General features: G+C 36.9%; 47 protein-coding genes and 2 tRNA genes (2 of these 49 running past the window's edge). 29 read left to right on the top strand and 20 right to left on the bottom strand.

What is annotated here, in order from left to right:
* Positions 1 to 2,036, bottom strand: partial view of a TonB-dependent siderophore receptor gene (locus ACXAGS_RS11235; protein WP_474906807.1) — the 5' portion only. Its footprint begins 295 nt before the window's first position; the window shows 2,036 of its 2,331 coding nt (coding positions 1-2,036); its start codon is at positions 2,034 to 2,036; its stop codon lies beyond the left edge, outside the window.
* Positions 2,037 to 2,176: 140 nt separating this feature from the next.
* Positions 2,177 to 2,995, bottom strand: a complete 819-nt coding sequence (kdsA, locus tag ACXAGS_RS11230) for a 3-deoxy-8-phosphooctulonate synthase (RefSeq protein ID WP_474906805.1) — start codon at positions 2,993 to 2,995, stop codon at positions 2,177 to 2,179.
* A gap of 70 nt (positions 2,996 to 3,065) precedes the next feature.
* On the opposite strand from kdsA, the gene ACXAGS_RS11225 reads away from it, so the two are divergent.
* The 5 genes from ACXAGS_RS11225 to ACXAGS_RS11205 all read left to right on the top strand — a co-directional run bounded on the left by ACXAGS_RS11225 (position 3,066) and on the right by ACXAGS_RS11205 (position 7,871).
* Positions 3,066 to 3,608 (top strand): hypothetical protein, encoded by a 543-nt coding sequence (locus ACXAGS_RS11225; RefSeq protein ID WP_474906803.1) that lies wholly within the window; start codon positions 3,066 to 3,068, stop codon positions 3,606 to 3,608.
* A gap of 83 nt (positions 3,609 to 3,691) precedes the next feature.
* A complete protein-coding gene (locus ACXAGS_RS11220) occupies positions 3,692 to 4,282 on the top strand; it encodes a hypothetical protein (RefSeq protein ID WP_474906801.1) in 591 nt (196 codons plus the stop codon).
* Between the two features lie 77 nt (positions 4,283 to 4,359).
* Positions 4,360 to 4,932 (top strand): sugar O-acetyltransferase, encoded by a 573-nt coding sequence (locus ACXAGS_RS11215; protein WP_474906799.1) that lies wholly within the window; start codon positions 4,360 to 4,362, stop codon positions 4,930 to 4,932.
* Positions 4,933 to 5,090: 158 nt separating this feature from the next.
* The gene (typA, locus tag ACXAGS_RS11210; RefSeq protein WP_474906797.1) at positions 5,091 to 6,887 is read left to right on the top strand and encodes a translational GTPase TypA; all 1,797 of its coding nucleotides are present in this window, start codon (positions 5,091 to 5,093) and stop codon (positions 6,885 to 6,887) included.
* Between the two features lie 84 nt (positions 6,888 to 6,971).
* A complete protein-coding gene (locus tag ACXAGS_RS11205; RefSeq protein WP_474906795.1) occupies positions 6,972 to 7,871 on the top strand; it encodes a hypothetical protein in 900 nt (299 codons plus the stop codon).
* 73 nt (positions 7,872 to 7,944) lie between these two features.
* Here the strand turns inward: ACXAGS_RS11205 and ppgK are convergent, their stop codons facing one another.
* Both ppgK and ACXAGS_RS11195 read right to left on the bottom strand, forming a co-directional pair.
* On the bottom strand, positions 7,945 to 8,706 hold the full coding sequence (ppgK, locus tag ACXAGS_RS11200; protein ID WP_474906792.1) for a polyphosphate--glucose phosphotransferase: 762 nt from the start codon (positions 8,704 to 8,706) through the stop codon (positions 7,945 to 7,947).
* Positions 8,707 to 8,775: 69 nt separating this feature from the next.
* A complete protein-coding gene (locus ACXAGS_RS11195) occupies positions 8,776 to 9,459 on the bottom strand; it encodes a cell division ATP-binding protein FtsE (RefSeq protein WP_474906790.1) in 684 nt (227 codons plus the stop codon).
* A 147-nt stretch (positions 9,460 to 9,606) separates the two neighbouring features.
* Between ACXAGS_RS11195 and ACXAGS_RS11190 the strand changes: the two genes are divergently transcribed.
* From ACXAGS_RS11190 to ACXAGS_RS11175, 4 genes are all read left to right on the top strand, one after another.
* Positions 9,607 to 12,630 (top strand): tetratricopeptide repeat protein, encoded by a 3,024-nt coding sequence (locus ACXAGS_RS11190; protein WP_474906789.1) that lies wholly within the window; start codon positions 9,607 to 9,609, stop codon positions 12,628 to 12,630.
* Between the two features lie 22 nt (positions 12,631 to 12,652).
* Complete coding sequence (locus tag ACXAGS_RS11185; protein ID WP_474906787.1) at positions 12,653 to 14,401, top strand: TonB-dependent receptor; 1,749 nt, start codon at positions 12,653 to 12,655, stop codon at positions 14,399 to 14,401.
* A 133-nt stretch (positions 14,402 to 14,534) separates the two neighbouring features.
* A complete protein-coding gene (locus ACXAGS_RS11180) occupies positions 14,535 to 15,635 on the top strand; it encodes an OmpA family protein (protein ID WP_474906785.1) in 1,101 nt (366 codons plus the stop codon).
* Positions 15,636 to 15,688: 53 nt separating this feature from the next.
* Complete coding sequence (locus ACXAGS_RS11175; protein WP_474906783.1) at positions 15,689 to 17,314, top strand: amidohydrolase; 1,626 nt, start codon at positions 15,689 to 15,691, stop codon at positions 17,312 to 17,314.
* Positions 17,315 to 17,356: 42 nt separating this feature from the next.
* Here the strand turns inward: ACXAGS_RS11175 and ACXAGS_RS11170 are convergent, their stop codons facing one another.
* Positions 17,357 to 17,896, bottom strand: coding sequence for a DUF2911 domain-containing protein (locus ACXAGS_RS11170; RefSeq protein ID WP_474906781.1), 540 nt, complete (start codon positions 17,894 to 17,896; stop codon positions 17,357 to 17,359).
* A 251-nt stretch (positions 17,897 to 18,147) separates the two neighbouring features.
* Between ACXAGS_RS11170 and asnB the strand changes: the two genes are divergently transcribed.
* The 3 genes from asnB (at position 18,148) to ACXAGS_RS11155 (ending at position 23,088) form a co-directional block, all read left to right on the top strand.
* Positions 18,148 to 19,818, top strand: coding sequence for an asparagine synthase B (gene asnB, locus ACXAGS_RS11165; protein ID WP_474906779.1), 1,671 nt, complete (start codon positions 18,148 to 18,150; stop codon positions 19,816 to 19,818).
* Positions 19,819 to 20,054: 236 nt separating this feature from the next.
* Positions 20,055 to 21,998, top strand: a complete 1,944-nt coding sequence (gyrB, locus tag ACXAGS_RS11160; protein WP_474906777.1) for a DNA topoisomerase (ATP-hydrolyzing) subunit B — start codon at positions 20,055 to 20,057, stop codon at positions 21,996 to 21,998.
* Positions 21,999 to 22,080: 82 nt separating this feature from the next.
* Positions 22,081 to 23,088, top strand: a complete 1,008-nt coding sequence (locus ACXAGS_RS11155) for a DUF6588 family protein (protein ID WP_474906775.1) — start codon at positions 22,081 to 22,083, stop codon at positions 23,086 to 23,088.
* An 83-nt stretch (positions 23,089 to 23,171) separates the two neighbouring features.
* Here the strand turns inward: ACXAGS_RS11155 and ACXAGS_RS11150 are convergent, their stop codons facing one another.
* Positions 23,172 to 23,528: a hypothetical protein gene (locus ACXAGS_RS11150; protein WP_474906773.1), complete on the bottom strand. Its 357-nt coding sequence runs from the start codon at positions 23,526 to 23,528 to the stop codon at positions 23,172 to 23,174.
* A 244-nt stretch (positions 23,529 to 23,772) separates the two neighbouring features.
* Here ACXAGS_RS11150 and mdh point away from each other — a divergent pair, with 244 nt between their 5' ends.
* The 7 genes from mdh to ACXAGS_RS11115 all read left to right on the top strand — a co-directional run bounded on the left by mdh (position 23,773) and on the right by ACXAGS_RS11115 (position 32,518).
* Complete coding sequence (gene mdh / locus ACXAGS_RS11145) at positions 23,773 to 24,699, top strand: malate dehydrogenase (RefSeq protein WP_474906771.1); 927 nt, start codon at positions 23,773 to 23,775, stop codon at positions 24,697 to 24,699.
* A 131-nt stretch (positions 24,700 to 24,830) separates the two neighbouring features.
* Positions 24,831 to 25,442 (top strand): hypothetical protein, encoded by a 612-nt coding sequence (locus ACXAGS_RS11140; protein ID WP_474906769.1) that lies wholly within the window; start codon positions 24,831 to 24,833, stop codon positions 25,440 to 25,442.
* A 103-nt stretch (positions 25,443 to 25,545) separates the two neighbouring features.
* The gene (gene secDF, locus ACXAGS_RS11135; protein WP_474906767.1) at positions 25,546 to 28,512 is read left to right on the top strand and encodes a protein translocase subunit SecDF; all 2,967 of its coding nucleotides are present in this window, start codon (positions 25,546 to 25,548) and stop codon (positions 28,510 to 28,512) included.
* A 186-nt stretch (positions 28,513 to 28,698) separates the two neighbouring features.
* Entirely contained in the window at positions 28,699 to 29,082 is a 384-nt protein-coding gene (locus ACXAGS_RS11130; protein WP_474906765.1) for a hypothetical protein, read from the top strand.
* Between the two features lie 74 nt (positions 29,083 to 29,156).
* Complete coding sequence (locus tag ACXAGS_RS11125) at positions 29,157 to 31,136, top strand: tetratricopeptide repeat-containing sensor histidine kinase (RefSeq protein ID WP_474906763.1); 1,980 nt, start codon at positions 29,157 to 29,159, stop codon at positions 31,134 to 31,136.
* Position 31,137: 1 nt separating this feature from the next.
* On the top strand, positions 31,138 to 31,779 hold the full coding sequence (locus ACXAGS_RS11120) for a response regulator transcription factor (protein ID WP_474906761.1): 642 nt from the start codon (positions 31,138 to 31,140) through the stop codon (positions 31,777 to 31,779).
* A 172-nt stretch (positions 31,780 to 31,951) separates the two neighbouring features.
* A complete protein-coding gene (locus tag ACXAGS_RS11115) occupies positions 31,952 to 32,518 on the top strand; it encodes a porin family protein (RefSeq protein ID WP_474906760.1) in 567 nt (188 codons plus the stop codon).
* Positions 32,519 to 32,550: 32 nt separating this feature from the next.
* On the opposite strand, the gene ACXAGS_RS11110 is transcribed toward ACXAGS_RS11115, so the two are convergent.
* The 7 genes from ACXAGS_RS11110 to folE all read right to left on the bottom strand — a co-directional run bounded on the left by ACXAGS_RS11110 (position 32,551) and on the right by folE (position 38,220).
* Positions 32,551 to 33,759 (bottom strand): ABC transporter ATP-binding protein, encoded by a 1,209-nt coding sequence (locus ACXAGS_RS11110; RefSeq protein WP_474906758.1) that lies wholly within the window; start codon positions 33,757 to 33,759, stop codon positions 32,551 to 32,553.
* 9 nt (positions 33,760 to 33,768) lie between these two features.
* Entirely contained in the window at positions 33,769 to 34,290 is a 522-nt protein-coding gene (locus ACXAGS_RS11105) for a GNAT family N-acetyltransferase (RefSeq protein WP_474906756.1), read from the bottom strand.
* Positions 34,291 to 34,764, bottom strand: coding sequence for a DUF192 domain-containing protein (locus ACXAGS_RS11100; protein ID WP_474906753.1), 474 nt, complete (start codon positions 34,762 to 34,764; stop codon positions 34,291 to 34,293).
* 2 nt (positions 34,765 to 34,766) lie between these two features.
* Positions 34,767 to 35,747, bottom strand: a complete 981-nt coding sequence (gene lgt / locus ACXAGS_RS11095) for a prolipoprotein diacylglyceryl transferase (protein ID WP_474906751.1) — start codon at positions 35,745 to 35,747, stop codon at positions 34,767 to 34,769.
* A gap of 85 nt (positions 35,748 to 35,832) precedes the next feature.
* Positions 35,833 to 36,081, bottom strand: coding sequence for a membrane protein insertion efficiency factor YidD (yidD, locus tag ACXAGS_RS11090; RefSeq protein WP_474906750.1), 249 nt, complete (start codon positions 36,079 to 36,081; stop codon positions 35,833 to 35,835).
* On the bottom strand, positions 36,056 to 37,540 hold the full coding sequence (gene cysS, locus ACXAGS_RS11085) for a cysteine--tRNA ligase (RefSeq protein ID WP_474906748.1): 1,485 nt from the start codon (positions 37,538 to 37,540) through the stop codon (positions 36,056 to 36,058). Before cysS ends, yidD begins: the two co-directional genes overlap by 26 nt.
* Positions 37,540 to 38,220: a GTP cyclohydrolase I FolE gene (folE, locus tag ACXAGS_RS11080; protein WP_474906746.1), complete on the bottom strand. Its 681-nt coding sequence runs from the start codon at positions 38,218 to 38,220 to the stop codon at positions 37,540 to 37,542. The genes cysS and folE overlap by 1 nt, the downstream gene beginning before the upstream one ends.
* A 134-nt stretch (positions 38,221 to 38,354) precedes the next feature.
* Here folE and ACXAGS_RS11075 point away from each other — a divergent pair, with 134 nt between their 5' ends.
* Both ACXAGS_RS11075 and ACXAGS_RS11070 read left to right on the top strand, forming a co-directional pair.
* On the top strand, positions 38,355 to 40,157 hold the full coding sequence (locus ACXAGS_RS11075) for a T9SS type B sorting domain-containing protein (protein WP_474906744.1): 1,803 nt from the start codon (positions 38,355 to 38,357) through the stop codon (positions 40,155 to 40,157).
* 108 nt (positions 40,158 to 40,265) lie between these two features.
* A complete protein-coding gene (locus ACXAGS_RS11070; RefSeq protein ID WP_474906742.1) occupies positions 40,266 to 41,717 on the top strand; it encodes a T9SS type B sorting domain-containing protein in 1,452 nt (483 codons plus the stop codon).
* Between the two features lie 51 nt (positions 41,718 to 41,768).
* Here ACXAGS_RS11070 and ACXAGS_RS11065 read toward each other — a convergent pair whose 3' ends face one another.
* Both ACXAGS_RS11065 and ACXAGS_RS11060 read right to left on the bottom strand, forming a co-directional pair.
* Positions 41,769 to 43,271: an OmpP1/FadL family transporter gene (locus ACXAGS_RS11065; RefSeq protein WP_474906740.1), complete on the bottom strand. Its 1,503-nt coding sequence runs from the start codon at positions 43,269 to 43,271 to the stop codon at positions 41,769 to 41,771.
* 31 nt (positions 43,272 to 43,302) lie between these two features.
* Entirely contained in the window at positions 43,303 to 44,592 is a 1,290-nt protein-coding gene (locus ACXAGS_RS11060; protein ID WP_474906739.1) for a hypothetical protein, read from the bottom strand.
* 97 nt (positions 44,593 to 44,689) lie between these two features.
* On the opposite strand from ACXAGS_RS11060, the gene proS reads away from it, so the two are divergent.
* The 7 genes from proS (at position 44,690) to ACXAGS_RS11025 (ending at position 52,948) form a co-directional block, all read left to right on the top strand.
* On the top strand, positions 44,690 to 46,165 hold the full coding sequence (gene proS / locus ACXAGS_RS11055) for a proline--tRNA ligase (protein WP_474906738.1): 1,476 nt from the start codon (positions 44,690 to 44,692) through the stop codon (positions 46,163 to 46,165).
* Positions 46,166 to 46,245: 80 nt separating this feature from the next.
* A tRNA-Glu gene (locus ACXAGS_RS11050) sits at positions 46,246 to 46,317 on the top strand.
* 34 nt (positions 46,318 to 46,351) lie between these two features.
* A tRNA-Glu gene (locus ACXAGS_RS11045) sits at positions 46,352 to 46,423 on the top strand.
* Between the two features lie 18 nt (positions 46,424 to 46,441).
* Entirely contained in the window at positions 46,442 to 46,693 is a 252-nt protein-coding gene (rpsT, locus tag ACXAGS_RS11040) for a 30S ribosomal protein S20 (protein ID WP_010517893.1), read from the top strand.
* Positions 46,694 to 46,864: 171 nt separating this feature from the next.
* Entirely contained in the window at positions 46,865 to 49,957 is a 3,093-nt protein-coding gene (locus ACXAGS_RS11035; protein ID WP_474906736.1) for a hypothetical protein, read from the top strand.
* Positions 49,958 to 49,959: 2 nt separating this feature from the next.
* Positions 49,960 to 51,417 (top strand): hypothetical protein, encoded by a 1,458-nt coding sequence (locus ACXAGS_RS11030; protein ID WP_474906735.1) that lies wholly within the window; start codon positions 49,960 to 49,962, stop codon positions 51,415 to 51,417.
* Complete coding sequence (locus ACXAGS_RS11025; protein ID WP_474906734.1) at positions 51,410 to 52,948, top strand: cellulase family glycosylhydrolase; 1,539 nt, start codon at positions 51,410 to 51,412, stop codon at positions 52,946 to 52,948. Before ACXAGS_RS11030 ends, ACXAGS_RS11025 begins: the two co-directional genes overlap by 8 nt.
* Position 52,949: 1 nt before the next feature.
* On the opposite strand, the gene ACXAGS_RS11020 is transcribed toward ACXAGS_RS11025, so the two are convergent.
* The 4 genes from ACXAGS_RS11020 to rho form a co-directional block, all read right to left on the bottom strand.
* Positions 52,950 to 53,468: a hypothetical protein gene (locus ACXAGS_RS11020; RefSeq protein WP_474906733.1), complete on the bottom strand. Its 519-nt coding sequence runs from the start codon at positions 53,466 to 53,468 to the stop codon at positions 52,950 to 52,952.
* 173 nt (positions 53,469 to 53,641) lie between these two features.
* Positions 53,642 to 54,316 carry a hypothetical protein gene (locus ACXAGS_RS11015; RefSeq protein ID WP_474906732.1) on the bottom strand — a complete coding sequence of 225 codons (675 nt, stop codon included), beginning with the start codon at positions 54,314 to 54,316 and terminating at the stop codon, positions 53,642 to 53,644.
* 21 nt (positions 54,317 to 54,337) lie between these two features.
* Complete coding sequence (locus ACXAGS_RS11010; protein WP_474906731.1) at positions 54,338 to 54,994, bottom strand: hypothetical protein; 657 nt, start codon at positions 54,992 to 54,994, stop codon at positions 54,338 to 54,340.
* A 127-nt stretch (positions 54,995 to 55,121) separates the two neighbouring features.
* Positions 55,122 to 56,729 (bottom strand): transcription termination factor Rho, encoded by a 1,608-nt coding sequence (gene rho, locus ACXAGS_RS11005; protein ID WP_474906730.1) that lies wholly within the window; start codon positions 56,727 to 56,729, stop codon positions 55,122 to 55,124.
* Positions 56,730 to 56,918: 189 nt separating this feature from the next.
* Here rho and ACXAGS_RS11000 point away from each other — a divergent pair, with 189 nt between their 5' ends.
* Positions 56,919 to 57,329, top strand: a complete 411-nt coding sequence (locus ACXAGS_RS11000) for a DUF4293 domain-containing protein (RefSeq protein ID WP_474906728.1) — start codon at positions 56,919 to 56,921, stop codon at positions 57,327 to 57,329.
* Between the two features lie 56 nt (positions 57,330 to 57,385).
* On the opposite strand, the gene ACXAGS_RS10995 is transcribed toward ACXAGS_RS11000, so the two are convergent.
* Positions 57,386 to 57,671 carry the 3' end of a DUF6503 family protein gene (locus ACXAGS_RS10995; protein WP_474906727.1) on the bottom strand. 572 nt of this gene lie beyond the right edge of the window, so 286 of the gene's 858 nt are visible here — the last part of the coding sequence; the start codon falls outside the window, past its right edge; it ends in the stop codon at positions 57,386 to 57,388.

Below are 57,671 nucleotides of genomic sequence, written 5' to 3'. Positions count from 1 at the left end.
AACCAGCCATTGGTCATGTGCTTGGCGTGGCCTGCAACGCGATTACCAATATTTTCTGGATTGCTGTCTTCTGTTATTTCAACATTGGTGTTGGCATAATTAAGCACCACATTAAGTTCTGGGGTAACCTCTCCCTGTAAGTCAAACTCTATACCTTTAGATTGTATTTCACCTAACTGAATGGAAAAATTAGGGTTGTCCGGGTCTGCTGTAAGTACGTTTTCTTTGGTAATAACGTAAGCGCCTAAGGACGTGGTTAGTTTTCCGTCAAAAAAACGTTTTTTAATACCACCTTCAAGGTCATTTCCTTTAACAGGGTCAAATTGTTCCCCCGTAGCACTTACACCAGCATTTGGTGTAAAAGCTTGGTCGTACAATCCGTACACACTTAAGCTCGGTAAAATATCTATGCTTATACCAGCTCTAGGCGTAAATATATCTTCGTTTTCCGTAATCCCTATAGTGGCTAAATTGGTGTATCTCCCTGCAAGAGTTAAACGAACTTTATCTTCCATAAAGCCAATTTCATCCTGAAAATAAAACGAACGATTAGTAAAACCGTAGTTGTATACGTTAGGTCTAAATTTTACGTATGCAGAACGGTTAAAAACGGGCAAAACGGTATTGCCATACTCTGGATTGTAAATGTTAAAAGGTTGTGCAACGTCTACTATGCCAAATTGATTAAAATCTGCCCAATATTCACGTTCGGTAAAGTCGAATCCACCCAATATCTTGTGGGTAACACCACCCGTATAAACCGTTCCATTTAAGTAAGCTTGTGCAAATTTGCCAATAGATAGCGCGTCCCAAATGCTGTTGTAACGTATGGCATCTCCAGTGGCATCGTCTAATGACCATAGCCAAGTAGAGGTGCCTTCTTGATCATAACGTAAATAACCAAACTTACCTTCTAACGCCCAATCTTTATTAAACTCGTGTTTTATGTTAGTGAATAAGGTAACTTCTTGAATGTCGGTTGCAGGATAATTGGTATCTACAAATTTAAAATCACGGTCCAAGCTTCCGTAACCATCTGCCACTGGGGCAAATACATAGGCAGCACCTAGTAAGCTTTCTGCTTGTTGCATATTTAATTCTGCTGTTATGGCAGTTTTATCACTAATGTTGTAAGTAAGGGCAGGTGCAACACCATAGCGCGTTGTAGTTTCGTTACCTCTATGGGTGTCATTACTTTGGTACATGGCGTTTAAACGATATAACAGTTTGCCGTTAGTGGTAAGTTTGCCACCAAAGTCAAAACTACCTCGGTAAAAATCATAACTACCAGCCATAACATTTACACTAGCAATAGATTGTTCTGTTGGTTTTTTGGTTACCACATTATAAAAACCACCTGGTTCGCCTGCAGCCATCATAAAGCCAGCCGGACCTTTAACAAATTCTACCTGCTCTACAAAAGCCATATCCTCGGACAATGGACCCCAAGAGTCTTGTACGTTAAATCCATTTCTAAAGGCGGGTAAACGGAAGCCACGCATGTTCACTCGAGCAAAATTACCCCAGTGCTCTAGCAGTGTAACCCCACTTACGTTACGGCTAAGCCCCTCCATGATGTTGGTTACTTGTTGGTCTTTTAGTAATTCGCCCCCAATTATTTGAATGTTTTGCGGAAGCTTTGCTACTTCTGTTTGTAGTCTTAAAGAAGAAGAAGGAGTACGTTGTACATATTTGTTGTGATGCCCTTCTACCACCACCTCTTCTAATTGTTCTTGGTTTTGTGCTAATAGTATGCTCCCCAATTGTAGGTTGGTCGTATTAGGGCTTATTTTCTTTTTGATGGTTTTATAACCAACCGCGGAGAAGAGTAGGGTAGTGGGTTTGTTTTCTGAAATTTTAAGGATAAATATTCCATCTTCTTGCGAGTTAGTTCCATTAGTTGAATTTTCCTCTATTACAGAAACCCAAGCAACGGGTGAACCATCTGTATCAACTATTTTTCCACTCACTGTTATTTGTTGCGCAGTTGCCCAGAATCCTAAGAGACAAAGGCAGCTAAGTATATTATACTTCATGCTATTTGATTGTTATTTGTTATTGGTCTAAATAAAAACAAGACAAATGTACATGAGGGTGCTATTTATTCAAAATTTATTTAGAATAAATAAAAATAATAATTTTAGATATAGGCATTTTTAGATATTAAAAAACTGATTTATAGTGAATTAATGGTTTTTCTTATAGCGGTTAAATCGGTAAGAATTTTTTCAAGAAGACTTAAATCTAGCATGTTTGCGCCATCACTTTTTGCATTTTTTGGGTCAAAATGCGTTTCCATAAAGATGCCATCTACACCTGCGGCAATACCTGCTCTGGCCATTGTGCCAATTAATGCCGGCCTACCACCAGTAACGCCAGAAGCTTGGTTGGGTTGTTGTAAAGAGTGGGTTACGTCTAAGACCACGGGAGCATATTGTTTCATGGTAGGTACGCCCCTAAAATCTACAATCATATCTTGATAACCAAACATGGTACCCCGGTCTGTAATCCAAACTTTTTCGTTATTACTTTCCTTAACCTTATTTACGGCATGTTGCATGCTTTCTGGGCTCATAAACTGTCCCTTTTTCAGGTTCACTACTTTACCCGTTTCCGCGGCAGCAACCACTAAATCTGTTTGTCTTACCAAAAATGCTGGAATTTGCAGCACATCTACATATGCGGCAGCCATGGCAGCATCGGTAACTTCATGAATATCTGTTATGGTGGGTACTTCAAAAGTTTCAGATACTTTTCTTAATATTTTAAGCGCTTTCTCATCGCCAATTCCAGTAAAAGAATCTACTCTGCTACGATTCGCTTTTTTAAAACTTCCCTTAAATACGTAAGGTATCTTAAGCTTATCCGTTACCGTAACAATATGCTCTGCAATACGCATGGCCATGTCTTCGCCCTCTATGGCACAAGGCCCAGATAGTAAAAAGAAGTTATCGCTTTTGGCATGTTTTAATTGCGGTATTAAAGAAAGATTCATAATCTAGAATTTTAACAAAGATACTTTTTTGGCTCGTTATTTGATAAGCTAAATGCTTAAACAATCCATCATGAAAATCATATACACTACACTTATGGCCCTTGGCCTATTTATGCCTGTTATGGCACAGAACAGACAGGTAGAAGAATCGCAAATAACACTTAATCTGCTGTTGCCCGGCGTAATTTATGAGGCAGCTGTAGGAGAAAAATCTACCATGGCAATAGAAGGTACTATTGGTTTTCAATATGTGGAATCTTCGTTTTCAGAAAGCGGTTTTGGCATTTACCCCATAGGTCGTTTGCAGTACCGGAACTACATAAATTTTGATAGACGGTTGTCTAAAGACAAGAATATTGCCGGTAATTCTGGGAATTATATAGCACCCTTGTTGGCCATACAAGGCGGAAAAGCATTTATTGGCGATTTGGATTATTACGAGGACTACTTTGCATTGGCAGGGGCAGTTTACGGATTGCAGCGAACTGGTAAGAAAGGGTTACAGTTTCGATTTGAGGTTGGGCCTGCATATCACTTTTCGGAATACGATGGCGGTTTTGCTATAGCTACCGCCTTAAAACTGGGGTTTGTACTTGGAAAATCAAGACGATAAATGATAAGTTAAAATCCTAAAAATTAGCTAAAGGCGACCGTTATAGGGCATAAGAAAATTAACTTATGCCCTAAACTACCATCATGAAACGTATTATTTTGCTTGTATTTTGCCATTTGGCATTACAAACCTTGCAAGCACAGTACCGCCTAAGTGAAAAAGGTTCTGGGTTACTACATTTAGAAAAACACCAAGTAACCTTCAACCTTTTAGGCCCCGGATTTAGGTATGAGATTGGTTTGCTACGCAACGTAACCGCATCTACTAGTTTTTCACCTGGTTTGGCAACGTATCAAGAAGGATACACTTTTGGTTACGCATGGCATACCCGTATTAGATATTACCATAATATACAAAGGCGTTTGGACGCCAATAAAAATGTAATAGGCAATTCTGCCAATTATTTGGCTCCCGCCCGTTCTATCTTCTGGGGAAAATTACAACTGTCTCAAAACATGGTGCCGGATAAGGACTTTGCCGTGGCATTTTATGGTGGGGTTTATGGTATACAACGCACCAATAAAAAAGGATTTAATTACAATATAGAAGCGGGGTATGGTTATTACCGTGGCGATGGTGTTTTAAATGGTCATGGGCCAATACTAAACTTTACTTTTGGTTGGGTGGCCACTAAGCGCAAAAAGCAGCAGGCAGATTTTGGAATTAGTTATTAACGCCTTAATAGTTTAATGATAAGAATGGGTTCGTTTTAAAAGAAGACGAACAATTAACAAATCAGAATAACTTTTCTATGACAGAAAAACAAAAAATGCTTGCAGGCGAATTTTACGATTCCAGAGACGTAGAATTGTTGAATACGTATCATAAAGCCAGAAGGTTATTACAGCAGTACAATACGTTAGATTCCACTTTATTGCAAGAAAGAGCGCGTATTTTAGAAGAATTATTAGGAGGTGTGGATAAAGGCGTTTGGATAGAAACACCTTTTTTTTGCGATTATGGAGAGAACATTCGTATTGGTGAAAATACGTTTGTAAATACCAATTGTATGTTCTTGGATGACAATAGTATAATTATAGGTAAAAATGGACTAATAGCTCCTTATGTACAGATATATACCGCGAGCCACCCGCTAAAAGCATCGGAACGAATAATTACCACGGAGAATGGTTCTAGTTATTTAACTTCAAGCAAGCCGGTAAAGATTGGTGACAATGTTTGGGTTGGGGGCAATTCGGTCATTTTTCCTGGGGTTACCATTGGCGATAATGTAACCATTGGTGCGGGTAGTGTCGTAAATAAAGATATTCCAGACAACGTGCTGGCATTTGGCAATCCCTGTCAAATACAAAAGAAGTTATAAAGGGTTGTAATTATATTGATTTATCAGTGCTATATCTTGATTTTCTATCAATAGATCGCCCAGTAAAGTTGTTTATTTCTAAATTCAGATTATTTTTTTGTTAGGTAAAATAAGAATGCAAAAAAAACAATGTAATTTTGCGCCCTTATTATCAGAAGATGCAGAAAATCAAGAACATCGCTATTATAGCGCACGTAGACCACGGTAAAACTACCTTGGTAGACAAAATTATGTTTCACTGTCAGTTGTTTCGTGAGAACGAAAACAAAGGAGATTTGATCTTGGACAACAACGATTTGGAACGAGAAAGAGGAATTACAATTGTTTCTAAGAACGTTTCCGTTATCTATAAGGATACCAAAATTAATATCATTGATACTCCTGGTCACGCCGATTTTGGTGGTGAGGTAGAGCGTGTACTAAATATGGCAGATGGTGTTCTTTTGTTGGTAGATGCTTTTGAAGGCCCTATGCCACAAACACGTTTTGTTTTGCAAAAGGCCATTGAATTAGGGTTAAAGCCTTGTGTTGTTGTAAACAAGGTAGATAAAGAAAACTGCGACCCAGAAGGTGTACATGAGAAAGTATTTGACTTAATGTTTGAGTTGGGTGCGGAAGAATGGCAATTAGATTTCCCTACCGTTTATGGTTCTGCAAAGAACAACTGGATGGGAGAGGATTGGAAAAAACCAACCGAAAATATTGAGCCATTGTTGGATATGGTTTTAGACCACGTTCCAGAATTTAAACCAGAACAGGGTACTACACAGATGTTGATCACCTCTTTAGATTTCTCTTCTTTTACAGGGAGAATTGCTATTGGTAGATTACAGCGTGGCACGTTAAAAGAAGGGCAACAAGTATCATTGGTTAAGCGAGATGGTAAAGTTGTAAAGTCTAAAATCAAAGAACTTTACGTTTTTGAAGGTTTAGGTCGTGTAAAAGTAGAGCAAATTCAAACCGGAGATATCTGTGCTATTGTAGGTATGGAAGGTTTTGAAATTGGCGATACCGTTGCAGATATAGAAAACCCAGAAGCGCTAAAGACTATTGCAATAGACGAGCCTACCATGAGCATGTTGTTCACTATTAATGACAGTCCATTCTTTGGTAAAGACGGTAAGTTTGTTACTTCTAGACACATTAAAGAACGTCTAGAAAAAGAATTAGAGAAGAACTTAGCACTAAGAGTGCAAGAAACAGATAGCGCAGATAAATTTTTAGTATTTGGGCGTGGTGTATTACACTTGTCTGTACTGATAGAAACCATGCGTAGAGAAGGGTATGAGCTACAAATTGGTCAGCCACAGGTAATTATCAAAGAGGTAGACGGTGTAAAGTGTGAGCCAATAGAGCAATTGACTATAGATTTACCAGAAGAAGTATCTGGTAAAGCCGTAGAGATGGTATCTATTCGTAAAGGTGAAATGGTGAGTATGGAAGCAAAGGGTTCGCGTATGCTATGCGAATTTATGATTCCTTCTCGTGGTATTATTGGACTAAGAAACCAACTATTAACAGCAACAGCGGGTGAAGCTATAATGGCGCACCGTTTTGTGGAATACCAACCGCTTAAAGGAGACATTGCAGGTAGAATCAACGGTTCTCTTGTTTCTATGGAAACCGGTACTGCAATTCCTTATTCTATTGATAAATTGCAAGATAGAGGTAAATTCTTTGTTGATCCGGGAGAGGATATTTATGAGGGTCAGGTAATTGGTGAAAACTCACGTCAGGATGATATGACGGTAAACGTTACCAAAACCAAAAAACTTTCTAACGTGCGTTCTTCAGGAGCAGACGATAAAGCTAAGATTGTACCAGCAATCAAATTTTCGTTAGAAGAAGCCTTGGAATACATACAGAAAGATGAGTATGTAGAGGTAACGCCCAACCACTTAAGGTTAAGAAAGGTATATCTGAAAGAGGTAGATAGAAAACGTAACAAAATATAATGCAAAAGCCCCGATGAAGATCGGGGCTTTTTTTTAGATAGGTTTTACAGTCTTGCCCGACTATTAGTGCTTAAAATGGACAAAATGAAACACTTAATTAAAGGTATTGGGGTGACCGCCCTATTAATCAGCGTAATAGCTTGTAAAGAGCAAAAAAAAGAAACTGAAGTAAACGTTCTGCCAGATCCAACAGCGGTAGAAAGTAGTGTAGCCATACCGGATACTTGGATTGCAAATAGGGTTAAAAAAGCAAAAGAACGCCTAACCGCGTCAGCGGCTGGCAGCGTAATTTGGAAGTCCATGGAAGCGCATGGCGGATTGGATACTTGGTTTGAAAATGGCCCCTTGGGCATGCGTTTTAATTATCAGCCTTTAGAAAAAGATAAAACGCAGCGCGACAGTTATGAAATTGTGGACCCGTGGTATAATAGGGTAGTGCACACCAGTACTACAGATAAGGAGGCTACATTTGGTTATACTGGAGAAACAGCATGGATAAAAGCAGACTCTACCGCCTTTGCTTACGACACCAAATTTTGGGCATTAACACCACTTTATTTGATGGGGCACCCTTTTGTAGAAGATGGAGAAGGCGTTAATTTGGAATTATTGCCAGACGTCACTTATAAAGATAAGAATACCAAGGTTGTTAAAGTGACATATGATGCGGGTACAGGAGATGCTCCAGACGATTATTATATTTTACATTTTGATGCAGACACATATTTATTAATGGCAACTAGATACATTGTGTCTTATCCAGAATACTTTAAAGATGGTGGGCACAATCCAGAAAAATTCATGGAGGTTGGCGAGTTGGTAAATGTGGACGGTATTCTATTGCCAAGTCTATTAAAAACACACTGGACCGTAGATGGCCTACCTGGAGAATACATTACCAAAATAGAAATTAGCGATATGGAGTTTGTAACCGAATTACCAGAAGACTTTTTTGAAATGCCAGAAGACGCAAAGAAACTTTAGGTATACGTAGCATCATAATTAAAAAAAAAACCAGCAATTGTTGGGGCTTTTTTATGGATAATTTTAATATTGATTATTCGGTAAGATGGCCATGGTGTTGCTCTCTTAAACAAGCAATTGCAGCACCTATAATACCAGCATGGTTCATCAATTCTGCTTGTACAATATCTGCCTCTGTTTCCAAAAGATGACCAAATTGGTCCCATTTTTTAGAAATACCACCACCCACTATTAGCAAATCTGGGTTAACCAACAGTTCTACATAGTGTAGAAATTTATTAAATCTTTTGGCCCATTTTTCCATGCTTAAATCATCACGTTCTTTAGCAAAATTAGAGGCGTACAGTTCTATTTTTTTATATTTTTTATAAGGTATTTGGCCCAACTCAAAATTAGGTAACAACTGCCCGTTAAAAAAAGCACCACTACCCAATCCCGTTCCCACGGTAAGCATTATAACCAAACCGTTTTTTCCTTTGCCCACCCCGTAGTTCATAGAAGCGTAACCAGCTGCATCGGCATCGTTAAGTACGGTAAATTCGTGGCCTGTGGTTTCTGTGAGCAATTCATCTATATTAACACCTACCCAGCTTTTGTGTAAGTTTCCTGGGCTCATGCATACCCCATTTTTAACTATAGTAGGAAATCCACAACCAACAGGACCTTTATAATCAAAATGATCTACAATTTCTTTAATGGCCTTGGCCATGTCTTTTGGCTTTTTAGATTTTGGGGTAGGTACTCTAAAGCGTTCCGTAAGCATTTCTCCAGTTTCTGCATTTACCAAGGCGCCTTTGGTTCCCGTACCGCCAATATCTATTCCAAGAAGTTCCATATAAAATTTTAAATCAATTTTAACAAAGAAACAAAAGTTGAAGTAATAAAAAAAAGAAGTTTTGTTGGCTTACACGGCTTTTTGTATTACTTCAAATACTTTGCCTCCATCGCATTTAATAGTTTTGTGCGGGTATTTTAGTATTAGCGCATAATCATGAGTTGCCATTATAATAGTACGCCCGTTATTGTTTATTTCTTGTAATACTTTCATTACCTCTACACTGGTTTGTGGATCTAAGTTACCAGTAGGTTCATCTGCAAGAATAAGTTCTGGGTCGTTTAACAAGGCTCTAGCTATGGCTATACGCTGCTGCTCGCCACCAGAGAGTTCGTGTGGGTATTTAAAACCTTTGGTTTTCATGCCTACTTTATCTAAAACTTCGGCAATTTTATCATCCATCTTGGAGGTATCCGTCCAACCGGTTGCCTTTAGCACAAATTTTAGGTTATTGTTTATGTTTCGGTCAGATAGTAGTTTAAAATCTTGGAATACAATTCCTAGCTTTCGCCTTAAATAAGGAATATCGTTTTCTTTAAGGGTTTTTAGGTTAAAATCTACCACTGTACCTTCGCCTTTACTAAGGGGTAAATCTCCATAAAGGGTTTTCATAAAACTACTTTTACCGCTACCCGTCTTACCAATGATATAAACAAACTCCCCTTTTTTTACGTGTAGGTCAACATTACTCAATACCAGATTATCTTTTTGAAAAATAGAAACGTCCGTAAGTTTTAAGATGGGTTCTGCCATACTGTTTTAGATTCTAGGGCTAAAGGTAATAAGTTATACCAATATGTATATTTTTAAATCCTAATTTTATGTTAGGATCAACTTTGTTTATACTTTGGTCCGTTTTTTGACGTTATCCATTAACAATCGACCAGAGCGTAGAACACTATGAATCGTAAAACTTTATACCTATCCCTTTTTGGGGTTCTTTGTACTGCACTATTCTTTGCGCAGGAAACCAAGATTTATACCCATCAAAATAAAACCTATCTAGATGCGCTAGAACTCTACAATAATGAGCAATACCAAGCGGCACAGGCTTTGTTTATGAAGGTAAAAGAATCTTCTAATGATTATGAAACCAAGGCCAATAGTACCTACTACGTTGCCAATGCGGCCATTCGTCTAAACCAACGTGGCGCAGATGATTTAATGGAGGAGTTTGTAGAGCGCTACCCAACCTCTACCAAACGTAATTCTGCTTTTATGGATGTTGCGGATTATTATTTTGAAACCGGAAAATATCCCTATGCTTTAAAATGGTACAAGAAAGTAGAGCAGAACAAGATGTCTAGAAAAGACCAAGAGCGCTTTAACTTTAACACGGGCTACAGCTATTATGCGGCCAATAGGCCAAAGGAGGCAGAAAAGTATTTGGCAAAAGTTGCTAATTCTAATAAATATGGTAGCCAAGCTAAATATTATTTGGGTTACATTTCTTATGAGCAAGACGATTATGATAGTGCCAATGAACGATTTGATGAAATTAACGACCCAGAAATTCTTGAAGAGAAATTGTCTTACTACCAGGCCGATTTAAATTTTAAGCTGGGCAATTTTGATAAGGCCATTGCAATGGCTAAAAAACAACTGCCAAAATCTGATAGGAGAGAGGTTTCCGAGCTAAACAAGATTATTGGAGAAAGTTATTTTAATCTAGAGCAGTACCAAGAGGCTATTCCCTATTTAAAAGAATATAAAGGCAAAAGGGGTAAATGGAATAATACCGATTTTTATTTGTTAGGCTATAGCTATTATAAAATTGGTGCTTTTGAGCAAGCAATAGGTCAGTTTAACAAAATTGTGAACGGTACTAATGCCGTGGCGCAAAATGCATATTACCATTTAGCAGAATGTTATTTAAAGCTAGATAAGAAATCAGAGGCCTTAAATGCCTTTAAGAATGCCGCCAGCATGGAGTTTAGTGCGGATATTAAAAAAGACGCCTTTCTTAATTATGCCAGGCTAAGTTATGAAATAGGTAACCCGTACGAGCCGGTACCACAAGTAATTATGGCTTATCTGGAAACGTATCCTAAAGATAATAATGAAGAAGAATTAAAAAATCTATTGGTTGATTCTTACATCACCTCCAAGAATTTTGCAGGTGCCATGAAACTTTTAAAAGATAATCCATCTTTTGCAGATGAAGCTACCTATCAAAAAGTTGCATATTTCCGTGGGGTAGAATTATTTACAGATGGTGATTATAAAGATGCCGTTGATGCTTTTGAAATTGCCGTTAAGAAAAATGGAACCAATGGGATAAAGGGTAAATCTCAATATTGGTTGGCAGAATCTTTATACCGTTTAAACCAGTTTAAAGAGGCCCTTGCTGAATTCAATTCGTTTAAAAGAGATTATAAAAATTTAGAGGGTAGCGAGGTTCAACTAATAAATTACAATTTAGGTTATACCTATTTTAAATTGAAAGATTACGGTAATGCCGTTACGTTTTTTAAGAGTGCTGCCAATAATGCGAAATTAGAAGATGCTATTAAAACAGATGCGTTAATTAGACTGGGCGATACCTATTTTGTAAGTAGCAATTATACCGCGGCCATAAGCGCTTATGATGATGCTTCTAAATTTAATGGGCCAGAACGAGATTATGCTGTTTACCAAAAAGCCATGAGTACCGGTTTTTTAGGAAAAAATACGGCAAAAATAGAGCAGCTAAACGGGTTTAACCGAATGTATGGCAATAGCTCTTTACGGGACGATGCTCTTTTTGAGTTAGCCAACACTTACATTAAAATAAATAAAGAAGCCCAAGGTTTAGCTACTTATGACAAGGTGTTGCAAGAATTTTCTGCCAGTAAGTTTGCACCACAAGCTTTATTAAGGCAAGGTTTGGTGCATTACAATGCCAGCAGAAATGAACAAGCCATAAGCAAGTTTAAACATGTTGTTGCAGAATATCCAAATTCGCAAGAAGCGTTACAGGCGGTAAGTACGGCAAAATTGGTTTATGTGGATATGGGTAGGGTTGATGAGTATGCCGCATGGGCCAAAAACTTAGATTTTGTTGAGGTAACCGATTCTGAGTTGGAAGAAGCTAGCTATGAGGCAGCAGATAGAAAATATGTGGAAGGGAAAACGGAGCAGGCAATTAAATCTTTTGAAAGCTATTTAAGTCAGTTTCCTAATGGTGTACATGCTACCCAAGCACATTTTACATTGGCTCAGCTTTATTTTGGCCAAGGAAACAAGCAAAAGGCATTGCCACATTATAAAGCCGTTGCCCAACAAGGTGGTGGTGAGTTTGTGGAACAGGCACTTACAAGGGTGTGCGAAATTTATGTTGGCAACGCAGATTACAAAAACGCAATTCCGTATTTACAACAATTAGAAAAAGAAGCAGAAATAAGCCAGAATAGAACATTTGCACAAAGCAATTTGATGAAAGGGTATTATGAGCAGAAAGATTATACCAAAACCTTGGCCTATGCCAATAAGGTTTTGGCCGTGCCAAACATAGATAACCGTATAAAAAGCGATGCAAAAATCATGATAGCCAAGTCTGCCATTGAAACGGGAGATGAGGCCTTGGCAGAAGAAACATTTGCAGAGGTAAAATCCATTGCAACGGGTAAGGTAGGGGCAGAAGCTTGGTATTATGATGCCTTCTTTAAAAACCGAAATGGAAATTATGAAGCTTCTAATACATCGGTACAGAAGTTGGTAAAAGATTTTTCTTCTTACAAAGAATGGGCAGGAAAAGGTTTAATTGTTATGGCAAAGAATTTTAATGCCTTAGACGATGCTTTCCAAGCCACTTATATTTTGGAAAACGTATTGGAGAATTTTAAGGAATATCCAGAAATAATTGCACAGGCTAAAGGAGAATTAGCTTTAATTAAGTCGCAAGAAGCAGAGAGAAACGCTTCTGTAGACCCAAATGGAAAATAATAGTACTAGCATTAGAGAACACATGAATACAAATAAGAATATAATTACCCTGCTGGCGCTATTTACCATGGCACTGGTTTTGGGCCAAGAAAAAGAAGATATAGGTACAGAAACAGTAACGGTAGTAAAACCATATGCGCCATCGGTTTCAGATGCTTTTAAAATTAAAACACAACCTGTAATTGAAGATTCTATAGCCTTACGAAAGAAACCAATTAAATACAGCATTTTCTCGGTTCCGGTGGCTTCTACCTTTACACCCGCTAAAGCAAAAGCTTCTACTGTAAAGAAAACTCCGCCACCAAGGTTGTATAATTCATACGCAGCTGTTGGGCTGGGTAATTATAATAATGCATTGGTTAATTTTTATACCAGTAGGGAAATTGGAAGAGATGAGAACCTATTGGATATTGGCCTGGACCATCATTCGTCTAGAGGCGATATAAACAGTACCCCTTTAGAAACTGATTTTTACCATACGGATTTGGATGTGGCCTTTACCAAAAGGGACCGTGATTATGATTATGGTGTTGGGTTGGATTTGGGGCACCAATTATACAATTGGTACGGTTTGCAAAGTGGAGTATACACACAAGAAGAAGTAGATGCCATAGATGAGCAACAGAATTATTTTTCTGCTGGTGCTAATGCCTACATAAATGTAGAGGACAGTTTCTTTAAAAATGCAGATTTAAAATTAAATCGTTTTTGGGATCATTTAGAGTCTGCAGAAAACAGCGCTGCTCTTAGTGCTGCCATAGAATTACCCATTACTACAGAAATGGTGACTATAAAAGCTAAGGTAGACTACGTTGGCGGAGAATTTGCCAATGCTAGTCTAAACAATTTGGATAATAATGAAGGTATAACCTATGGGCAATTAATTGCCGGTATAAACCCTAGTTTTTTGGTGTTAAGAGATGAATTGACTTTAAAATTAGGTGCCAATTTTGTGTATGGTATGGATTTGGAAAGAAGTAATGGTAGTTTTTACATTTACCCTGCTGTTACGGCATCTTACCGTATTATGGAAGATCAGGTAATTGCCTATGGAGGTATTGAAGGTGACCTGCAGCAGAATTCTTATAGAACATTGGTAGCGCAAAACCCTTATGTTTCGCCAACTTTAGAAATACAGCCTACAGACATGCAATATCATGCCCATGTAGGTATTAAGGGCCAATTATTCAGCAACTTTGGTTATAATTTTAAGGCATTTTATAAAGCAGAAAACAGAAAACCGTTGTTTTTATTAAATCCAGAGAACTCCAATAGGGCAGAAGAAGGGTATGCCTACGGTAATTCTTTTCAGGCTTTTTATGATGATGTTAAAACAGTTGGGGCATTTGCTGAAATAAACGTAGACTTAAATAGAAATTTTTCTTTAGGTGCTAATGCAGAATACAATCACTATAATACAGAGACAGATAATCCTGCTTGGAACTTACCACAAATACAGGCTTCGGTATTTTTGGATTATCAGATTAGTGATAACTGGTTTGCAGGTGCAAATCTTTTTTATGTAGGCGAACGCGAAGATTTACAAGCGGTAGCTACAGCGGGCTTGTTCCCAAACGAGTTTCCAGCTACTCAAGTTACCCTAGATAGCTTTTTTGATGCCAATGCGCATTTGGGCTATCGTTTTAATGAGCAATTGTCGGTTTTTGCTAAGTTCTCTAACCTTTCTAATAAGAATTATCAAAGATGGAGTAACTTCTATGTACAAGGTTTTCAGGCTTTAGCAGGTATTTCTTACAAATTTGATTTCTAACCATTGGTCTAAAGTAATAGTCAACTCACCTATAGTACTTACAGGTTAATCTGCTTTATGTGTAGGAAAAATACTATTTAAGATAAGTTTGCGGAGTAATTAATCCCAAATCTAAACCTTAAATACCTACAAAATGTTTAGTACAAGAAAAACAAGAGCTTTAAGTGTCCTATCTGCAATGTTGTTTGTAATACCTTTTGCAAACAGTCAAAATTTGGTGTTGAATGGCGATTTTGAAAAAAATAGTCATGTACCAGACGAATTAGGTGCGGTAGATGGTGTGGTTTCACATGTAAGTACGCCAAACAAGGGTAGTGCAGATTACTTTAATGTAGATGCTAAAGGTAAAAACGCAGCACCGAGAAATTTTAGGGGATTTCAACAACCAAAAAATGGTAACGGTTACATGGGCATTTATATGTATGCTGGTAAATCCTACACGGAGTATGTTCAATTAAAGTTTGAAGAAACTTTAGAGGCTGGCAAGGAATATACATTTGCTTTTCACGTAAGCCTTTCAGAAGATTCTCAGTTCGCAGTAAAGAAAGTAAGCGCTTTGTTTACTCGTAAGAAAATGAATTTTGATGATAGTAATAATATCAGCCTAAGACGCGTTTCAGATAAATACGGTAGTTACAAATTCGAAAATTTAAAAAGTCATGGGAGTCTTAGCAATAAAAAAGGTTGGACAAAAGTATCTTTAACCTTTGTTGCTGATGGATTTGAGAAGTTTGTGACCATTGGTAATTTTGGTAAAACACCTAAAGAATATTTACGCCAATTAGACGGTTCCGGTCTTAAAGGTGGTCAAATAGCTTATTATTATATAGACGATGCCTCATTGTTTGTTAACGAACCATTAGGCATAGAATACAACAAGGCCATGGTTATGGATAAGGTTAAGTTTGCGCCAGATAGCCATAGCTTAACTAAGGAATCAAAAGAGTATTTAAGAAAGTTTTTCTTATCTATTGCAGATCCAAAAAGACACCAGCTAACTTTAAAAGGACATACGGATAATGATGGTTCTTCTTTCTACAACTATCAACTTTCTAAAAAACGAGTGGTTGCCGTTGCCAACTATCTTAAAGATTTAGGCATGCCTAATGAAAATATTAAAACAGAGGCATACGGTGAAAAACAACCATTATACAAAGGATTTGACCCGTTAAGTAAACAGCAAAATAGAAGGGTAGAGTTTGTAATCACAGAATTTGATGCCTTGAATCCATAACGTAGTACATATCTTTTTTCTTTCTGTATTTTTGAAGAAACTAGACTACAGAAATGAAAAAACACTTTTTAACATTAGCAGCGTTGTTAACGCTGCTTTTTGCATGTAAACAAAAACAAGAAGTAGATTTAATTGTAAGCAACGCTACCATTTATACGGTAGATAGTTCGTTCTCAAAAGCGGCCTACATGGCTATTAATAATGGTGAAATTGTTGCGTTGGCCAATTCTAACGAATTACTCAATAACTACACAGGAAAAGAAACTTTTGATGCAGAGGGTAAAACAATAGTTCCAGGTTTAATAGATGCCCACTGTCATTTTTACGGTCTGGGTCTAAATCAGCAAATTGTTGATTTGGTAGGTACCCGTAGCTTTGATGAGGTTATTAAAAGGGTAAAAACCTTTGCGGCCTCAAACCAAGCTACTGTTATAAGGGGTAGAGGTTGGGATCAAAACGATTGGTCTTTAAAAGAATTTCCAACCAATACAGTTTTAAACGAACTTTTTCCAGATAAACCTGTTGTGCTAGAACGTGTAGATGGGCATGCGTATTTGGTAAATAATGCGGCCTTAAAGTTGGCTGGGATTACCATGGAAACACAAGTTTCTGGTGGTAACATTCTTAAAAAGGACAATAAACTAACCGGTGTTTTGGTAGATAATCCAATGGCTTTGGTAGATGCTGTAATGCCTAAACCTAGTAGGGCAACACAAATAAAAGCACTAAAACAGGCAGAAAAAATTTGTTTTGATTACGGTTTAACTACTGTTAACGATGCTGGATTGGATAAAGACGTGATTTATTTAATAGATAGTTTGCAGCAAGCGGGAGACTTGTCTATTCGTATGTATGCAATGGTGTCTAATACTCCAGAAAATTTAGACCATTTTTTAAATAAGGGTATTTTAAAAACAGAGAAGCTAAATGTGCGTTCGGTTAAAGTATATGGAGATGGAGCTTTGGGTTCTAGAGGAGCAGCATTAAAGCAGGAATACACAGATAAACCTGGACATTTTGGGGCCTTGGTTACACCAGCAGATAAAATAGAAGAGTTAGCAAAAAAAATAGCCGCTACGGATTACCAGATGAACACACATGCCATTGGCGATTCTGCAAATATTGTAGTTTTAAAAGCATATAAATCAGCATTAAAGGGTAAAAAAGATAGAAGATGGAAAGTAGAACACGCTCAAATATTGGAAAATCAAGATTTTGATTATTTCAGTTCTGGTATAATTCCTTCGGTACAGCCAACACATGCCACTAGTGATATGTATTGGGCAGAAGACCGGGTGGGTCCAGAACGTATACATGGTGCATATGCCTACCAAACGTTATTGCGTAAAGCAGGATTGGTAGCTTTGGGTACAGATTTTCCTGTAGAACAAGTAAGTCCGTTTTTAACTTTTTACGCAGCAGTTGCAAGACAAGATTTGGAGCACTATCCTGAGGAAGGCTTTATGAAAGAAGAGGCCTTAACCCGAGAAGAAACGTTAAAAGGAATGACTATTTGGGCGGCATATTCCAACTTTGAAGAAAAAGAAAAAGGCAGTTTGGAGCCGGGTAAATTTGCAGACTTTACCGTATTGGATAAAGATTTGCTTACGGTGCCGGTAGATAGTATACCTTATGTAAAGGCAACGGATGTTTTTGTAAACGGTAAAAAAGTAAAATAAAAAAAAGCTCCCTTTTGGGAGCTTTTTTTTATCGATTGGGAATTATGATTTTATAGGAGTAGCTATTCTAGCGGTTCCCCATCCCATTACAAGCTCAGCGCCACCTTCTACATCATTAAATGCTATGGAAAAGGCCTCTAAAGATTCACTGCCTTTAGATACTTTGCCTTGAACACGAACTACATCGGCAGCGTTTTCATAACTGTAGGCTCCCCACTGATTTAAATTTTTATTTAAGATTATGGTCCATTCTGCCTCACCTGGTATGGTAAACAAGCTATAGGTACCTGCTGATACTTTTTTACCTCCAAAAGTTACATCTTTATAAAAAGTGATTTCCGTTGCCTCGTTAGCTCCAGTTCTCCACACTTTTCCAGAAGGTGCCAATGTTTCTAAATCTCTGCCTTTCAATTGTGGTCTGCTGTAAACAACCTTTACAACCTTATTGGCATCTTTATAACTAGTTGGATAACTGGCTATATCTGCAGGGCTTTTATCTAGACCTCCAAATTTTTGTGCACTAAGGGAAGTTGCGCCTAAAAGGGCTGCAAATAGAAAGGATAATTTTAATAGGTTTTTCATGATTCTTTTATTGATTTATTACTGCTTTGTCTCAAAACTACTGGGTTTATTACGTTTTTATTAAAGACTTTATAGATTTTTTAAGATAGTTTACTGTAATATAAAGCGGTTAATTTGATTGAAAAAGATTTCAAATTTTATCAAATATGTATTTAAAAGTTTAAAAATGTAATTCAAAATAGAAAAAGGGTTTTTATTTTGTTACTGTAAATGCAAATTTGTCTTGTAATTAATATTATTTAAGAAGGATTATGTGTGGAATTGTTTGTGCATTTGATTTAAAACAAAGTTCGGAAGATTTACGTCCGCAACTTTTAGAGATGTCCAAAAAAGTAAGACATCGTGGGCCAGACTGGAGTGGAATTTATGCAGATGAAAAGGCTATACTAGCACATGAGAGATTGGCTATTGTAGATCCTGCATCTGGTAAACAACCGTTGTTTAGCGAAGACGAAAAATTAGTTTTAGCCGCTAATGGCGAAATCTATAATCACAGCGAATTGAGAAAACAATTCGATGGGAAATATAATTTTAAAACGCAATCAGATTGTGAAGTTATCTTGGCTTTGTACCAAGAAAAGGGGGTGGATTTTGTAGATGAACTTAATGGAATTTTTGGTTTTGCCATCTATGATTCTGAAAAAGACGAGTATTTCATTGCTAGGGACCATATGGGTATTATTCCGTTGTACATTGGATGGGATAAAAACGGTACTTTTTATGTGGCATCGGAACTAAAAGCTTTAGAAGGTACTTGTACCAAGATAGAATTGTTTCCTCCTGGTCATTACATGCACAGCAGTAATGGTGAATTTGTACGTTGGTACCAAAGAGATTGGATGGAGTATGAAGCTGTAAAAGAGAACGAAACTAGCATTAAGGCATTAAAAGATGCTTTGGAGGCTGCGGTGCACCGTCAGTTGATGTCAGACGTACCTTATGGTGTGTTGCTTTCAGGAGGTTTAGATAGTTCAGTAACTTCTGCAATCGCCAAAAAGTACTCACAAAAAAGAATAGAAAGTGGAGATACCGCAGACGCTTGGTGGCCACAATTGCATTCTTTTAGTGTAGGTTTAGAAGGTAGTCCAGATTTGGCAGCAGCAAAAAAAGTAGCAGACCATATTGGTACCATACATCATGAAATAAAATTTACCATACAAGAAGGTTTAGATGCTATAAAAGATGTAATCTATAACTTAGAAACATACGATATTACCACTATACGGGCCTCTACGCCTATGTATCTTATGGCACGTGTTATCAAATCTATGGGTATTAAAATGGTACTCTCAGGAGAAGGTGCAGATGAGTTATTTGGTGGTTATCTATACTTTCATAAAGCACCGAGTCCAAAAGATTTTCACGAAGAGACCGTGCGCAAATTGGATAAGTTGCATATGTATGACTGTCTAAGGGCCAATAAATCTTTAGCAGCATGGGGTATAGAGGGTCGTGTGCCATTTTTAGATAAGGAATTTATGGATGTAGCCATGCGTATTAATCCAAAAGATAAAATGATCAATGGCGAGCGAATGGAAAAGTGGGTAATTAGAAAAGCGTTTGAAGATTACTTGCCAGAAAGTGTAGCCTGGAGACAAAAAGAACAGTTTTCTGATGGTGTTGGTTATAGCTGGATAGATACCTTAAAAGAATTGGTAGCCAAAGAGATTTCTGATGAGCAAATGGAGAATGCACATTTTAAATTTCCTATACAGACGCCAACCTCAAAAGAAGAATATTATTACAGAAGTATTTTTGAGGGGCATTACCCTTCAGATGCGGCAGCTAAGAGCGTTCCGCAAGAGCCTTCTGTGGCCTGTAGTACCAAAATTGCATTGGAATGGGACGAGGCCTTTAAAAACATGAACGATCCATCCGGTAGGGCTGTAGCCAAAGTGCATACAGATGCCTACGTAAAGTAATACTTGTTTTCATTTGGAGAGGAAGTAGTTTTATTCATTTTAATTAGTCGAGGAAAGGCGCCGAAAGGCGCTTTTCTTGTTTATATAGCTCAACTTTAAAGCAGATTTAAGCGTAAATCTTTTTCACAAGAATTTGTTGATAACTTGAAAAGGCAGATTGTTTCAAAACCCTTGATTTAATTGGGTTTTGGTTATATTTGTAAGATTTGAAAAATGCAACAACTTAGCTTTAAATTATGAGCGAAGAATTAACTAATAATAAACAATATTCAGCGGATAGTATACAGGCTCTAGAAGGAATGGAGCACGTACGCATGCGTCCGTCCATGTATATTGGAGATGTAGGTGTTAGAGGTTTACACCATTTGGTGTATGAGGTGGTAGACAACTCTATTGATGAGGCAATGGGAGGTCACTGTGATAGCATCAAAGTAACTATTAACGAGGATAATTCCATTACCGTAGAAGATAACGGTAGGGGTATACCGGTAGGCTTGCACAAAAAAGAGGGGGTTTCTGCCTTAGAGGTTGTTATGACCAAAATTGGTGCGGGTGGTAAATTTGATAAGGATTCCTATAAAGTATCCGGTGGTTTGCACGGGGTTGGGGTTTCTTGTGTTAACGCGCTGTCCAACCATTTAAAAGCAACCGTATACAGAGAAGGTAAAATTTGGGAACAAGAATATTCTAGAGGTAAAGCCCAATATCCTGTTAAAAGTATAGGAGAAACAGAATTGTCTGGTACTGTTGTAACTTTTATTCCAGATGATAGCATATTTACCCAAACTACAGAGTATAGCTATGAGACGCTTTCTAACAGAATGCGAGAGCTTGCTTATTTAAACAAGGGTATTACCATTGTAATTACGGATAAAAGAAATAAAGATGAAAAGGGGGAGTTTATTAGTGAAACTTTTCATTCTCAAGAGGGTCTAAAAGAATTTATTAAATTTTTAGATGCTACCAGAGAGCCTTTGATCAATACCGTTATCTCCATGGAAGGCGAGAAAAATGGAATTCCGGTAGAAGTAGCCATGATTTATAACACGGGCTTTTCTGAGAATCTTCATTCTTACGTTAATAATATCAATACCCATGAAGGGGGTACGCATCTTTCTGGATTTAGAAGGGGTTTAACTTCTACCTTAAAAAAGTATGCAGACAGTAGTGGACTTTTAGATAAGCTAAAGTTCGAGATTTCTGGTGATGATTTTAGAGAGGGCCTTACCGCAATTGTATCTGTTAAAGTTTCTGAGCCACAATTTGAAGGGCAGACCAAAACCAAATTAGGTAACCGTGAGGTAACTAGTGCGGTTAGCCAAGCAGTATCAGAAATGCTAACGGATTATTTGGAAGAACATCCAGATGATGCCAAGCAAATTGTAGAGAAAGTAAAACTTGCCGCCCAAGCAAGACATGCAGCTGCCAAGGCTAGGGAAATGGTACAGCGTAAAAACCCTATGGGTGGTGGTGGTTTACCCGGTAAACTATCAGATTGTTCCGATCAAGATCCAGAAAATTGCGAGATTTTTCTAGTAGAGGGAGACTCTGCAGGTGGTACGGCCAAAATGGGTAGGGATAGAAATTTCCAAGCCATTTTACCATTAAGGGGTAAAATCCTTAATGTGGAAAAGGCCATGCAGCATAAAGTATTCGAGAACGAAGAAATTAAGAATATCTATACGGCTTTAGGTGTAACTATTGGTACAGAAGAAGATAGTAAAGCCTTGAACTTGGAAAAACTTCGTTATCACAAGGTAGTAATTATGTGTGATGCCGATGTTGATGGTAGCCATATTGAAACCTTGATTTTAACATTCTTCTTCAGGTATATGAGGGAGTTGATAGAAAGTGGACACGTCTATATAGCAACCCCACCGTTATATTTGGTTAAAAAAGGTGCTAAAAAGCGTTACGCTTGGAATGATAAGGAGCGCGATGAAATTATAGAATCTATGGGAGGCCAGGCCGGTATACAACGTTATAAGGGTCTTGGAGAGATGAACGCGGAGCAATTATGGGACACTACAATGAATCCAGAATTTAGAACGCTAAGACAAGTTACTATAGATAACGCTACGGAATCTGATAGGATTTTCTCTATGTTAATGGGAGATGAAGTACCCCCAAGACGTGAATTTATAGAGAAAAACGCAGTCTATGCCAACATTGATGTGTAGGTAGATGACAAATAATACTTGTTTCACAACAAAAAGCCCGGTTTTTTAACCGGGCTTTTTAGTTTTAAAGAAAATTACACCAATGAAGAAATTAGTTTTTATATGGGCAATCGCTTCTTTTTCAATAGTTAGCGCCCAAAATAGTATTGGCGATTTGTTTGCCTCTGGTGTAGCAGATGCAGAACGTTTTGCTACGTCATATTTTGCCCCAGCAACAGAAGCTACCATTTATAGTATGTCTAATGGGTGGTATAACACTGCAGATGCTAAGCCATTAGGAGGTTTTGAGATTTCCATAGTAGGAAATATCACCGGTTTTAAAAACAAAACCGATAAGAAGGCTTTTACTTTAAATACTGGGAATTATGAAAATTTACAATTTGAAGACGGTAGTACTTCTAAATTGGTCTCTACCGCCTTGGGGGATATAGAAGGCATAACGGTTTTTGTAGAAGATGATAATGGTTTGTTTAGAGAGACATTTGAGTTACCCTCTGGTTTAGCAGGAGAAGACTTGAATTTTATACCAACGGGTTACATACAGGCAAGTGTGGGACTTATTAAAGGCCTAGAAGTAAAAGCTCGTTTTTTACCTAAAATAGATACGGAAGACGTAAAACTAGGTTTGTTCGGCGCTGGCTTACAATATGATTTTACCAAATTGTTACCTGCGGATAAAATTTTACCGGTAGCAATTTCTGCGGTAATTGGTTATACCAATTTAAATGGAAAGTATGATTTTACGGATTCTGGACTTATCCAAGGAGATAATCAACGTATTGATGCCAATTTTAAAACTTGGAATTTTAGTGCGGTAGTGTCTACCAGAAAAATACCTGTAATAAATTTTTACGGTGGTTTAGGATACGTAACCGGAACTTCAGAAACCGATTTTTTAGGTACTTATGAAGCTAACGGTCCTTTCTTTACATCTACCGTAACGGATCCTTTTAGTATTAAAAATAATGCTAGTGGTGTAACGGCTAATGTGGGTACAAAAATAAAACTAGGTTTTTTTAGACTTAACGTAGATTATAATATATCAGAGTTCAATACGCTTACCGCGGGTATGCACTTTGGGTTTAGATAGACCATAACTTTTTGAATTAGCACATATAAAAAATCCCCGTCTGTTATAAAACAGACGGGGATTTAATTTTTCTTTAGTTTACATTACTTCTTTATCGCAAAAGTTTCGCCATTTTGGGTAAGTAACTCGGGTAAGTCCATTGTCAAGAAAATAGGATTTTCATCTTCCGGATAATACATTTTGTAAACTCCGTTATCTACTTCCCATTTAAAATCTCTAGATATAATAATGGTGCTACCAGAGAATTGTTCATATCGTCCTAGAAATACATCGTTAAAAGTCCATTCTTCGGTTACTGTAGTTCCGGTTGTTTTATCAGAAACCGAGCTGGTCTCTGTTTTGGTCCACACACCTAATATGGGGTCGTTGTTTTCTGGGATTTCAGAACATCCACTTAACACAATGGCAAAAATGCCCAGAATGTAAAAGAGCCTTTTCATAAGCATAACAATAAGATTTGGGACTATTAGAACGGTGTAAAAGAAATGGATATTGCTTTTATTCGATGAACGGCAGAATTATTTCACTTCATCGATAAAAAGACAAGGAGATACTTATTTGGTATACGTTTACAAAACATCACAAATAGATGGTAAATCTTTAAAACAATGATAAATTTCATAAAGGAATCGCCTTAAAATTCCCTATTTTTGGACAGTTTAGAATCTAAAAATTAAATATATAATGAAAGTAACCGTAGTAGGCGCAGGAGCCGTTGGAGCAAGTTGTGCAGAATACATAGCAATCAAAGATTTTGCTTCTGAAGTTGTGTTGTTAGATATTAAAGAAGGCTATGCAGAAGGTAAAGCCATGGATTTAATGCAAACCGCTTCTTTAAACGGTTTTGATACTAAAATAACTGGTAGCACTAATGATTATTCTAAAACAGCTGGTAGTCATATAGCTGTTATTACATCTGGTATTCCACGTAAACCAGGTATGACAAGAGAAGAATTAATTGGTATTAATGCCGGTATAGTTAAAACGGTATCTCAAAACTTGTTAGAGCATTCACCAGAGGCTATCATCATAGTTGTGAGTAATCCAATGGATACCATGACCTACTTGGTGCATAAAACTACAGGATTGCCAAAGAATAGAATTATTGGTATGGGTGGTGCTTTAGATAGTGCTCGTTTTAAATACCGTTTAGCTGAGGCATTAGAGGCTCCTATCTCCGATGTAGATGGTATGGTTATAGGTGGCCATAGTGATAAAGGTATGGTGCCATTAATTGGGCATGCTACTAGAAATAGTGTAAAAGTTTCTGAATTCTTAAACCAAGATCAGATGGATTATGTAGTACAAGAAACAAAGGTTGGTGGTGCTACCCTTACTGGTTTGTTGGGCACTAGTGCTTGGTATGCGCCGGGTGCTGCGGTTTCTGGTTTAGTACAGGCAATTGCTTGCGACCAGAAAAAAATGTTCCCATGTTCTACCTTCTTAGAAGGTGAGTACGGTTTAAATGATATTTGTATTGGTGTGCCTGTAATTTTGGGTAAGAATGGTATAGAAAAGGTAGTTGAAATAGAATTATCTGATGCGGAAAAAGCTAAAATGCAAGAATCTGCAGAAGGTGTTTCAAAAACTAATGGCCTTTTGGAGTTATAGTCCAATACTTTAAGGCTTTAAAAACCCTTTACTACTTGGTAGTAAAGGGTTTTTTTATAAAGAGATAGCTGTCAGCAGTATATAATGCAGAATTTAGGCGGCTAGCTTCTTTTTCTTTTTATATTTGCCGCATGAATGCAAAATGGTGCGTAAGCACGATATTTTTTATTTTAACCGTAATTGGTTTTAACCTAGAAGGTAGAAAGGCTTCTAATCAACAAATTGTTATACAGTTTACAAATGTTGAATTAGCTAGTGATGCCGCTCAGGAAGAAGCACTTACTTTAATCAAAGAAAAATTAAAAGTCTTAGGCGTTGATTCTTTTGAGATAGTAGAGAATGATGCAAAAGAGATTAGCATTCGTTATTACAGTTCTATAGCGGCAGAACAAGTAAAAGCTTTTTTGTCTTTAGAAGATGGTAGCGGTGTTGCAGGTACTGAAAAGCAACCAATTAAAAAATCAACAAAAGATAACCCGGAAAAGTACCATATAGAGGTATCAGACCTCCATCAACAATTAGACACGGGATTACCTATTAAGGGTACCCTTGTTTCAACTACAAAACAAAAAGAGAATAGTCTTCTAGTGAGCTTGGTTGTACCTAATAATAGGTCAATCTGTCTGGTAGAATATCCCCAAAAAGATTCAAGTTTCAAGATTAATGATGATAACGTTGTTAATCCTACTTCTCATAACATTCCAGAAGTTAGGGCAGGGCCAGGCTTCTCTAGAATTTCCTAAGTTATATTAAACGACCTGTGGCGTTGTTCAGTAGAAAAATTACCGTAGTTGTATAAACTACAAACACATATATAAATCAACATAAATTAAATAATCAAGTAGAATGCAGAATAAAGGACTAATTAGGCTATTCGCGCTTCTTTTTGGTTTAGTGAGTATTTACCAACTCTCTTACACTTTTATAACCAATAAGATAGAAAATGACGCGGAAACTTTTGCCGTAAACCAAATATCAGAGGCAGAAGATAACTATGTGGCTAAAAGAGAGGCCTTAGAGGCTTCATATTTAGACTCTATAGGCTCTAACCCGGTATTGGGTTACACTTCTTATGAAGAAGCAAAAACAAAAGAATTAAACAAAGGTCTTGACCTTAAAGGTGGTATTAACGTAACGCTTCAAATTTCTGTTAAGGATATTTTGAAGGGATTGGCAAACAATACCAAAAACCCAGTTTTTAATAAAGCTTTGGCAGATGCCGATGAAGCTTCCAAGAGTAGCGATGCTACTTACTTGGAATTATTTTTTGATGCTTTTGATGCTACAAAAGGCGATACCAAGTTGGCATCTCCAGAAATTTTTGCCAATAAGGGATTAAGTGATGAAATCAATTTTCAAATGACTGATGATGAGGTTAAGCCAATCATTAGAAGAAAGATTGATGAGTCTATAATTTCTGCTTTTGAAGTATTGCGTAAACGTATAGATGGTTTTGGTGTAACCCAACCTAACATTCAAAGAGAAGGGAATTCTGGTCGTATTTTGGTTGAGCTACCTGGAGCAAGAGATGTAAAAAGAGCACAAGAGCTTTTATCTAGTACGGCACAATTAGAGTTTTGGGAAACGTATTCCCAAAACAATCAGAGTTTAGGATTGTTCTTTGTAAACGCTAATGATAAATTGAAGCAAATTCTAGAGCCTGCAAAAGAAGAGGTTGCAGAAACAACTCCAGAAATGGAATTGGATTCATTGCTTTCAGATGTTGCCCAGGATTCTTTAGATATGACGGCAGAGTCTAATCCGTTAATTAGCAAATTATTGCCTCCAGCGCAAGGCAGCCATGCCATTGCAAGGGTGTTAGTGTCAGACACGGCAGAAATTGGTGGCTATTTAAGAATGCCAGAAATTAAAAGATTATTACCTGCAGATGTTCAGTTTACCAAGTTTGCTTTTGAAAAGCCACCAAAGGATAGTGAGTTGGCAGAATTGTATGCTTTAAAATCTAACAGGGACGGTACGCCTAGAATAAGTGGTGATGTGGTTTCTGATGCACAAGCGGTTTTTGACCAGTTTAATAAGCCTGCAGTTAGCATGACAATGAATACTAGAGGTGCTAGGGAATGGGAAAAATTAACAGGTGATGCTTTTAACAACCAAACAGGGATTGCAATTGTTTTAGATAACAAGGTGTATACGGCTCCGGGTGTTTCAACCGGCCCCATTTCTGGTGGTCGTTCAGAAATAACGGGTACGTTCACCGTAAATGAGACCCAAGATATAGCCAACGTGTTAAGGGCAGGTAAATTACCTGCGTCTGCAGATATCATTCAATCAGAAGTTGTAGGTCCATCTTTAGGGCAAGAAGCTATAGACAGTGGTTTTATGTCTTTCTTAATTGCTATGGCCTTTGTTTTGGTATGGATGATTTTCTACTATGGAAGAGCAGGGTGGTTTGCAGATGTAGCTTTGGTATTTAACATCTTACTAATTTTTGGTGTTTTAACTAGCTTAGGTGCGGTATTAACCTTACCGGGTATTGCTGGTATTGTTTTAACAATAGGTATGTCTGTAGATGCAAACGTGCTTATTTTTGAGCGTATTAAAGAAGAGCTGGCTAAGGGTAAAGGTATGGCCCTAGCGGTTTCAGACGGTTTTAGTAATGCCTTGTCTTCTATTTTAGATGCCAACATTACTACTGGTTTAACCGCAATTATCTTATTTATTTTTGGATCTGGACCTATAAAAGGTTTCGCAACTACCTTATTAATTGGTATTGTTACCTCTTTGTTCACGGCCATTTTTATAACCCGTTTATTGGTAGAATGGTACTTGGGTAAAAAAGGTAGAACCTTGGCATTCTCTACTGGTGTTACCAAGAATTTGTTCACCAATATGAATATTGATTTCTTGGCAAAACGTAAAATTGCTTACATCGTGTCAGGTATTTTAGTTGCAGTGGGCGCATTCTCATTGGTTACTAAAGGTTTGCAACAAGGTGTGGATTTTATTGGAGGGCGTTCTTACCAAGTACGTTTTGAGAAAGAAGTTAACCCTTCTGAAATTGCATCAGAACTTAATGATGTGTTTGGTAGTGGTACTAATGTGAAAACATTTGGAGATGCTAATCAGATTAAGATTACCACACCTTATAAAGTAGATGAGGAAGGAATTGAAATCGATAATGAAATTCAAGATAAATTATTTACGTCGCTACAAAAATATCTGCCAGACGGTATTACGTTTGAAGAATTTACGGTAGGCGCTTCTGAAAAATCTATTGGTATTTTACAGTCTACCAAGGTAGGGCCAACTATAGCGGATGATATTAAACAAAATGCATATTGGGCTATTTTAGGTTCGCTTGCTGTTGTGTTCTTATATATCTTGTTCCGTTTTAGAAAATGGCAATTCTCTTTGGGAGCGGTAGTAGCAGTTTTCCATGATGTAATGATCGTACTGGGTATATTCTCTTTAACTAGTGCTATTATGCCATTTAATATGGAAATAGACCAAGCGTTTATCGCGGCTATTCTAACCGTAATTGGTTATTCCTTGAACGATACCGTGGTGGTGTTTGATAGGATTAGGGAAATTATTGGCATCAAAGGCTGGAGCGGTGGCGACAATGTTAATGAGGCATTGAACAGCACCCTAAGCCGTACGTTAAATACTTCATTAACTACCTTGATCGTGCTTTTGGCCATTTTTGTTTTTGGTGGTGAAAGCTTAAGAGGGTTCATGTTTGCAATGATTGTTGGTGTACTAGTTGGTACGTATTCCTCTGTATTTATTGCAACACCAGTGATGTACGATTCATTAAAGAAAAGAATTTCATCAGGGAAAGAGAATTAATTTCTTGATAGATTTTAATTTCGATTAGAATATAAAAAGCCACTCGAACGAGTGGCTTTTTTTATTCCAAAAATGAATACAAGGTTATTGGTAAATAAAACTACTGGAAAACCAGTATTTTTTAGCCAAGGTTTTTGAGTGTTTAGGAATATGGGTTCTTTTGGAGCAAAGAAATACCTAGACACTATGAAATCATTTTTCAAACCATTAACTTTTTTATTCTTATTAGTTCTTTTTAGTTGTGAGAAATCTGCCGTAGATGATGAAACCATAAAAGAGGAAGATGCCATTGTAGGGCAATGGAATCTTGTTCAGATAGACGATACGGATGTTACGGATTTGGATTGTTATAACGATTCTTATATCGAATCTGACGGGGAAAATATAAGTTTTTACATTCTTGATTTGAATGAGGATGGCAGTTGCACGGAAATTTTGGTGGGTACGGAAACTTTAACCAAAGAAGAAGGCTTTTACTACATTGAAGATGAAGCAATGGATTTTACCATTTCAGGAAACACGCTTACTTGGCGGGTTAACACAACTGTAACGTTACTGTTTAAAAAGTAGGTCTACTATTGATTTTTAAGTTCAAAATAAATTTCATTGCTATATTAGGTCTTTGGACCGCAAACCATGCAGCTTTGAAATTGAAAACTTATTTTCTGGTATTATCACTTTTTATAGTTTCCATTTGTAATGCCCAAGAAACTTATGAGCAGCAATTGGATAGTTTACAACGGTTCTTAAAAGAAAATCCAGATAGTTATTTGACCAAATATGAAATTGCGGAAATTCTTAAAGAAAATGATTCTTCCATAGCATTAAACTACGTAAGGTCGGCACTGGTTGAGGCAAGGAACAATAAGGATAATTATGGAATTGGTAAAGGTTTGTTTTTGCTGGGTAATTTATATGCAGACTATGGTTTTCCTTTTAAAGGAGAACAGTATTATAGAAAAGCAGATACGGTAGTTTCCGCGTTAATTAAATCAGATTCCGCTCCGGAAAACTTAAAACTTTGGGTTAGAAATACCTTTAATATTGGTGTGGTAAGGTCTTACCAAGGCTATAATGAGGATATTTACTATATCAATAAAATAACGCCAACGGCAGAAAAAATTGGGTTCTATGAAATTATAGCAAAGGCAAACACCAATATTGCCATTGGTTTTTTTAACAACGGTCAGTTAAAAAAGTCCTTAAGCTATTTTGTTTTAGGAGGAGAACAACATCTAAAGGCAAAAGATTATAAAAGTTTAACTATTAATAAATTAATATATGCCTCGTGCCTAATTCAATTGGATTCTATAGAAAGTGCAAAAGAAAAATTGGATTTTATTGCACCTGTGGTAGATTCTTTGGCATTAGATGATAAAAAACAGTTGTACCACACCATTCTAGCGGAATACCACGTTAAAAAATCTAATTATGACGCGGCTCTAGAAAACCTGGAACTGGCATTACAATTACTGGAAAGCAATCCCGTACAGCAAAATAAATTGCCTTTGTTTATGGCATTTATAAAGGTATATAGAGCTAATAAGAACTATAGAAAGGGTTTAGAATATGCTCAAATAAGTCTAGACTTGGCAAAATTCTATCAAAATAAAATTATAGAAGCCGAGCTGTATAAGGAAATGGCTTACTTCTATTCAAAGCTCAACAACAAAAATAAAGCATTCGATAATTTAGCCAATTACGTTACTATTTCAGACAGTTTAAATATTCCAGAATTAGAAAGAGAAATTATAAGACTAGAGACGGAATATCAATCAGAAAAAAAAGAACGCGAAATTTTAGAGCTTACCAATCAAAATAATGATGTAGAGCTACAACTAACCAAAAAGAGGGCGCAAAACTATGTGCTCTGGTCTATTTCTCTGGGCTTGTTTTTTTTAACTGGGATAGCTTATTTAGGATATCGTAATATTAAAAAAAGAGAGCAGTTAAAAGTAGCTGAATTAAACCAGCTTAAGTATGAGCAAGATTCAAAAGTTTATAGTGCCATGCTAGAAGGGCAAGAGAACGAACGGAAAAGGCTTGCAATAGATTTACATGATGGTTTGGCCGGCAGATTATCTGCAACGCGAATTCAATTAGAAAAATTAGAGCAAAATGTTAATGCTAAAAATAATACCAAACGATTTAAAGAGGCGGTAAAAAATATTGATGATTCACTTTTTGAATTGAGAAACATTGCAATGAATTTAATGCCCGAAACTTTATTTAGATATGGACTTAAAAATGCTATTGAAGATTATTGTACAAGCATTGGCAATGCGGCAAAAAACACCAAGTTTATCTTGCAATTTTACGATTCCGGGGCGGGTTTACCACAAAAAGTTAGTTTAACCATTTATAGGATTTTCCAAGAATTGATAAATAATGCGGTTAAACACGCCATGGCTACCGAAGTATTGGTGCAATATTTAGTAGAAGATGGTAAAATAAGTATTACCGTAGAAGACAATGGTAAAGGCTTTTTAGAAAAAGAGTGTGCTAAAGATGGCGGTATGGGATTAAATAATTTAAAAACAAGGGTAGCTTTCTTAGGTGGTGAAATAGATTTTGATTCTGCTCCTAATGAAGGTACAACTGTTCATATTGTAATTAATATCTAGTATGGCATTAAGTAATATTAAAATACGTGTAGTTATTGTTGATGACCATCCTTTAGTTATAGAAGGCTTAAAGTCCTTATTAAAAGGGCATAGGGATATTAAAGTGGAAGCGTGTTGTACCACGGGTACCGAAGCTTTAGCGTTCTTTAAACAGAACCAAGCAGATATTGTTTTGTTAGATATTAATTTACCGGATATGAGCGGTACGGAAATTTGTAAGTTAATAGCAAAGGAATACGCAAACACTTTTGTAATTGGGTTAAGTACCTATGGCGAACGCAGTATTGTAAATCAAATGATTTCTAATGGGGCAAAAGGCTACCTTCTTAAGAATGTAACAGAATCAGAATTAGTTGAGGCTATTTCTAAAGTCTACAGGGGGCACTATTATTATGGTATAGAAATTCAAAAAGCAATGGCAAATACCATTTTCCACACTTTGGGTAACACCCCAAGATTAACTAAAAGAGAAAAGCAAATTTTAAAATTGATAGTGTCTGGTAAGACCACCAATAAAATTGCGGACGAACTTTTTATTAGTCCGCTAACAGTAGAGACACATCGTAGAAATTTAATGAAAAAAATGAACGCATCCAATACAGCCTCTCTTGTTAAAATTGCCATTGAAAAGGTTTTAGTGTAGTCTTGATTAAATAGGTTTTAGATAGAATTAAAGGAGGCAAAAGCCTCCTTTTACATTTATCGTATTTTGGTTTTTTAGTAAAAAAACTACTGGTTTTCCAGTATTTTAAGTACGATTTTTCAAAGAAAGATTTTTAATAAAGTTATTAGCAGTATTAAATAACAAAAAGACCATGAAAAATTTATTTAAAGTACTGTTAGTTGTTTGTTTTACTACGCTAGGTGTATCTGCACAGACCGTTAGTGTAGGGCCTAAAGTTGGGCTTAATTTAGCCAATTATTCCGGAGCCGTTACCAACGATAGGAGTTTGGCAGCATTACACGTTGGTGGTATTGTAGAGATTCAAATTATAGATTTGGTAAGCATTCAACCTGAACTTTTATTCTCTGTACAAGGGGCATCCTTTGATAATGTAAAAGACGTTTACAATTATGTAAATCTGCCAATAATGGGTAAAATCTATCCTATTGAAGGCTTATATGGAGAGGTTGGCCCGCAAATTGGGTTTTTACTTTCAGCCAATGAAAAAGCTATTGGTAATGGTGATAAAGCACCATTTACACAACAAGTAAAAACGGTAGATTTTGGGATTGGTTTTGGCGCAGGTTACAAGTTGCCAGATTTAGGTTTATCTTTTGGTTTACGGTACAATGCAGGTTTAAGTAACTTTCCAAAAAACAACTCTCGTATTAAGCATGGAGTATTTCAAATCTATACTAGTTGGGCCTTTGAGTTATAAAAAGGTTGTGTTTCAACAATTAGAATTTTGTTTTAGGACTCAACCCCATAGCTTCCCTCTTTGCTTGGTAGTAGTTCATAGGTAAATTGTGGTTCTAAACCAGCTTCTGGTCTATGGTTCACATATAAGATAGCAGATTTACTTTGTTTGCTGTAGGTATTAACCAAGGCAACAAAGAAATTTGCACTATTATCATCCAAGCCAATGGTAGGCTCATCCAGTATTAAAAGTGGAGGATGTTTTATCATGGCACGGGCTGTCATAATTAAACGTTTGTCCCCATTACTTAAATTTCTAAAATGCTCTTGTGCTCTATGCTCCATACCTAATAAACGTAACCATTTTTTGGCTTGGTTTTTTTGAATTAGTGTAGGTATGGTATATAATCCAACAGAATCGTGAATTCCAGATATGAGCATATGTTCCAAAGAATGATAACCAGTGAATTTATCTACCATATGAGGTGAAAAATAACCAATTTGCTTTTTAATGTCCCAAACACTTTCACCACTACCTTTTTTTGCTCCAAATAAGCGTAAATCTTGACCGTACCCCATAGGGTTATCTCCGGTAATCATGTTTAATAAAGTACTTTTTCCGCTGCCGTTTGGGCCAATTAATTGCCAAAACGTGTTGGGTTTAATTTCCCAGTTTATATTATTCAATACTTTTTTAGTACCATAACTTACGGAGACCTTATTAAATACAATTAACTCTTTTGGTATAGCTGGTTTATTTATAGGTGGTGGTATATGATCTATGGATAGCGGTAGTTTACCTTGGTCTTTTTCAGTAAACTGTACCAACTTACCACCTTTATAGTAATAGTGTTGGTCTATAAAAATAGAGGTATCCTTTAACCTTGTAGAAATCTCTACAACTTTAATTTTTGTACTTATCTGGATTAATTTATCCTTAAGGTAGCGCTGTGTGGTAACATCTAAATTGTCATACGGATTAACCAATATCAGTGTTTCTGGATTTTTACTTAATTGGTATTCCAAGAGCAATTTTTTCCGCTCGCCGCTACTCATGGTTTTTAGAGATTGAGAAGTGTTTCTGTTAATTACTTTTTGCTCTAAACGATCTTCTAAACCTATATAATGGTCTATGGTCTGGGTGCTAAAGAGTAGTGTGTTTTTCGGGTTAAAAAAAATCTCTTTAAAGGCATTATTTAAAAGACGATCAGTCAGTTCATTTGCATTAATGCTATTGTCTATTAAAATGGCTGTATGTTCCATTAAACAATTTTAAAGTTGAACCCTATAAATGGCTACGGGGTTATTTTTATACGAAGTGATTTTATCCAAACCCATTCCATTGTTAATGGCAACCTGTATAGAGGGTTTGTTTTCTACGTGAATTATAGAAATTAGCGATTGGGCCAGTTTTTTCTTTATAGCATAAGCTTTACAAGCTTTTGCGGCTTCTGTAGCATATCCCATTTTTCTGAACTCTGGCAATAATGAATAACCAATTTCCCATTCGCTAACCGCGTCTACGGTTTGCAATAGTAAACCACATAGGCCTATTAGTTCTCCAGATTTTTTATGGACTAAAGCATTCATGCCACCTAGATTTAATGCATAGCGTTCAAAGATGCGATAAAACTGTTCGTTGCAAGCAACGGTGGGGTTTTCTGGTAAACCATCCCAATAAAGTGTGCTATTGGAATCATGGTAGAAAGGAAGCCAAGCTTGAAAATCTGAAGGAGCCACCCTTCTAAAAAGTAATCTGTCTGTGGTTACGTTTTCTAGAAGGTGTATGGGCATTTATTTTTGGTATTTAATTTGGTCTCCCACTTCAAGGTTCCATTTTTCTGAAAGGCCGGCATTGATTTCTAGAACATATTTTATGGGAACTTGAGAAGAAAGGCCTGTTTCATCAAATGGTTTAGCGTTTTCTTGAAAACTTGCTATTTGTAAATTTTCGTCAATAAAGATAATATCAAGCGGAATTGCTGTGTTTTTCATGTAAAACGAATGTACCCTTACATCTGGAAAAATAAAGAGCATTCCTTGTTTCTCTTCCATATTGTCCCGGTACATTAATCCGGTTTGTACTTCATAATCCGTTTCTGCAAACTCAATGTCAAGATTCACCAAGAGGGAGTCTTTTTTATAAATAGACAGCTCGCCTTCTTTTGTAAAACTAATCTGTTCCTCTTCTAAACTATTGCGTTCCTGTTCTTTACAGGCACTTACCATTATGAGTATTAAGGTAATAACTGGTATGATGTGCTTCATGGTTATTGTATTGCGGTTTTTTCTTTGGTTGGTCTAAACATTAAGTACATGCCTATTAATACAAATGGAATGCTTAGCCATTGGCCCGTACTCAAGGTTTCCCCTAAGTTATCCTCAAATCCGCCTTGACTCTTTTTAAAGAATTCCAAGAAAAAACGGATGGGCCCCCACATAGTTGCCAGCCAAAACCCGAACAAGAAACCTTCTTTTTTTGGTAGATTGGTCTTCCAATACATCCAGAAATACATTATCAGAAAGACGATGAGATAGCCTATAGCTTCGTATAATTGTACGGGATGTCTATACGGAATAGCTTCTAAAACCGAGGCGAAATCAGGGTTGGTTTCTATAGCTTTGTATGCTGCACTAGCAGTTTTCTGTTTGGTAAGGCTAATGGCTTGGTAAGCAGGCATATCGTCTGAATCTCTTACGAATTTAACGGCCAACGGAAAGCTCTTTTCCACAACTTTGCCATTTATTTCGGAATTAAAGAAATTTCCTAAACGTACAAAGGCACCACCAATGGCACAGGTTATGGCTACTCTGTCTAACAACCATAAAAGGCTCATGTCTTTGTACTTTCTAGAGAATAGATAAAGGCCAATAATACCACCAATAGCAGCACCATGACTTGCCAAACCTGCAAAACCAGTAAATTCATAACCGTTGATTATTCCAAATAGGCTGCTGTTTGCACTTTCTTTTATGGGTAGTAATATTTCTACCAAATGGTTTTTGTAATAATCCCAATCATAAAAAAACACATGACCTAATCTGGCACCAAGCATAATAGATACCATTGCGTAAACAAATAGCGAATCTAATTTCTCTAAGGTCTTTTTTTCATTGAAGAAGATTTTCTTCATTATGTAAAAACCAAGGATAAATGCAGCTATCCATAAAAGGTTGTAATATTTGATTTGAAGAAAACCTATTTTGAAAAGAGTGTCGTCTGGGTTCCAAGTAATACCTAGAAAATACATTGGCGTTTGTTTTGGGCTAAGATAATTATTTACATTGATGCAAATTAATAACCCTAGTGTTAGTTTTTTTAAATAAAGCTTATTGTTAGGGCACGGGGTCATGTCCTTTACCACCCCATGGATTACAGCTAATTATTCTTTTAAATGCAAGCCAACCCCCTTTAAACAAACCGTGCTTTTGCAACGCCTCCAAGGTGTATTGCGAACAAGTGGGACTATACCTGCATGTTGGAGGTGTTAGCGGTGAAATGAAGTTTTGGTAAATACGTACCAAAAGTACAAAAGGGGCAATCAGGATTTTTTTTAGACTAGTTAATGCTGAATGTTGTGCCATCCTTGCCATCTTTTAACTGAATACCCATTGCTAATAATTCGTCCCTAATTTTATCTGATGTAGCAAAATCTTTATTGGCTCTTGCCTCGTTTCTAATGTTGATCAATAAATTAACAACGCCATCCAATGCGTTAGAAGAACCATCTGCAGCTTGCTGTTCTTCTAATCCCAAAACATCAAACGTAAAACTGGCTATCAAATTGGTCAATTTCTTTTTGTCTGCCTCAGATATAGTTTCTTTACCGTCTTTTATAAGGTTAATGCGTTTGACGGCATCAAACAACTTTGCAATTAAAATGGGAGTGTTAAAGTCATCGTTCATGGCATCGTAACACTCCTGTCTCCAAGCTTCCACATCAAAATTAGTCGTGTTTTGGGTGGTTGGTAGGCTTTCTAAATTTTTAATGGCTTCCATTAATTTTTGATAGCCTTTTTCAGAAGCCAATAAAGCTTCATCACTTAAATCCAGAATACTGGTATAATGCGCTTGCATCATAAAAAACCGAACCACAGATGGAGAAAAAGCTTTGCTTAGAATGTTGTTGTTGCCATTAAAAATCTCTGACGGATATATATTATTATCCGTGGACTTAGACATTTTTTTTCCATTAAGGGTTAACATGTTGGCATGTAACCAATAATTAACAGGAGATGTGTTGTTACATGCTTCTGCCTGGGCAATTTCGCATTCATGATGTGGAAACTTTAAATCCATACCGCCACCATGAATATCAAAGGTTTCTCCAAGGTATTTGGTGCTCATGGCCGTACATTCTAGATGCCAACCAGGAAAACCATCGCCCCATGGAGAGGGCCAGCGCATTATGTGCTGTGGCTCTGCTTTTTTCCATAAAGCAAAATCTTGTGGATTTCGTTTATCGTCTTGCGCGGTTAATTCTCGGGTATTGGCTATCATGTCTTCTAGCTTTCTACCGCTTAGCTTGCCATAGTCGTTAGTAGCGTTGAATTTAACCACATCAAAATATACGGAGCCATTTATCTCGTATGCAAACCCTTTTTCTAAAATAGATTTTATTATTTCTATTTGTTCAATAATATGGCCCGTTGCAGTTGGCTCTATGCTGGGCGGTAATAAATTAAATTTTTGCAAGGTTTCATGAAAATCTACGGTGTAGCGTTGTACTACTTCCATAGGTTCTATTTGCTCTAGTTTGGCTTTTTTTGCAATCTTATCTTCACCTTCGTCCGCATCGTTCTCTAAATGGCCAGCATCTGTAATGTTTCTTACGTACCTTACTTTAAACCCTAAATGTTTTAAGTATCTAAAAATCATATCAAAAGACATGAACGTACGGCAGTTACCTAAATGTACGTTACTATAAACGGTTGGGCCGCAAACATACATGCCCACATAGCCATCTTTTATAGGTTTAAAGATTTCTTTTTTTCCAGTAAGAGAGTTGGTAACTTTTAAGGTTTGCTGGTCGTAAAGTTGCATTAAAATTCAGTGTCTAGGTTTATGTACTCCAAAAATTCTCTTCTAACGGCTTCCTCTTTAAATTTGCCGCCATATTCTGCGGTTACGGTACTACTTTCTATATCTCTAATACCTCTAGAGTTAACGCATAAGTGTTTGGCGTCTATAACACAAGCAACATCTTCTGTGCCCAAAACTTCTTGTAATTCTTTTACTATTTGTATGTTAAGGCGTTCTTGTACTTGAGGTCTTTTGGCATAATAATCCACTATGCGGTTCATTTTAGATAAACCAACAACAGTGCCATTAGAGATGTAAGCTACATGTGCACGGCCAACTATTGGGAGCAAATGATGCTCACAGGTAGAGTAGAGGGTTATGTTCTTTTCTACCAACATTTCGCCATACTTGTATTTGTTGTCAAAAGTGGAGGCGCTTGGCTTTCTTTCTGGATGTAGACCACCAAAAATTTCTTTGACAAACATTTTGGCTACACGCTTTGGCGTGCCTTTTAAACTATCATCTTCAAGGTCCATGCCCAAGGTTAATAAGATGTCTCTTACGTTATCTTGGATTCGGTCCATTTTTTCTTCGTCACTCAATACAAATGCATCTTCCCTCAAAGGGGTGTCAGATGCAGAGCCAACATGGTCGTTGCCTCTTTCCTCATACTGTTCTTCCAATGTCTGATTTAATTTCATTTGCCCTAAATATGGCCCACAAAGATATACATTAATGCCCTATTTAACATCTTGTTATGTAGTGTTGACAACATAAATTATTGTTAAGTAAGTAAGACGGGTAGTTTTGCGATGTTAGAAATTTATGGTACTAGATGCAAATTGCTCCCAACTACATTACTTTATTGTTACTCTTTTTTTTCGTTGCTGGTTATTCCCAGGTATCCTCGGATTGTAGTACGGCCATACCTATTTGTTATGACACGCCAATTAATGGCGGTACCAATGGATTTGGCACGGACGATTTTAACGGACAAACCGCTAGTGGGTGTTTAGAAGCGACTACAACTGGCGCAATAGAATCTAACTCCGCTTGGTACTATTTTAGAATAGGAGCATCCGGTCAATTAGGGTTTAACATACAACATAGACCAGAAGAAGACTGGGATTTTGCCCTTTACAGGGCTACGGATTGCAGTAATTTAGGTGAACCGGTACGGTGCAATTTTTTTGATAACAGGGAAGGTGCCAGTGCAACCGGTGTAGGTGAAGACCCCAATGGGGTCTCGGATTCGGTTCAGTATGAAGACTGGTTAACGGTAACGCCCGGTGAGCAGTATTACTTAATGGTAAATAATTTTAGCAACAATAATGATGGCTTTAGCATACAATTTACTGGTCAAATATTTACTACAAACCCATATGACGCCCTAGATTGCGATATTTTGGATAATATATTGGGTGGACCAAAAGTTGCTTGCCAAGGGGAAGTAGTTGCTTTGGACGCCACAACAGAAAATGCTGTAGATTACAATTGGTTTGTAAATACAAATAGCGGCTATCAGCAAATTACGGGAGAACATGATGCAATTTTAGAGGTTTCTGTTGATGGAACCTATCGTGTTGAGGTACTTACTGGTGCGGAAAATTTAATCAGCGATGTACAAGTAAGCTTTTCTGCCGTACCCGTTGCAATGACCGTTCAAGATGAAACCGTGTGTCAGAATGAAATTGGTTTTTCTCTTACGGATAAAGATGATGAGGTTCTTGGAACACAAAGTGCAGCTGCGTTTTTGGTAAGCTATCACTCAACGCTATCAGATGCCAACCTGGGTATTAATAGGTTAGATTCGCCTTATTTAACCAATCCCGGAGAGGAGATTATATACGTACGTTTAACCAATAGGCTAAATCCTAATTGTTATGATGCTTCTGTGCAATTTGAGCTCAACACTTTAGCATCGCCAGATTTAGGTCCAGATGAAACTGCGCTAATTTGTGCGAACAATGGATCAATTCAAATTGGGGTAGACCAAGCAGATTTGGCAATTAATTATAGCTGGAGTACGGGTGAGACTAGCCCATTAATTACGGTGACTACTCCAGGAACATATATTTTAACTACGGAGAATAGCCTAGGTAATGTAAACTGCATACGCACTAAGGTGTATACGGTAGAAGAATCCATAGTGCCAGAAATTCAAGATATTGTGGTGGACGATTTTAGCTTTAATGCCACGGTAACCGTAAACGTTGTACAACAAGGCGATTTCCAATACCGAATAGATGATGAAGACTTTAAGGAAACAGCAATTTTTGAAAACGTTTTACCGGGTCTACATACCATACATATTAGAGATGCGTTTGGCTGTGGTGTGGTTAGGGAAGAAATTGTGGTAATGGGTTTTATGCCGTTTTTTACGCCAAATGGCGATGGAAATAATGATGTTTGGCAAATATATGGTCTGGAAGAATTGAGTAACCCCGTTGTAACCATATTTGATAGATATGGTAAACTTTTAAAACAATTAGGGCCAAACGAAACATCTTGGGATGGAACCTATAATAATGTGCTTATGCCACCCACTGATTTTTGGTTTGGCTTACAATATGAAAATGAACAAGGGGAGCGTAAAACGGCTAAATACATTCAAAATCATTTTGCCTTAAAGCTTTAAATAAAATAGCTTTTTATCGAAATTCAGTTCTTTTTAGGGGAAATTTATAATAAAAAGGTGCTATTTGCAGTTTTAAACTTGTTGAACAACCAAGCATAGCTCCAATCCATGCGAACACTATTTAGTGCCCTAACGATATTTTTAGTTTTTTCATTAAATACTTATGCCCAAAATTCTGCAGATTGCAGAACTGCTATACCAATTTGTGCGGATGGTCCTATTTTAGGAACTGCAGATGGTGGCGGGGATATAGATGAATTTGATCCAGATGTGGTAAGGCAATCTGGTTGTTTGGAAAAAGGTAGTGTTATTTCTGCTAATATAGAGAACAATACCTCTTGGTTCGTTTTTAGGGCGGGAACGGATGGTCAAATAGGATTTGATATAGAGGCATTGCCTGTAACTCCTGATGCGCCTATTACCTCTGAGTGGGACTTTGCGTTATACGGACCATTTGATCAAGAAGATAATATTAATTATTGCGGAGTTATAGGAGATGCAAGTGCACAACCCATACGCTGTAATTACGAAGTTAATGGTACGGGTTTTACAGGTGTTGGCGTTAATCCTGTAAGTGGTCAGCAGGGAGAACCCCATTTAACGGGAAGCCAGAATACCTATGATGAGTGGTTAGACGTAACAGCTGGTGAGATATATTACTTATTCATAAATAATTACCAAACTAATTTTGACGGCGAAGCAGAATCCTATATGTTAACCTTTACGGGAACTTCAGTAGATGAAGACCAAAATACCGCACTGGATTGTACGTTGCGAGACGAATTTTTAGGTTTTGATATTATTGCTTGCGAGGGAGACCCAGATATTACGCTCTCAGCATTAAATTCGCCTGCCGGAAGTGACATAGCAAGTATTGTTTGGTCTGTGGATTATGATGATGATGGTACTATTGATACCACACTTCCTGGGTCAGGTGATTTCAATGCAGAATTAGTGGTTAGTAGTCCAGATTCTGGACGCTATTTTGCTTCAATTACCGATAGTTTTGGGGGTGATTATTATGATGATATTTTAATAACATTTTATGCTACCCCTACTTTAGATGAGGTTATTGTCTTGGAGGATTTAACCAATGCTAATGATCCAGATAAATACGCCGTTGAGATAGTTGTAGCTGGCGATGGTGATTACGAATACGCTATTAATGAAGGTGAATTTCAAGATGCCCCTGTTTTTTTAGACGTACCTGCGGGGATTAATACCGTTGTGATAAACGATAAAAATGGTTGTGGTACAACAGAGCCTTTGGAATTCTTAGTAGTAGGATACGATAAATTTTTTACACCTAACGGAGATGGTGAAAATGAATTGTGGCAGGTAAAGGGGATAGAAACTTTAGATAGCCCGGTTGTCTTTATTTTTGATCGTTATGGTAAGTTGCTAAAACAATTAAACGCCATAGATGCTGGTTGGGACGGTACTTTTAATGGAAGAAGGTTGCCGGCTTCAGATTATTGGTTTCGCCTAGATTATAATAGGGACGAAGAAGGTGTATTAGTAGCTAAAAATGTTAGAAACCACTTTTCCTTGATTCGATAAAAAAAGCCAAGGAGTACTCCTTGGCCTTAATACTATATTCAAGCAATTTTTTTAAAACTTTAAGGTGTAAGTAAGCGTAACATTTGTGTTTGTAAATGTGCTAGCTGCACTGTTACTAAGTCCAGCATCATATAACCTAAAGTTGGCGTCTTGTTCTGTTCTTACAAAAGCCGCGTCTAGTTTACTGCCGCCAAAATCATACCCTATACCAGCAGAATAACCACTTAGATCGTCCAAAATGGTCTTATCTACATAAGGGCTTTCTTCAATGCGGTATCCTCCTCTTAAACTTAATCTTTCTATTCTATACTCTCCTCCAATTCTATAAGTGTTTACCGCTTGTAGCGCTGCACTTATAGCTTGGTTTGTGTTGGTGAATTCAATATCGTTTTCTGGGCGTAGCCTAGCGTTACTAAAATCTTGGTAGCCGTAGTCAAAACTCAATAAGCCATCTTTTGCAAAAATAATAGCCGCACTACCGTTAATCTTACCGGGTGTTTTAATGGTATAATCGGGATAATAGCTTATCTCGTCAAAATCTAAGAAGCCAATATTTTCATCTGCTAAGGAAGAGTTGATTCGCTGTGAGGCATTGTCTGTTAAATAATACCAAGTGGGTGATTGGTAACTACCACCTATTCTTATGTTTTCGTTTAGCTTGGCAATAGCACCTAGGCTAAAAGAAAAACCATTTCCCTCGGTCTGCAATAAATTGTCAAAAGTTGCAAAGTTTATCTGTGAACCATCGCCGTAACCATCTTCATCTAGAAGGGATAGGCGTTCATAGAATATGGAGTGAAAATTTAAGGATGCTCCCAAATAAAGATTCTCTTGATATTGCCCGGCCATATTTACTGTAAACTTACTGTTATAGCCGTTTGTTGTTTGCCTATATCTCTGGTTTACTTGGTCATAATTAGCTGTAGAGATATAGGAAGTGCCATCCTCATTTTCTGGGGCCGCTGGGTCTATTAGTCCGCCATAGTAACCCAAATAGGCTTGTTGGGCCGCGTAGCCAAAATCTTCTCCCGTTCTTAAATAGCCAATTTCTACATACTCATTTTCTTCTCTAAGAATTGAATTAAAGGGAATGCCATCTGCGTAATTTAAAAAATAATTGTCTATACCAGATGTGGTTGCTCCTCTAAACTCGTAATGATTATCAAAATTATCTACTAAATCATAATTTATGGCAAGGGCTAATTTTTTCCAATTACTGCCTTTTCCTTCAAAAACAAAAACTCCACCTGCTTGGTTCAATTCAGTAGAATTTAAAGAGGCATTATTAAAAGTGTTTCCGTATAAATGCTCATTGTCCCTGTTGTAATTGCTGCCGGTTATACTAAATTGACCATAGTTAAAAACAGCCGAACCAGCTGGGTTTACATTTAAAGAAGATAAATCACCTCCTAAGGCTCCAAACGCCCCGCCCATTGCTTGGTACCTTGCTGTTCCTTGGCTTTCTTCTGTTCCTAGGCGTACTACATCTGCCATAGTTTGTGCATTTAAACCCAGGCAAAACAAACCCAGTACGAGATATATTCCGTGTCTCATAGCTTTAATTTTTCTTTAAGTGTTTTGAAATTTATTGTCTTCTTCCGCCACTGCTTCTTCCAGAGCTAGAACGGCCACTAGAAGACGATCTACTAGAACCGCCAGAGCTTCTGTAGCTACCACTACTCCTAGAACTAGAGCTAGAGCTTCTTACGCTTCTACCAGAACTGCTGCTAGAACGGCTACTGGAGCTTCTGCTGTAAGAGCTGCTACTTCTTCGCGTACTACTGCTATTAACCCTGGACCCAGAGCCAGAACTTCTGCTATAGCTTCTTGGACTAGCGGTTCTAGAACGGCTGTAACTACCAGAAGAATTACCATAGCTTCTAGTTGTAGTACCACTTCTACTGTAGCTACCATTACTTCTTGGTGTTGTACTAGAAGAGCGTGAATATTGGTAATTTCTAGTAGTACCACTGTATCTTGGAGTTACCCTAGTACTTCTACTTGATCTGTAATTTTGATTTCTCTGTATTGCAGAACGGCTTACGCTTCTACCGCTGTTGTTTCTAGTAGTGCTATATCGGGTTGCGGTACTCCTGCCTAAATTGCTTCTACCGCTATTGGTTCTATAGGTGCCATTTCTAGATGTAGTCCTAAGGTTTCGGCTTCGTAGATTGTTATACGCATAAGCATTGTTGTAACCTCTTCTACCGTTTATATAGCCATAATTTCTGTAGTTATAGTTATTATAATATGGCCTACCCCAATAATTACCATAATAACCACCCCAGCCGTAGCCCCAGTTATTCCAGCCCCAGCCGTAGCCGTAACCCCAACCGTAACCACCCCAGCGGTTCCATCTCCAAGGATTGTTCCATCCCCAGCCATAATTCCAGTTGTTCCATCCCCAACCCCATCCGGCGTTCCATAACCATGGGTCGTTCCAGCCCCAGAAACCAAAGTTTGGGGTATTGTCATATATATTTATTTGTACGCTTGACGGGTTGTCTCCCCAACCGGCGTTTCCGTTATAGCTGTTTTCTACATAATATTCTTCTGGTATGTTTACCCCAACACTATCTACAGGCTCTTCTCCATAATAGTCATCTACATCGGTAAATATTTCCGAATCTAGAAATTCGTCGTACTCGTTAGCTTTCTCGCCAAAGTATTGACCGTAGGTGTCCGTTTCTACCTGTTGGTTCCTTACCCCTTGGTAATTTCTTTTTTCAACGGAAACCGTTCTATTGCCATTGCCGTAGATGCCATCATCATCATAATAGGAGGCTTGTTGGTAAGAGCCGCAAGAAGTTATAAATAGGGTAAGTACGCCTAAAGAATAGGTAATTATTTTGGAGTGGGGTAAATTAAGGTACATAACACATCTTTTTATTATTGAACATACTAAAAAATAGTTAGTTTTACCGTTCTATTTTTGTTAAACTAGTCACAAGATTTGTGCCAAACTAAATTGGATGGGAAAAAACTTAACGAGTAGGGCAGAGGATTACTCTAAATGGTATAATGAATTGGTTGTCAAGGCAGACTTGGCAGAGAACTCAGGAGTTCGTGGTTGCATGGTTATTAAGCCATATGGTTATGCTATATGGGAAAAAATGCAAGCCGCTTTGGATAAAATGTTTAAAGAAACGGGTCATGAAAATGCCTATTTCCCATTATTTATTCCAAAATCCTATTTGAGCAAGGAGGCTAGTCATGTTGAAGGTTTTGCCAAAGAATGTGCCGTAGTTACGCATTACCGCTTAAAGAACGCAGAAGATGGCAGCGGCATAGTCGTGGATGAAGATGCTAAACTAGAAGAGGAATTAATTGTAAGGCCAACTTCTGAAACCATAATTTGGGATACGTATAGAAAGTGGATTCAGTCTTACCGAGATTTGCCTTTGAAATTGAATCAATGGGCTAATGTGGTGCGCTGGGAAATGCGTACGCGTTTATTTTTACGTACTGCTGAGTTTTTATGGCAAGAGGGCCATACCGCACATGCAACGGAGCAAGAAGCTATTGATGAGGCAGAACTTATTTTAAAAGTATATGCAGATTTTGTAGAGCAATTTATGGGGGTACCCGTAATAAAAGGTTTAAAGACAGAAAGTGAGCGCTTTGCAGGTGCCGTAGAAACGTATTGTATTGAAGCTTTAATGCAAGATGGCAAGGCGCTACAGGCAGGTACTTCACATTTTTTGGGGCAAAATTTTGCAAAAGCTTTTGATGTGAAATTTGCGACTAAAGAGGGTAAGCAAGAACACGTTTGGGCAACTTCTTGGGGCGTTTCTACACGGTTGATGGGCGCTTTGATTATGACGCATAGCGACGACAATGGATTGGTATTACCACCAAATTTAGCACCAATACAAGTAGTCATTGTACCAATATATAAGGGAGAAGAGCAATTAGATGCCCTAAGGTCTAAAATAAATCCGTTGGTGGCAGAATTACGCTCCAAGGGTATTTCTGTGAAGTTTGATGATCGGGACACACATAAACCTGGTTTCAAATTTAATGAGTACGAGCTTAAAGGAGTACCGGTGAGGTTGGCTTTGGGTAATAGGGACCTAGAAAATGGCACTATTGAAATTGCTAGAAGGGATACCTTAGAAAAAACTTCTGTTCCAATGGACTCAGTTGTTGCTAGGATAGAGGCGCTTTTACCAGAAATTCAAGAAAACATTTATAGCAAGGCCAAAAAACATCAGCAAGAGCATATTACTAAAGTGAATAGCTATGATGAGTTTAAACAGGTATTAGAAGAAAAAGGTGGGTTCTTATCTGCGTTTTGGGATGGAACAAAAGAAACCGAAGAAAAAATAAAGCAAGAGACCAAAGCTACCATAAGGTGTATTCCTATTGATGTTGAGCAAGAAAATGGTACTTGTATGGTTACGGGTAAACCGGCCAATTATAGGGTGCTTTTTGCTAAAGCTTATTAATAATTAAAAAAAAATAAGGTTACTATTGCAATAGTAAAAAATAGTTGTATTTTTGCATCCGCAATTAAGCAAACCTTAATGGCCCGTTCGTCTAGGGGTTAGGACGCCAGGTTTTCATCCTGGTAACAGGGGTTCGATTCCCCTACGGGCTACAAAGTTTTTTAAACGTATTGTTCATATTTTAATGGCCCGTTCGTCTAGGGGTTAGGACGCCAGGTTTTCATCCTGGTAACAGGGGTTCGATTCCCCTACGGGCTACAAAACAAAAATTGTAAAATGGCAAATCATAAGTCAGCATTAAAAAGAATCAGAAGAAACGAAGCTGTACGCTTACGTAACAGATACCAACATAAAACTGTTCGTAATGCTATAAAGAAACTTCGTAATGAAGAAGATAAAAGCGCAGCAGAAGCATTATTGCCTTCTGTAGTGGGTATGATAGATAAGTTGGCCAAAAAGAATGTTATTCATAGTAACAAGGCAGCTAACTTAAAGAGCAAGCTTATGAAAAAAGTGGCTACAATGTAAGTCAAAAACAATTTTGTTAAAAAAAGCCCTGATGAATAATCAGGGCTTTTTTTTGTTGTTATTTAAAGGGTAGAATATATAAATGTTGTAAAATCTTACATTTAAGTGGTGTATTCCCATATTATAAAATTAGAAATATCCTAAACTTCATAATTTTGCGTTTAATAGATAATGCGCATAACAACTAACAAATATTTAATAGCGGCTCTACTCTTAGCCCTAATTTTTCATGGTGCCGGAGTTTTCTTTACCATAGAGAAAACTTACGATGCTTTGATTCATCTTTTCTTTGCCGATCACTATGCAAATAGTTGGTGGGATCCATGGGAGCCAAGATGGTACACAGGATTTTCCGTAATGACTTATCCGCCATTAGTACATCAACTAATTGCACTTTTTTCTTATGTTGGTGGTCTTAAGTTTGGTTTGTTCGTCTGCTGTTTTGTAGCCATTGTGTTATTTACTACCGGGGCCTATAGATATGGTAAGTTAATGACGGGCAATAGGGATATTGCTGGTTTTACCGCATTGATAGCCGTATTCTCCTCTTCCTTTATAGAAACTTTGCATGTGTTTGGTCAATTGCCAAGTTTGTTTGGGGTGTCTATGCTAATGCATGCCATGCCAGAAGTTTATAAATACATAAAAACAGGTAAGGCAAAATTTTATTTGGTCTGTATGTCAATGATGGCTTTTACCATTACAAGTCATCATGTTACTCCTTTATTCGGAATGGTCTTTTTTATTGCTCCCTTAATGGGAACGGTGGTAATGGATGTTGCTTCAGAAAAGGCAGGTAGTTTTAAAGCAGTTAGGTTGGCACATTTTATGGAAGCCTTAAAACCTTGTTTGCCTAGGATAATCATCTTTGGACTATCCGTGGTGTTTTGTTTGGTCATGTTAATATTACCCTATTGGATAACAACACATAACGAACCTATTACACAAGTACCCATACCACATGGTTCTAGGGATAATTTCTTTGAGGTAACTTCTTCTGGTTTGGCCTTTTTTATTATTCCTTGGGGATTTATTATGTTTATATTTCCCTATTTGTATTATCGTTTTTTTTCCAAACGCTTTATTTTCTTTGGGCTTTCTTTTGCTATGCTTTCCTTGTTAGGAACAGGTGGTACTACTCCTTTACCTAGAATGTTGCTAGGTGATACGGCTTTTAACATACTTACCTTAGACCGATTTACCCTATGGGGGTCTATTATGGCTTTACCATTTTATGGCGAGTTTCTCTACCGTTTTGCCCATACAGATTTAAAAGCTCTTATTCAAAAAAGAGTTGGCTCAGTAGCGCACAGGGCTATTGGGGCCGTGGTAGGTTTTTTAATAATTTTCAATGCTGTTTCTATAGTAAACCTGGGTTACTTTAAACCTTTGCAACCACAGAAAATTAATATGCAGCCCATTATCAACTTTTTACAGGCAGATGAACATTACAAATGGCGCTATTTAACCTTAGGTTTTGGTGATCAAATGGCATGGTTGTCTGCAAATACAAATGCTTTGCAAATAGACGGTAATTATCATTCTGCAAGGAGGTTGCCAGAACTTACCACTAGAGCCGTAGAACGATTAGAAAATGCTAAGTTTTTGGGGGTAGAAGGCTTAGGGTCTCTACAGCAGTTTTTAACCGTGCCGGATAAATACAACATAAAATTCATTTTTTCAAACGATAAATTTTATGATCCCATTCTGTATTTCTGCGGATGGGAACGTATTAAGCCTTTAGCAAATGGTATTGCGGTATGGCAACGATTGGGTATAAAACCAATTCCTGATATTAAACCGTATAAAGATTACCCCAGGTACCAGCGTCTAATGTGGGGTATTATTCCTGTTTCAACGGTACTTATCGCACTTTTTGTTAACATTAGGCTCATTGTTATTTCTGCATTTAAATTAAAAAAGATTGAACCCAATGCCTATGAAAAATTTAAGGTAGAGCCAAGTGGATTTAAACCTAAACTTGCGGGTTTAATGGGTGCTTGGTTTTTATTTACCCTTGGCTGTATTTTTTATATTATCTATTTGTTTTTTATACAATCCCAAGAACAGATTTCTCCTGAAAATGTAATATTGGCCTATCATGACGATTTGGACTTTAAACGTTTTAAAAAGGCACACTCGTATTATGATTCGGATTATGGAAAAACATTTGATCAGTTTATGTTAGAAACTTCCGTTAGTGATGGATTGCTTAATTCTTACGGTAAGTTGAACGATGTTTCTTTTGATATTTTTGAACGTACGGAAAATCATGCTAAAGCAAAAGTATACACGGAATTTATTACCCCACTTACTTACGTTAGGGATACCACGGTATATGAGTTAAATAAGAAAAAGGATGGTAAATGGTATATAGTACCAGATGTTTTTGATGTAGATATACCTAACGAACAATTGTTTAGTGTAGCCGAACCTAAATATAAGAATCACGGTAGGCGTAGGGTTACCACACAGCAAACTTTTCATGAAGACATAGTACCACAACCTGTAGTAGAAGTTTTAGAGGCTAAGTTAATAGAGAATAACAACCAATACTATATCATTGGAAGATTACAGAATATTGATAATCTGCCTGCAGACATCGATTTAAAATCGACCATATATTCAAGAAAAGACAAAGAACTAGGGGTGTATAATGCCCAGAATTTTGTTAAACACAAATTATTACCAAAAGAACATACCGCGTTTAAAATACATTTTGAGGCAGTAGCTTGGCAAAAAATCAAGGACAGCATACCAGCTGTTTTTGAGCCAAATACTTTTAGCCCAATGGTTTGGGAAGATATACCCGGTAAGTATGATTTACAGGTGGCCGCAAATGGTAGCAGCCAAGATTTATATAGGGAGATTACCCTAAACGATTTAAAAGTAGAAAATGGTAAAGTAAGTGGTTACTTGTACAATTACGGTATTTCTGATGTAACCATTCCTCAATTACTAATATCCTATTATAATGACAATAATGAATTGGTATGGGTGCAAGAAGATATTGTAATGCAAACGATTAGACCACAACGAAAAAGCCCTTTTGAATTTCAATTAGAAAGTTTTGATTGTTATTTTAACTATCATCAAGAAAAGGATAATTGGTTCGTCAATGGCCTACCCAATGATGATATAAAGCAAAAGTATTTGGAGTATAGGAACGATGCGCTTTTTTACAAAGATTTAATTTCTGTAGAAGGTGATATTTATTCTAAAATCAAAATTGAAATTAATAATTACATCGGTTCGCCAGATTAAATATGCTAGTTAAATTTATTAAAGGCATAGTAAACTTGTTTAGAAGTATACTTCTAAAAGCGCACACCAAATATAGAAAATGGTATCGTAGGGGTTGGCTATTCTGGCCTCTTAAATTCATTTGGGTTAATTGTAAATACATATTAAGAGTACTCAAATTTCCATTTAAGGATTATAAAAAATTAAATCAGACCAATAAGGGCTTAGGGATAATTACTCCTGTTTTATTTGTACTTGTAACCATGTTTTTAGTGGGTAAATTAACACATACAGAAAAAATACCTTATACAAAGCGAGTCTATACGGCTTATGATTGCGACGTTAAAATTGTTCCGGTTTCTAAAATAATGGCCGGAAAAAAAACAACACTAAGTCTAAGTATGCCGTGCTATCCTAACATGCCCATGAATATGATGGTTAAAGGTGGTTATGGCGTATTGGTTTTAAAGGATACTATTGCTAATGGAAAATTGAACTTTGAATTACCCAAAGAAATAGTTCAAAAAACAGGTGTTTATGAATTTTCTCTTATTTATGGTGAAAGGGAGTTAAAGAAATTTACCGCTGAAGTGGTAACGAACGATGGGAATATCAATTTTATTGAATCTTACTTTGGTCCTAGAATTATTTTAGCCGGTGGTAGGGATTTTACAATGTTAACGGTTGCGCCTACAGACAAATTTGATAACCCTATGCCAGATGGCACTAGGATTAAGGTTAATGAGAATTTTAAAGAAACACAGCAAGAGCACCAACTAGAATTAAAAGATTTTACCGCTTTTAGAAGGTTTTATTCTTATAATGAAACGGGTAAAATAACGGTTAGCATGCAGAGTCAGAACGGTATAACCACAAAAGAAAAAACAACGGATATTTATCCTTTTACTCCAGAAGATTTCACCATAAATCATGCCAAGGAGCATTCATTTTCTGATGGAAATGAAGTGGTTACCCTTAGGACCTCTCAATTAAAAGACATCTATGGTAATGTGCTCCAAAATGGCACAATAGTCCATTTTCTAATAAATACGGCCAGTGGAAAAAAATTAGGAGCCTATGCCAAAACCGTAAAAGGAATTGCCACAACTAAAGTTCAACATCCATATGAAGCAGATAGTTGGGAGGTACAAGCCTTTGTGCCGGGCTTAGCAGAAAGTAATAAGATAGAAATAGATTTTAAATCAATTACCACAGATTTTCCTGTAGCTTTTAAAAAGGGTAATAGGGTATTGGTGGTAGGGCCTATAAATAGTTATATGGGGCAATTAGTACCCAATGGTACAGCGGTTACTTTAAGTATTAAAGGCGAAGGTAAAAACGAAACAAAAGTACAATATACCGTTGGGGGTAAAACCGAATTTATTTTGCGGGACTTCTACTACCCAAATGGTATATATGAATTAACTGTAAAAGCATTGGGTATTCAAAAATCCAAGCTAAAAAGATTAGCAGATGAATAGGTGGGTGTATAGAAGTATTATAATTGTGGTTTTCTTGGCCGTAAACTTTTTTATCATAAGAGGTATTGGGAGTATCCTTGCTTTTGTTAAGTCTGGTGCCGATAGGGAACAAATGATGGCCAAGGTTTTAAAGGTAAATGATTATTACAAGCCAGTTTTTACTTGGCAAAACCTAGAAAATCCTGGTAGAGAGTTTTTGGAGAAAAACCAGAAAGAAGTACAGCGAGATTATGCCGATTCTTGGTATGTGAAAAACTTAAATTTTAGTGTCAATTCAAAAAAAGGAATAGCAGATTTTTATACAGATAGTAGTAGGGTTAATATTTATCGGAATATTGACTTAAACAAGAAAAATGATATTACCGTTCACGGCACCACATTAAACCATAATATTGATGTTAATTTTTATTCCGCGGATGGTAAACTGGTATCTTTTGATGATAAAAACGTAAAAGAGGTATATAAGGTTTACCAGAAAGATTCCTTAATTGCTCGCAGTACCACTACTTCTAATTATAAGATTGTTATGCTTTTAGAAGATGGTTTTTGGCGTATACGCCATATGGTAAGGGAGCAAGCAAATGATACTTTAGTAACGCCAAAAGATACGGTTGTTTCAGATTTGGTAAAACGTGACGGAAAAAATCTAGTATACAAGAATAAACCCTTTTATATAAAAGGTATCAATTATTATCCTAAAGATTCCCCCTGGGAAATGTTTGGGCCAAAATTTAAAGACTCGATAATAGAACAAGATTTTAGAAAGGTTTCTGAATTAGGATTTAATACCGTTAGAATCTTTGTGAACTTCACCGATTTTGGAAAGGAAAATGTAAAGCCAGAATATTTGGAGCAGTTAAGAACTACTTTGAATATTGCGGAAAAACAAGACTTAAAGGTAATTGTAACCTTATTTGATTTTTTTGGACAATATGATATTATTAACTGGTCTATTACAGAACAACATTTAAAGGGTATAGTGGCCCCATTTAAAACGCATAAGGCAATTTTGGCATGGGATGTCAAAAACGAAGCGGATTTAGATATGAACGTACACTCCGTGGAGCAAGTACAGCATTGGTTGGAATTTGCATTAGAAAGAATTCGGTTTTATGACCCTAACCATTTAGTAACCATTGGTTGGCTGCATCCGCATCCGTATTTCATAGAAAACGGAACTACAGATTTCTTGACATTTCATTTTTATGAGAAGACCAATCGTTTTCCGGTTGTATACCCAAAACTTTTAAAAGAATCGGATAAGCCAGTAGTTTTGGGAGAGTTTGGTTTGCATACTTGGAAAAAAGCATTTTTGGGTAATTCTGAAAAAAAGCAGACAGAACATTACCAATATATTTTTAAGCATCTTGAAAAAGGGGAAAAACATTTTATAGCTTGGACGTTATATGATTTTCCTGAGTTACCTAAAGCGGTGTTTGGTTCCCTGCCATGGCACACGTTGCCCCAAAAGAATATGGGAATATTAGATAAAAATGGCAAACCTAAAAAAGTACTCGAGGTTTTTCCTTGATTTAGTTAAAAGCCCATCGCTTATGTATTAAAAAACCATAGCAGAACAAACAGTACATGGTTGCTACTATTGCAAAAAGCACATTGCGTAAATGTAATTTATAATACCATGCAGTCCATAAATTACCTATCAACATAAAAATGGGCATGTAAAGATTTATGAGTAGCATACCTAAGCCAAACCAGAACATTAGATTAATTTTTTTTGGGGATTTTACCGTAATTGCTAATTGGCGCAAGTGCAAGAGCACAATTATAATGGTAAATAGGGACCCTAAGGTTTTGGCTATATAAAAATTTTCATGGTAAATATCTTGGAACAAACTGGATATTAAATAAATTGGAATTACTAGGACCAAAAAGACTTTCGCTATTATTTTATGTTTCTTACTTAATAAAACCTTTTTGTAGACCCAGAATACATAAAGATGAAAAACAATGGAATAGATGGTATAAATTACCGTGTTATGGTTGGCGTACTGTTCTTGGTCCACAAAACTGAACTCAGGAAATTCTGCCACTAAAAAGCCTAGTAGTTCGTTAAAAAGGGTGTAGGCTATTTACAAAGGAAAATAGGCTAAGGGGGTATCCGTAAAGCTTCGGTATCGTAGTAAGCTAGAAATAAGTGCCAGTAAGTAGAAAAAGAGTATGTACAACCTAGAAAAGTTAAGATGGCAAAAATAGACAAATGAACTTATCTATAGGCTCTTCTTTTCCCTACAATAAACCCTATGCAAAACAAAATGTACATGCATATGACAATAGCTATGTGTACATCTCTAAATGCCGCAGCATATAGGTCTGTAAAAAACTCTTTAATAATTTTAATGGGAAAATAGATACCATGAAAAACTACTAAACCAATACTAATCCAGGCTAATAAATTGTATTTAAAAACAAATTTATTGCGGATGGTTATGAGATGTTTAAAATATATAAACAAGGCTATTAAAAGCAAAACGGTGCCAGCCAAATAAGCGAATAACATAGAAGTGGTTCTAGCGTCTTGTAAAAATAGGTTTACAATATTAACCAGTATAAATATGGCTATAAAAAGATAAATGAGTTTCTTCTGTTTTGGTTCTTCCAAGCTCCTTTGTAAAACAATTAAAAAGTAGATGTAATAAATAAAATGATAGATATTGTAGATAGAGGAGGAGTGAAAAGTAGCCTTGGTGTCATAAATTAATTGAAAGTCTTCAAAATAAATAACCATACAGCCTAAAAGCTCGGTAAAAAAGGTGTAGGCTAATAGTATTGGAAAGTATTTTAAGGACGTGTCAAAATACTTTCTAAACGTAAATAAAGAAATAAACCAAGTGATGGCATATAATGCCAAAAAGTAGTTTTTGGATAAAAAATCTAGCATCACTTGGTTATTAAAATGTAATTAAAAATCTTCTTTTGGTGGCGGAGAATCACCAAGATCATTAAGTATTAAACTCTGCCCACCTTGATTTGCTGTGGCGGGTTTAAAATTAGGCATTAAAGAAGCTTTAGACTTTTGTTCCATTGCATTGGCGCTAAAGTAATTTCTAATGAGCTTTGCCTTACCGTCTTCGCCTATGTAGATACCGCCATAATCACCTTCTGCTTCTGCGGCAGGTAGTATAAAAAGTGTATTTCTACGGTCTTTTTTACCCCTTACTTTACCATAATTGGCTAAGTAAATACGTAAACTATCTATTTCCGCTTCGCCTTTTATAGCTTCTTGTTTTGCAAAAGCTATGTATTGTTCTAAATCTTCAATACTTATGGTTAAAAACCTAGTAGGTACAAAGGGTTTACCGTCTTCTGTGGGCGCTTCCATTTTAGCAATATTTTCTGCTCTGTTCTGGCTGTAATTTTTATACAGCCCGTCTGCTTTATCTAAAGAGATTATTTGTCTGGGTGCCTTAACCATTTCTGGGGCCTCTTGTACAGGTTCTTCAGGAGACGGTTTTTCAGATTTTGGGTTTTCATTACAGGCACTTAGAAACAGAAATGTGCCAGTAAGTAACCCCAAGGAGCAGAAACGGCCCCAAGCATTTGTTGTGTGTGTTTTCATTGGTTGTTAATTAAATTAAACGCTGTGGGGAACACTATAAATATACTGCAAAAGAAAAGACCACCAAATAAAAAACCCTTCAAGGAAATTCCTTAAAGGGTTTTGTTTATTTTTTTGACAAGAAAATCTACTCGTTCATAGTAAGTAAGAATTCTTCGTTATTTCGGGTTTGCTTAATACGTTGCTCAATAAACTCCATTGCTTCAACTGGGTTCATGTCTGCAAGGTACTTGCGCAAAATCCACATACGTTGTATGGTGTTTTCATCTAGTAACAAGTCGTCTCGTCTTGTAGAAGAGGAAATCAAATCAATAGCAGGGAAGATTCTTCTGTTAGAAATTCTTCTGTCTAATTGCAGCTCCATGTTACCCGTACCTTTGAATTCTTCAAAAATAACCTCGTCCATTTTGGAGCCGGTTTCGGTTAATGCGGTAGCAATTATAGATAAAGACCCACCATTTTCTATATTTCTAGCGGCGCCAAAGAATCGTTTAGGTTTGTGTAATGCGTTAGCGTCTACACCACCACTTAAAACTTTACCAGATGCAGGTTGTACTGTATTATAAGCTCTTGCCAAACGTGTAATAGAGTCCAATAGGATTACAACATCGTGTCCGCATTCTACCAACCTTTTTGCTTTTTCAATAACAATATTTGCTACCCTAACGTGCTCAGTGGCTTCTTTGTCAAAAGTAGAAGCTACAACTTCGCCACGTACGTTACGTTGCATATCTGTAACTTCCTCTGGTCTTTCGTCTATTAGTAAAATAATTTGGTATACCTCTGGATGGTTTGCGGCTATAGCATTTGCAATATCCTTGAGTAACATAGTCTTACCTGTTTTAGGTTGAGACACAATCATACCTCTTTGTCCTTTTCCAATAGGTGAGAAAAGGTCCATTATACGGGTAGAAATAGTACTTTGCTTATCTGCAATGTTAAATTTTTCCTTTGGAAATAAAGGTGTTAGGTGTTCAAAAGAAACACGGTCTCTTACCACTTTTGGGTCAAGACCATTAATTTTGTTCACCTTTATTAGTGGAAAATATTTTTCTCCTTCTTTAGGGGGTCTAATATTACCTAAAACAGTATCTCCTGTTTTTAACCCAAATAATCTTATTTGGGATTGAGATACGTAAATATCGTCAGGAGAAGAAAGGTAATTATAGTCAGAAGAACGTAAAAAACCGTAACCATCTTGCATAATATCAAGAACACCTTCGCTCTCAATAATACTGTCAAATTCAAACTCAGGCTCTTTGTACCTGTTTTTTAAATCCTTATCAAAATTGCTGTTGCGTTTATCTTGATGGTTTCTGTTGTTATTATTGTTTCTTCTATTGTTTTGCCCCTTGTTTTGATTGTTGTTTTGCCTATTGTTATCTTTTTGTTGCTTAGGCTCGTCTTTCTTGTGGTCGTTCTTTTCAGGAGTTTTCCTTACAGGAGTTTTCTTAGTAGTTGTAGCTGGTTTTTCTTCTGCCTGATTGTTGGTTTTTTCTTCGGTTGGTGCCGATTCCTTTTTAGGGGTTCTAGTGCGTTTTTGTCTTTTAGGCTTTTCTTCTACGTCTAAAACAGCACTTTCTTTTACAGCTTTTGGATTGGCAGCTTGCAAATCCAAAATTTGATACACTAAATCTAATTTCTTTAGAGAACGGTACTTGGGAACATTTAATTCTTTTGCAATTTCCTGTAATTCAGGAAGTTTTTTTGCTTTTAGGTCGGAAATCTCGAACATTAAAAAATCAATAAATTAAACTTGAATTTTATTATGAAGTAAATTGAGTTAGTTGATTTTACAGTGGGAAAGTATTCCCGGGGCAAGTGTGCTAACTAATAACACTGCAAGTATACAAAATAAATTTTAAGAACTACTGTTATTTTTAACTAAAAGAGCCTTAATTTTGCAATCCAATTTTAATCTAGAATGATTCAAAGAATACAGACATTGTATTTAGTAATAGTAGTGCTTTTAGCGGCCGTACTGCCCTTTTTTGTAAATCTATGGGTAGAAACAGAGGCAGGGCCCTTATTTGCTAAAGATGATGTACTTATTTCTATCTTATTTTATAGCGTAGCCGTTTTGGCCGCGATAAGCATATTGTTATTCAAAAAGCGACAAAATCAATTTGTGGTGAACCGTTTAAATATGCTTTTAAACCTTTTTTTACTAGGATTTTTCGTTTACCGATCACTAAACTTATCCGGAGAGACGGCGGTTTCTGAGAAGGGTATTGGGATGCTGATTCCTGTATTTTCTATCGTTTTTCTAGTCCTGGCCAACAGGGCGATCAAAAAGGATGAAGATCTTGTAAAATCTGTAGATCGTTTACGTTAGACCTAACATCTTAGTAGTATTAGTGCGTAAAAGCCCTTGTTGTTGCAAGGGCTTTTTTAATTATTAATGTTATCCAAGGTAAATCCGTTTGTAAACCGTACGGCATCTAGGGTCTGAATAAAAGAAGGATCTGTTGTATATGAACCATCTTTATTGGGTAGGTAATAGGCACGGTATGTAGCTATCATTTGCCCATCTATGTTTTTATAACTGTAATCTGTAAGTATTACGGGCTCTGTAATTCCTGCAAAGGGTAGCGAAAATTTAAAGCGGTCTATTAACTTGGTTTCTGGATTAATGTATAATATATAAATGTCATTTTGCGCTTTTCCGGTAATGGTA

This window comes from Croceivirga sp. ABH4_376, assembly GCF_056160685.1.
Note: the sequence above shows the minus strand (reverse complement) of the source record. Positions and strands in the feature narration are given on the sequence as shown.

What these genes read in the sequence shown, in the direction of transcription:
- kdsA (WP_474906805.1), bottom strand. Translation starts at nt 2,995, where the DNA reads ATGAATCTTTCTTTAATACCGCAATTAAAACATGCCAAAAGCGATAAC.
- ACXAGS_RS11225 (WP_474906803.1), top strand. Translation starts at nt 3,066, where the DNA reads ATGAAAATCATATACACTACACTTATGGCCCTTGGCCTATTTATGCCT.
- ACXAGS_RS11220 (WP_474906801.1), top strand. Translation starts at nt 3,692, where the DNA reads ATGAAACGTATTATTTTGCTTGTATTTTGCCATTTGGCATTACAAACC.
- ACXAGS_RS11215 (WP_474906799.1), top strand. Translation starts at nt 4,360, where the DNA reads ATGACAGAAAAACAAAAAATGCTTGCAGGCGAATTTTACGATTCCAGA.
- typA (WP_474906797.1), top strand. Translation starts at nt 5,091, where the DNA reads ATGCAGAAAATCAAGAACATCGCTATTATAGCGCACGTAGACCACGGT.
- ACXAGS_RS11205 (WP_474906795.1), top strand. Translation starts at nt 6,972, where the DNA reads ATGAAACACTTAATTAAAGGTATTGGGGTGACCGCCCTATTAATCAGC.
- ppgK (WP_474906792.1), bottom strand. Translation starts at nt 8,706, where the DNA reads ATGGAACTTCTTGGAATAGATATTGGCGGTACGGGAACCAAAGGCGCC.
- ACXAGS_RS11195 (WP_474906790.1), bottom strand. Translation starts at nt 9,459, where the DNA reads ATGGCAGAACCCATCTTAAAACTTACGGACGTTTCTATTTTTCAAAAA.
- ACXAGS_RS11190 (WP_474906789.1), top strand. Translation starts at nt 9,607, where the DNA reads ATGAATCGTAAAACTTTATACCTATCCCTTTTTGGGGTTCTTTGTACT.
- ACXAGS_RS11185 (WP_474906787.1), top strand. Translation starts at nt 12,653, where the DNA reads ATGAATACAAATAAGAATATAATTACCCTGCTGGCGCTATTTACCATG.
- ACXAGS_RS11180 (WP_474906785.1), top strand. Translation starts at nt 14,535, where the DNA reads ATGTTTAGTACAAGAAAAACAAGAGCTTTAAGTGTCCTATCTGCAATG.
- ACXAGS_RS11175 (WP_474906783.1), top strand. Translation starts at nt 15,689, where the DNA reads ATGAAAAAACACTTTTTAACATTAGCAGCGTTGTTAACGCTGCTTTTT.
- ACXAGS_RS11170 (WP_474906781.1), bottom strand. Translation starts at nt 17,896, where the DNA reads ATGAAAAACCTATTAAAATTATCCTTTCTATTTGCAGCCCTTTTAGGC.
- asnB (WP_474906779.1), top strand. Translation starts at nt 18,148, where the DNA reads ATGTGTGGAATTGTTTGTGCATTTGATTTAAAACAAAGTTCGGAAGAT.
- gyrB (WP_474906777.1), top strand. Translation starts at nt 20,055, where the DNA reads ATGAGCGAAGAATTAACTAATAATAAACAATATTCAGCGGATAGTATA.
- ACXAGS_RS11155 (WP_474906775.1), top strand. Translation starts at nt 22,081, where the DNA reads ATGAAGAAATTAGTTTTTATATGGGCAATCGCTTCTTTTTCAATAGTT.
- ACXAGS_RS11150 (WP_474906773.1), bottom strand. Translation starts at nt 23,528, where the DNA reads ATGAAAAGGCTCTTTTACATTCTGGGCATTTTTGCCATTGTGTTAAGT.
- mdh (WP_474906771.1), top strand. Translation starts at nt 23,773, where the DNA reads ATGAAAGTAACCGTAGTAGGCGCAGGAGCCGTTGGAGCAAGTTGTGCA.
- ACXAGS_RS11140 (WP_474906769.1), top strand. Translation starts at nt 24,831, where the DNA reads ATGAATGCAAAATGGTGCGTAAGCACGATATTTTTTATTTTAACCGTA.
- secDF (WP_474906767.1), top strand. Translation starts at nt 25,546, where the DNA reads ATGCAGAATAAAGGACTAATTAGGCTATTCGCGCTTCTTTTTGGTTTA.
- ACXAGS_RS11130 (WP_474906765.1), top strand. Translation starts at nt 28,699, where the DNA reads ATGAAATCATTTTTCAAACCATTAACTTTTTTATTCTTATTAGTTCTT.
- ACXAGS_RS11120 (WP_474906761.1), top strand. Translation starts at nt 31,138, where the DNA reads ATGGCATTAAGTAATATTAAAATACGTGTAGTTATTGTTGATGACCAT.
- ACXAGS_RS11115 (WP_474906760.1), top strand. Translation starts at nt 31,952, where the DNA reads ATGAAAAATTTATTTAAAGTACTGTTAGTTGTTTGTTTTACTACGCTA.
- ACXAGS_RS11110 (WP_474906758.1), bottom strand. Translation starts at nt 33,759, where the DNA reads ATGGAACATACAGCCATTTTAATAGACAATAGCATTAATGCAAATGAA.
- ACXAGS_RS11105 (WP_474906756.1), bottom strand. Translation starts at nt 34,290, where the DNA reads ATGCCCATACACCTTCTAGAAAACGTAACCACAGACAGATTACTTTTT.
- ACXAGS_RS11100 (WP_474906753.1), bottom strand. Translation starts at nt 34,764, where the DNA reads ATGAAGCACATCATACCAGTTATTACCTTAATACTCATAATGGTAAGT.
- lgt (WP_474906751.1), bottom strand. Translation starts at nt 35,747, where the DNA reads ATGTATTTTCTAGGTATTACTTGGAACCCAGACGACACTCTTTTCAAA.
- yidD (WP_474906750.1), bottom strand. Translation starts at nt 36,081, where the DNA reads ATGGCACAACATTCAGCATTAACTAGTCTAAAAAAAATCCTGATTGCC.
- cysS (WP_474906748.1), bottom strand. Translation starts at nt 37,540, where the DNA reads ATGCAACTTTACGACCAGCAAACCTTAAAAGTTACCAACTCTCTTACT.
- folE (WP_474906746.1), bottom strand. Translation starts at nt 38,220, where the DNA reads ATGAAATTAAATCAGACATTGGAAGAACAGTATGAGGAAAGAGGCAAC.
- ACXAGS_RS11075 (WP_474906744.1), top strand. Translation starts at nt 38,355, where the DNA reads ATGCAAATTGCTCCCAACTACATTACTTTATTGTTACTCTTTTTTTTC.
- ACXAGS_RS11070 (WP_474906742.1), top strand. Translation starts at nt 40,266, where the DNA reads ATGCGAACACTATTTAGTGCCCTAACGATATTTTTAGTTTTTTCATTA.
- ACXAGS_RS11065 (WP_474906740.1), bottom strand. Translation starts at nt 43,271, where the DNA reads ATGAGACACGGAATATATCTCGTACTGGGTTTGTTTTGCCTGGGTTTA.
- ACXAGS_RS11060 (WP_474906739.1), bottom strand. Translation starts at nt 44,592, where the DNA reads ATGTACCTTAATTTACCCCACTCCAAAATAATTACCTATTCTTTAGGC.
- proS (WP_474906738.1), top strand. Translation starts at nt 44,690, where the DNA reads ATGGGAAAAAACTTAACGAGTAGGGCAGAGGATTACTCTAAATGGTAT.
- rpsT (WP_010517893.1), top strand. Translation starts at nt 46,442, where the DNA reads ATGGCAAATCATAAGTCAGCATTAAAAAGAATCAGAAGAAACGAAGCT.
- ACXAGS_RS11035 (WP_474906736.1), top strand. Translation starts at nt 46,865, where the DNA reads ATGCGCATAACAACTAACAAATATTTAATAGCGGCTCTACTCTTAGCC.
- ACXAGS_RS11030 (WP_474906735.1), top strand. Translation starts at nt 49,960, where the DNA reads ATGCTAGTTAAATTTATTAAAGGCATAGTAAACTTGTTTAGAAGTATA.
- ACXAGS_RS11025 (WP_474906734.1), top strand. Translation starts at nt 51,410, where the DNA reads ATGAATAGGTGGGTGTATAGAAGTATTATAATTGTGGTTTTCTTGGCC.
- ACXAGS_RS11015 (WP_474906732.1), bottom strand. Translation starts at nt 54,316, where the DNA reads ATGCTAGATTTTTTATCCAAAAACTACTTTTTGGCATTATATGCCATC.
- ACXAGS_RS11010 (WP_474906731.1), bottom strand. Translation starts at nt 54,994, where the DNA reads ATGAAAACACACACAACAAATGCTTGGGGCCGTTTCTGCTCCTTGGGG.
- rho (WP_474906730.1), bottom strand. Translation starts at nt 56,729, where the DNA reads ATGTTCGAGATTTCCGACCTAAAAGCAAAAAAACTTCCTGAATTACAG.
- ACXAGS_RS11000 (WP_474906728.1), top strand. Translation starts at nt 56,919, where the DNA reads ATGATTCAAAGAATACAGACATTGTATTTAGTAATAGTAGTGCTTTTA.